Source organism: Acinetobacter sp. ME22 (assembly GCF_022012315.1).
Taxonomy (GTDB): domain Bacteria; phylum Pseudomonadota; class Gammaproteobacteria; order Pseudomonadales; family Moraxellaceae; genus Acinetobacter; species Acinetobacter brisouii_A.
The window spans coordinates 1-45297 of the sequence record NZ_JAKLTL010000015.1 but is presented as its reverse complement, the minus strand read 5'-3'; the positions used below and the strand labels follow the sequence as shown (position 1 = coordinate 45297).

The following is a 45297-nucleotide window of genomic DNA, read 5'->3' as shown; positions in this document are numbered from 1 at the left end:
CCAGCGTTTGAATTGTCGGCCAAGAAAAAGACTCGGCGTTAAAAGTCCGAGTCAGGTATTATGGCAACAACATGGTGTTGCACTTCAAATGCTAATCTAAGTGTTTTATTACGAATAATGACGGAGATTAATCCATCAGAACTGTGATCTTCAATGAATAATAGCTTCTTATTCAATGTAAACAGTAGAAATTTCTACATACCTTGATATTGGGTATGTTTTAAAAGCATCTTTTGTGTAGATTATTCATCGGAGTAGATGGCTGCTAAAGCCTTTTTCACAATGAACAGAACAAGAAAGTATCAAAAAGAGGATAAATAAAACACGTAACATAGATTATGTAGATGTTCGATTATATGAAAATTTTTACACTAGAATTTAGCGCGATGCGCATCTGGATAGAGTCAGCCTATAGCACATGAGGCAATCTCAAAAAGAGATTGCCTCATGTCTAGGATGTGGGGAATAACTGATTTCTTACATAATTCAGCAAAATTATTCTTTATTTGCCAAGGTCATTGCTGCCATGTCGTACAGAATCAATAATGTTGCTATGTTGAGATTTATTTGATCGAATCATTTTCATCACCTCATATGCGAAGACGATGATAACAATTGCAATTAGAGACTGCCCTAAACTTAAGCGTGTAGCAGGATTGATACCCATACTGATTAGAACAGCGATAATGCAGGCAGTCACGAACAAAGGTAGCCAAGGATATAACCACATTTTAAATTTTAGCGTTCCTTCACGTTCCCACTTTTTACGTAGCTTTAATTGTGATAGGCAAATCATTAAATAGATGAATAGAAACAATGCACCTGATGAGTCTAGTAAAAACTGGAAAGCTGTGTCTGGCCATAATGCAGCAATCACAACACATCCATATCCCACTAAGGTTGATGTCAAAACTCCCCATACTGGTACACCTCGTTTATTCTTTTTAGCTAACCAGCTTGGAGCTTCATGATTTGAACTGAGTACATGTAACAGACGTGAAGAAGTATATAACCCTGCATTAAGTACAGATAAGACAGCAACGAGAATCACAAGAGTTAATGCCGTACCTGCACCTGGAATACCAATCGCATCCAATGTTGCCACAAAAGGGGATTTACCAGGAACAACCATAGTCCAAGGTTGAGCGACGACAATAAACAGTGTTGATAAAACAAAGAACACCATAATCCGGATCATTACAGTATTTACAGCACGTCGAATGTTTTGTGATGGATTATCAGATTCAGCCGCAGCAATAGTCGCAACTTCAACGCCACTCATTGAGAAAATGACTGAAACAACACCAGAGAATAGTGCAAGAGGACCATGTGGTAGAAATCCTCCATGTTGGGTCAAGTTTGCAAAAGAAGCTGTAGAATTTGGCCATAGTTTAAAGACATACATACCAACAATGATTAAGAAAACGATGATTGCTGCAACTTTAATGCCTGCAAACCAGTATTCAGCTTCACCAAAGGAGCTCACAGATAATAGGTTTAGTGATGTCATTAGTATTAATAAAACTAAAGAAATGGCCCAAACTGGAATATCGGACAACCATCCATGAATAATCTGCCCTCCAACCACAGCTTCAAAACCAACGACCACTACCCAGAAATACCAATAAAGCCAACCTGTTGAAAATCCAGCTATATTCCCAAAAGCGAGTCGAGAAAAATCAACAAATGAGCCAGATGTTGGATGAGCAGCTGCCATTTCTCCTAACATTCGCATAATTAAGCCAACCATGATGCCTGTAATGGCATAGCAGATAAATGCAGCAGGACCAGCGGCGGCAATGACTGAGCTAGAGCCAACAAAAAGCCCAGCTCCGATGACACCTCCAAGAGCTAACATACTAATATGACGGGTTTTAAGCATCGATTTTAAATGTGGATCATGTTCCTTATGAATCGCCATTATTCATTTCCCTCTGAGTTATCGTTTAAATTTCATTCAGAGATATAAGCATGTGAGCAAGGCATTGCCTATACGGAAAAAAGATGAATTAAAACCTAGATTTTGTATAAATGTATGAAAGAGCAATCGATCATGCTGAGGAATCTATACAGTGCCGAATAGCCTAAAATGCGGAAAATACTTTGATACTGAACTTTTAGCTAGAAGGGTATTTATCTTATCATCTATGGCTATTTGCAATAGTACGAAATAAATTACCTAAACTGTTTTAGGTAATTTATTAATTAATTGACTAAATGAATTTTTTAATTTTCTATCCGTTTTCCATGTTCCAGTATCCATGTACGTTGTCTATTCTTAGATTTTTTAATCTTATAGAAAATGTAAAGGGCTAAAAACCAAAATGGTGAAATCGCAAGTGAAATTAATGTTTGATGATCTAAGCCTAAAATAATAATCGAAAATATTAAAAAGGCTAATGTAGCCCATGACATAAAAATACCAAAAGGCATTTTATAGATAGACTTTTCATGCAATTCTGGATATTTTTTACGGTATACAAGGTAAGAAATTAAAATAAGTCCAAAAGTAAAAATAACTAAAATTGAACCAAATGTTGAGATGATAGTAAAAGCCACCATGACATTAGGAACAATAAAAAGAATAGAAGTTCCTAAAAATACACATGCCATTGAAAAAATTAAACTATTTACTGGGACTTTTCTTTTTGATAAATAACTAAATTTTTCAGAAGCATCTTTCTCTGTAGCTAAACCATATAGCATGCGGCTAGTTGCAAATATTCCACTATTGGCAGAAGACATTGCTGATGTGGCAACAACAAAATTCATAATACTAGCGGCAGCAGGTAAACCAATTAAAGTGAAAAATTGTACGAATGGACTTTTGTCTGTACTAATATTAACCCAAGAAGTTACAGAGATAATGCAAATTAGTGCTAGAACATAAAATAAAATGATTCTCAAAGGAATAGAGTTAATAGCTTTTGGTAATGATTTTTGTGGATCTTTGGTTTCTGCTGCAGTTGTACCTACTAGTTCAATACCAATAAAAGAGAAAATCGCAATCTGAAACCCTGAAAAAAATCCAGATATCCCAAATGGAAACATTGCATCCTTATCTAATAAATGATTAAAAGAAGCAGTTGTACCACTTGGAGAAACAAAATGAGAAAAAATTAAATATAAACTAACCAGTAAGAATGAAACAATAGCGATAATTTTAACAAGTGAAAACCAGAATTCCATTTCTCCAAAAATTTTAACTGTAAGTAAGTTCAATAATGTTAATATAGTAATAGTTGTAAATGCTGGTATCCAAGCTGGTAAATCAGGATACCAGAATTGCATATATCCTCCAATAACAATCATATCTGCTATTGCTGCAACTACCCAACTTAACCAATATGACCATCCTAAAAAATATCCTGCCCATGGACCTAAATATGCAGTACAGAAGTCAGCAAATGATTTATATCTTGTATTTGATAAGAGCAATTCGCCCATTGCTCTCATTACAAAAAAGAAGAAAAAACCAATGATTAGATATGTAAATATTACAGACGTTCCTGAGACTCCTAGTGTTTTACCAGACCCCATAAACAAACCTGTACCGATAGCACCACCAATTGCAATTAATTGGATATGGCGATTAGACAATGATCTGTCTAAATACTCATCATTTTCCTTATTATAATGATGACCACCTAACAAATCACCATCAATATATTTATCTTGCATAAAATCAACCTTAAATTAATCTAGATAATAAAAATCCAATCAGATTAAGATAATGTTATGCAATATTAATGCCAACAAAAAACAAATAAAATTATAGAATAATTTTAAAATAATACTATTTTTGTATAATAATTAATCCTGCTCTTAGCCCTTTTTTAACATTATTATTTGGAAATAATATTCTCACCTCGGAATTAAATAATATTTCATTTTTATTTTGTGTAGCAATGATATTTTTTGGTGCAAATAATGTAAAATTTGGTGCATTATCTGGTAAATTAAACTTGAAATCATCATATTCTTTCAATATTGATGATTTCACAATGAATATATCTATAAATGATTTTTTTCGGAATGGAAATTCTTTTTTAAGAAGAATATTTTCTAACATCATTTTAATATCATTAAATTCTACCAGATTATTCTCACCTAATTTATTTGCTTTACCTAATTCTAAAGTAACACTTGCAGATAAAAATAATGAACTGGTAAATTGTGTAAATGTTTTTCCAATTTCATTATGATATACAAGAGCATCTATATTAGATGACTCAATGAATTCTATTAACTTATTATCATAGGGATGTACCTGATAAGGCAATAGTGCAAAAGTTTGAAATAATGATGTTCGTATAGCAGTATGTAGATCATAGTGATAACGTTTGTTATTTATTGGACTATTTTTAAAAAATAAATCCACTGCTTTCTCTAATTCTTTGGCACGTTGTATTTCTCTATCTGTTTCAATATCATTATAATCACAGAAAAATAATCTATTTAAATCATTTTCTAGATACCTTTTACCTAGACGTATAGCTTGTGGATTTCCAAATATAAATAGAACATGTTCTTTTAATATTATTTTTCCAGAAAATAAATCATTAACAATTTGATCAATAATTTCTATAGGTGCTGTTTCATTTCCATGGATGCCCGCTGAAATGATAATCGAACTAGTACTTGAGTTATGAGGTATACACTCAAGAATTCCTTCACCTAGATTTTTCCATGAAAAATTTTTATGAATTCCTCTATATTCTTCACAAGCATTCTTAGATAAAAGCGTATTTAAAAAGCCTTCCATTTGAATAACCTTTATTTTTTAAATTGTATAAAAAATCTAATTTTTAAAACAATCATTCTCTTTTTAATTAAAAAACTGAATATTTTCATTTGATTTATAGAATTTTAAAGCTTTCATAGTGATGGATTGCTCCAGCAATCCATCAAAATTAATTTCAGAATATATAAATCATTTTTCTGCTATTCATTAGAGTGTAAGACCTGGTGATAATGTTGAAGGAAGCTTTAATTCTGTGCTTTCAAGTGAAGCCATTGGCCATGCACAATAATCAGCTGCGTAAAATGCACTGGCTCTATGATTTCCAGATGCACCTACCCCACCAAAAGGTGCAGCACTTGATGCACCAGTTAATGGTTTATTCCAATTGACAATTCCAGCTCTAGATTCAAGCAATAATCTTTCAAATAATTCTCTTTGGGGTGAAACTAATCCTATGGATAGACCAAATCGAGTTTTGTTAGCGATTTTAATTGCGTCATCAAAATCGTCATAACGATAGAGAGTAGTGAGTGGGCCGAAGTATTCTTCATCAGGAATATTTTCTGTATGTTTGAGTTCTAAAATACCTGGTGTTAGGATTGAATTATTAATAATAGGCTTTGTCATCTTCAGTAATGGTTTAGCACCTAATTCAATTAATTGTTCTTGTGCAATCATCATTCGATCTGCTGCTTCTGATGAAATGACTCCCCCCATAAAAGGTTGAGGTTCAGCATCCCATTGACCAACTTTCAACGTTTTTGAAACTTCAACCAAGCGTTGAATGAGAGCATCTCCTTTTTTCCCTGTTTTTACCAAGATACGTCGTGCACATGTACATCTTTGACCTGCTGAAATAAAAGCAGACAGTATAATTAAGTTCACAACAGCATCTATATTAATTACGTCATCTACAATTAGTGCATTATTTCCACCCATCTCTAATGCCAAGATTTTCTCTGGAGAATTGATCATCTGGCGATGCAGGTGATATCCAGTGTTTGCACTTCCTGTAAATAATAGACCATCAATTTCATGTGCTGAAGCGAGGGACTCACCTGTGTTACGACCACCTTGTATTAGATTTAAGACTCCTTTAGGTAAACCTGCTTTTTCCCAGAGTTTTACTGTTTCTTCAGCTGTCCAAGGTGTTAGCTCACTTGGTTTAAATACAATAGTATTTCCAGCTAATAATGCTGGAATAATGTGCCCATTTGGTAAATGCCCAGGAAAATTATAAGGGCCAAATACAGCCAAAACACCATGAGGGCGATGACGTAATGATGCAATCCCATCAGATATTTCAGTTGAGCTAGTACCTGTTCTTTGATGATAAGCTTGTACAGATATTTGAGCCTTGCCAATCATTGACTGCACTTCCGTCAATGTCTCCCATCTAGGTCTAAACTAATAATTTGAGCAAGATGGCTTTTATGTTCTTCTAGTAAAGTGACAAATTTGACAATCACTTCTAATCTTTGTTCAAACCCTGTTTTTGCCCAATTTGGAAAAGCATCTCGTGCTGAAAGACATGCATGTTTAACATCAGAATTCGAAGCTTCTTTGCCTTGCCAGATTACTGAATTATCAAAAGGATTTTCCTTTATAAAAGTCTGACCTTGACCATCATGCCAAATACCATTAATAAATAGTTGTCCTTTTGACATTATTGTTTTCCTTGAATGTTTACAGTAAGTAATCGTATTTGATCACCATCTTGAATATGCAATTGCTCTGCTTGTTCTGTACTTAGTTCTAAGGTGTTTTTCTTTGGCTGGTTATAAACTAGAATTGCTCGGTAATTTTCATAGCGATCATTTGCAATAATGAAAGGTTCATCTTGAAAATTGATATTTTCAGCAGATTCAATATGAACAGTAAATATCTGACTCTCTTTCATAGCTCTTAAATTTTCAATATCTGCCTGTAATGTTGCACCACCATCAAAAATGTCGATATATCCCTTATAACGTAAACCTTCACCAATTAGCAGGTTATATGCAGGCATAGTATTTGGGTGAACCATACCAATTACAGCTCTTGCGTCATCGGGCAACATATCAACATAAAGCGGATGACGCGGCATTAGCTCTGCAATAAATACTTTTTGACCAACACCACTTAAGTAATCAGCTTTAGTAAATTCGATATTAAAAAATTTATGCCCAACTGCATTCCAAAATGGAGAGTGACCATTTTCATCTGAATAACCACGCATTTCAGCAACAATAGTTTCTTCAAAATATTGACGAAATGCTGAAAGAAACAGAAAACGGACTTTAGATAAGAATTTACCATTTTTGTTTAGACGGTAGTCTGGGTCTAAAAATAAGGTACATAGCTCACTACAGTTCGTATGATTATTGCTTAGATAAAGAGTTGGTAACGATTTATAGACATTTAAGGGTTCAGACGCATGAACTTGTGTCCCGACATGAAAGTTATACCAAGGTTCTTTTAAACCTAGTGCAACTTCAATTCCGCAAACACCAACCACTTTCTTTAATTCAGTATCTTCTAAAACAAATAAATAAACTTGATCAACTTTGTCTAGCTTACCTGCTACGGTATCACAGGCACGTTGAATACGTGCTGCCAATTTTTCCATATTTGGTTGTAGCGATGTCAAACCAAACCCAGCTTTCTCAGCGAGGGTATATAAATCATTTACATCTTGAGGATGAATATAACGAATAATCATCATGTCTATTATTCCCCTTTTTGACTTTTAACGAAGCGAGCAAGTGCATGATCAAATCGTTTGAGTCCTTCATCAATATCAGAAAATGGAATAATTAAAGAAGGTGTAAAGCGGATAACGTTAGGACCAGCAACAAGTGCAAGTAAACCCTCTTCCCCTGCTAATTTATTAATATCTTTTGCTTTACCAGCGAACTCTTCTTTTAAAACACATCCAATTAACAACCCATCACCACGAATAACTTCAAAAAGTTCATGTTTTTCATTTAATTGATACAGAGCATTTTTAAAATACTTTTGGCGTTCTTCGACACCATTTAATACCTCTGGTGTATTGATATGACTAAATACCGCTCCAGCAACTGCACATGCCAATGGATTTCCACCATATGTCGTTCCATGGTCACCCACTGCAAATTGGTTTGCAAATTGGTTTGTTGTTAGCATTGCTCCTATAGGGAATCCACCTCCTAAGGCCTTAGCTGTGGTTAAAATATCAGGGACGATGCCTGAATTCATGTATGCATACAAACGCCCTGACCTGCCAACACCAGTTTGTACTTCATCAAAAATAAGAACAGCACCAGTTTGGTCACATAATTCACGCAAACCAGCTAAAAAATCTAAATCAGCAGGAATAACCCCACCTTCACCCTGAATAGGTTCAACAATAACCGCACAGGTTTTTTGATTGATGGTTGCTTTTGCTGCATCTAAATCATTAAATGCAATATGGTGAATACCGTCAGGTAGTGGAGCAAATTCTTTAGAATATTTGGGTTGTCCTCCAGCAGAGACTGTAAACAAGGTACGACCATGAAAAGAATTATGAAAAGCAACGATCTCATTTTTTCCATCTATTTCGCTTAATCGTCCAACTTTACGTGCAAGCTTTAATGCTGCTTCATTCGCTTCAGCACCAGAATTACAAAAGAAAACCTTATCAGCGAAAGTGCTCTCTACCAATTGCTTTGCTAACCTAAGGACAGGCTCATTAGTATAGCCATTCCCAATATGACATAATTTTTCAGCCTGTTCTTTAACTGCATTTATGGCAACTGTATGTGCATGTCCTAAAGCATTCACAGCAATTCCACCTGCAAAATCAATATATTCCTTATCATTTTGATCCCAAACTCTTGAGCCTAATCCTTTTACTGGAATAAATGCTGCAGGAGCAAAAACGGGAACCATATATCGATCAAAATCTTGACGTGTAATCACTTGATTTAACATTGAAACCTCTTCTGAATCATTTCCATTACATCATTAGCTTTTTATTTATAAATGTAAGCTATTGATATATTTTAAATAAAATAAATATTTGCATATTATTTAATAAGTATTTTAACTTTTAAACTAATCACAATTTCCAGAAATAAACTGATTAATCTTCTCTTTATAGCGATAAGCGATTGCTAGCCAAATAAACCAAATAGGTGCAAGATATAGCCCCATACGTGTATCTTCTTTTAGACAGATTGCAATTAATGCGAATCCAAAGAAGGCTAAACATAAATAAGAAAGGAGGTTCCCAGCAGGCATTTTATAAATAGATGTTTGGTGTAAATCTGGACGTTTCTTACGATAAGAAAGATATGCCAGAATAATGAGTGACCAAATAAAGATTAGAAAAATCGCAGATAATGTCGATAGCATCGTAAATAATGTCATGACATTTGGAATAAAAATGAGAAGAACGGCACCAGTGAACATGCAAAAACCAGAAATTAATAAACCTCGTAATGGGATATTGGTTCTTGATAAAACTTTAAACTGATTCGGTGCTTGTTTTTCCCAAGCAAGACCAAATAACATGCGACTAGTAGAAAATACACCACTGTTTGCAGAAGAAAAAGCCGATGTTAGTACAACAAAATTAATAATGGCTGCAGCGGCAGGTAAGCCTGCAAGGGAAAATAGCTCAACAAATGGACTTTTATCTGGTGAAATATAGTGCCAAGAAGTCACAGAGATAATACAAATTAATGACAGAACATAGAACAACATGATTCTAAAAGGAATTGAGTTAATCGCACGTGGTAAATTACGCTCAGGATTTTTTGTTTCCGCTGCAGTAACTCCAACTAATTCAATTCCAATAAAAGAGAAAATAGCAATTTGAAATCCCGCAATAAAGCCTAATGTTCCATTTGGAAAAATAACGGCAGGATCAATTACATGATGAAAGGAAGCTTGTACTCCATTAGGGGACTTAAATCCTGAAAAGATCATCCAAAATCCAACAAGAATAAGTAGTACAATTGCACAAACTTTAATAATCGAGAACCAGAATTCAGCTTCACCAAAAGCTTTCACGGACATTGCATTAAGAAGAATTAGAGCAGCTAATGCACTAAATGCTGGGATCCACAAAGGAGTGTCTGGGAACCAGAATTGAAAATAACCTCCTATTACTACAACATCCCCGATACAAGCAACTACCCAGCTCAACCAATAAGTCCAGCCAATAAAAAATCCTGTCCAACCTCCGAGATATTCTCCAGTAAAATCAGCAAAAGAACGGTATTTACTATTTGAAAGCAATAATTCACCAAGAGCTCGCATCACTACAAACATGAAAAATCCAACAATCATGTAAGTTAAAATAATGGATGAGCCCGATAAATGAATGGTTTTACCCGCCCCCATAAATAAGCCTGTACCAATGGCCCCTCCAATGGCAATTAACTGAATATGCCGATTTTCCAGTTTTTTCTGCAAAACATGTTCATCTGCCTTGATGGTTGTATCACTTAAAGTATCTATTTCCATGTGCTTTCCTCATCAGAATGACGTTGTAAAAAAATTTCAGCTAACATACAACGTGCACCGCCACCGCCTAAGTCTTCAATAACATCTATTGGAGCCAAAGCCAGATGTGCATAATCAGAAATCAGTTTTTGCTGTTCTGGATTAAATGCATTCCATGCGCGTGTCGACATTGCATAAACTGGCTCATTGTTTGTATTTTTCAGTTCTAAAATATTGCAGGAGAAGTTTTCCATTTGTTCATAACTGACATCAATAATGGTTTTTCCACATACTTCCAATAGATTTATCAATTGGTTACGTTCTAATTCATCATGGATGGATTCAAGACAGACCACTGCAAAGCGAGTACCCAAACTCATCATGACATTAGTGTGATAAATTGATTTTCCATTACGGTCTGTCGCGTTAAACCAAAACAATTCATAACCTGATAACTTTGAATATTCTTGTCCAACTAGCTCTGCACTTCGGGTAGAACGACAAACAAAAGCTTTTTGATGGTCATGTTCTAAAATCAATACCCCAGTCCCTTCAAAGTAAAATCCCTGCTTTTCAAAAGGTGATAAATCAATATGTTTATTGACAATAAATTCATGACAAAGCTTATTCAGAATTTCGGGTCTGCGTTCACGACGTCGATTTAGTGCCTCCATTGGATAAGTGAAAACAGATGCATCATTACTGGTACTTAACCAATTATTCGGAAAGATTGAGTCAGGTGTTTCATTGATCAAACCATCTTCAATAATCACAACATGAATACCAGCCTGACGTAGCACTTCGCTATATTGATCGAAAGCAATTTGAGCTTGATAAGTTGTATCTACTGAATTTTCAATATGTTTCTGAAATGAGTTACTGTGTAAAGTCTGTGGATTTGCATAAAATGCCGCGGGTCTTACCATCAATACTGTATTAGTTGTTTGCATGATGAATACTCAACACATTTAGTGAATAACGATGATTAAAATCAACAAGTTGATAAATGCTTAGTTTGGCAAAATATCTACTGTTACATTTCGATTACAGTATTATTGGCTATCAAATTGATTTGAAATAGTTGTAAAAAAGATCAAAAAGTTCTATATTTTCTCAAATTGTAAATACATTTTTATCAAAATGAATCCAACAGACCTACACATACTCAACCTCTTACGTGAAAATGCAAGAATGTCGATCACTGAGATTGCTGAAAAGGTACGAGCCTCAAGAGCAACTGTTCAAAAACGAATTGAGTTTATGGAGAGTACTGGCATCATCACTGGATATACGGTAAAGGTTAAGCCTAGTTTCGAACATCATATGATTCGTGCCTGGATGAACATCATGATAGAAGGAACTAGAATGCAAAATATTATCAAGGAGTTACGTTTACAACCTGAAGTTAATAGCTTGCATTCTACTAATGGAAAATGGGATCTTCTTGTCGAACTAAAAGTTAAAAATTTGGAAGAACTCGATCAAGCATTAGGTAAAATTAGAAGAATATCGGGCATTCACAACACTGAAACCAGTCTTCTGTTATCTACCTATAAAGCCTAATTTTTGGGATGCGCTCGTAGGCAAAAAGCTAACTTTTATAGTCAAATTATCTATATTCGACCTTCAAATCCCATTAATGTATTCACAGCATTTACCCCTATTTCATCTACCATATACCCACCTTCCATAATGAATAATGTAGGAATATTAAGCTTAGAAATGAGATCACCCATTTTGAAATAATCTTCACTCTCTAATTTAAAGTGACTAATTGGATCATTTTTAAAAGTATCAACGCCTAATGAAATAATTAGAAACTCTGTATCATGTTGTTGAATTCTCTGTAATGCATTTTCTAAAGCCATTACATATTCACTCCACATAGTATCTCTAGGTAATGGATAATTTGCTGTAAAACCAGTACCTTGACCTGCGCCCGTCTCATAATCGAAGCCAGAAAAGTAAGGGTAAGATATCTTAGGATCCCCGTGAATAGATGCAAAAAAGACATCATTACGTTCATAAAAGATATTTTGTGTTCCATTACCATGATGAAAGTCAACATCTAAAATGGCTACACGCTTAACACCACTACTTAAAACGTATTCCGCAGCTATTGCAGCATTGTTTAAATAACAATATCCACCCATATATTCTTTGGCAGCATGATGCCCAGGAGGCCGGCACAGTGCAAAAGCAGAATGTTGTCCACACATAATCTGCTCTGCGGCGGTTAATGCAGTATCAGCACTAGCCTTTACTGCTTCCCATGTTCCAGCAGTAATTGGAGAGCCTGCGTCCATTGCATAAAATCCAAGCTTACCATCAATAAATTCTGGCTCATTTGCATTTCCCAAGTCTTTGACTGGCCAAACTAAGGGAAGCGCATCACATTGCTTTCCTGTTGCAGTCCATTCAGACCATGCATTTTCTAAAAACTGAATATAACGCTCCGTATGTGCTGCCACATAACAAGATCGATCAAATTCTTTTTCTTGATGTACTTTGCCTAGATTAGCCGCTTTTACACGAGCCAAAACCATATCTGCACGCTGAGGCTTTTCAAAAGAGGCACTTACTGTGCCATCTTTTAACTCTGAACCATGGTGTAAGTGATGCTTTGAACTATATATAGTCAGCATTGCTTTCCTGTATTTTGTATTTAAGAACATAGATATAATTTAAAAAAGAACACGAGAAATTACTTTGCTTTTCTTTTTATAAAATGAGATATTTAGAAATATTATTATCAATTATCACCATAATGAGCAATAAAATTTCTAAAGCGAATTTAGACTTAACAGACTTAAAAATTTTAGGTCTGTTACAACAAAATGGTGCGCTATCAAGTACAGAATTGAGTGAGACATTATCAATGTCATTAGCTCCATGTTGGCGTAGAAAAAAGCGCTTAGAAGAAATAGGGATTATTAAAAGCTATCAAGCCAATCTAGATCGTAAGCAATTAGGAATCGATGTCCTTGCATTTGTACAGATTAGATTCGGTCAGCACTCTGGTATTCAACCAGATCAATTTGAAGAGAAGATATGTGAGTTAGATCAAGTTTTATCTTGCCATAAGGTAACCGGTGAAGCGGATTACCTACTCACTATTATTGCAACTGATCTGGAAGGATATGGCCATTTTGTTGAAAATATTCTCCGTAAACAGCCTGGAATTATTTCAATTCAATCAAGTTTATCTTTAAGAGAAATAAAAAATTCATCTCGGATCCCTGTTAATTTTTAAAAATTTATTTAATTATTTATAGATAGATGATTACGCAAAAAATCAATAAACACCCGAACTTTTGCTGGTAGTAAGCGAGTTTCCGTCAAAGCATATACGGGTAGAACATCACCTTTCCATTCAGAAAGAATTGGCGTCAACAAACTTGCTTTTAGGTCATCTTGTACCACTTCATAAGGGGTAAATATTATGCCTTGACCAAGAAGAGATAACTTTCGGGTCATACCTACATTATTCAGCATGAATCTCGCACCAATCTTTACTTCTATTTTCTCTTCAGCTCGATACAGTTTCCAATGTGTGTTATTCGGGAAGCTCAAACATTCATGATGAACAAGATCATTCGGATGTTGAGGAATACCATATTGTTCTAGGTATTTGGGCGATGCAAAAAGCTGTCCTCTGAATTGCATGAGTTTATGTGCAATTAGATTGGAATCTGGAGGATTTCCCATACGAATCGCGACATCAATATTCTGAGTAACTAAATCAACTAATCTGGGCGTGAGATCAATTTCGAAATTAATACCTGGGTAATGTTCTGCGAATTCTACCAATAATGATGTTAAAAAAATGGTTCCAAAATCAACAGGTAAAGAGATTCGTAATGTTCCGCTTGGTTTAGAAAGCATCTCGCCTAATTGCTCATGAGCGAGCTTGGCTTCACCAACAATTCGTTTACAACGTTCAAAATAAATCTGCCCAGCTTCTGTCAGCTCAACTTTTCGTGTAGTCCGATGTAGTAATCGCAGACCAATTGCTTCTTCCAAATGGCTGATTCTTCTTGAAAGCGTTGAACTCGGCATATCTAAATTCTCTGCCGCTTTTCTAAAACTCATGACTTTACAGACTTCAACAAACAACGCCATGTCATTCAAAAGTTCCATTGTTATTGTTCCATTTATGCAGCAATCATTTTCATTTTAGCTTATTTATCCATTTTTTAAATTAATGAATACTAATCAGCATATCGCAGTAATTCAAAAATCAGATTTCATGTCACTGAAGCTGATTGTAGAAATTTAAAGGAAATGTAGAACATGAACAAAATATTCGAACCCGCTCAACTTGGTCGTTATACCTTAAGCAATCATCTTGTGATGGCACCGATGACCCGCTCTCGTGCTCAATTCGATGGTACACCAGGTGAACTCTCAGCAGAATATTACGCACAACGGGCAAGTGTTGGCTTAATTATTACAGAAGGTACGCAGCCGTCAGATGATGGGCAAGGCTACCTCACCACACCAGGGATATACACCGATGCTCATATTCAAGGCTGGAAAAAAACCATTGATGCTGTTCATGCAAAAGGGAGTCATATTTTCATCCAATTAATGCATGCAGGTCGGATGTCACATCCAGACAATACACCTCATCATCGTTTAGGGGTTGCGCCTTCAGCCATTGCACCAGAAATGGGTATGTTTACAGCCACTGGTATGCAAGAGATTCCAACACCTAAAGCCTTAAGCATCGACGAAATTAAACAAACGATTCAGGACTTTAGACATGCAGCTAAATCTGCAATTGAGGCTGGCGCAGATGGTGTTGAGATTCATGGTGCTAATGCGTACTTAATTCAACAATTTTTTGCTCCAAGTGCCAATACACGTACCGATGAATATGGTGGTTCCATTGAAAACCGTGCTCGCTTTGCCATTGAAGTCGCTACAGCAATTGCAGAAGAGATTGGTGCAGATCGCACAGGTATTCGTCTATCACCTGGAACAACTTTATGGGGAATTGATGAAGGTGAAGAAGGTCCAGAGTTATATCGCTATCTAGTGAAAGAACTGAATAAATTAGGGCTTGTTTATGTACATGTGATGCATCAAGGCAATGAAGAACTCTTAGCAGATATTCGTAATCTTTGGACGCAAACACTCATTCTTAATCGCCCTGACCAACCACGAGAAAAAATTGGAACTGATCTTGAAAGTGGTTTAGCTGATTTGGAAGCTTATGGACAAATGGTCTTAGCCAACCCTGATTTTGTAGAGCGTTTAAAAACCAATGCTCCAATGAATGAAGCCGATCGTATGACGTTCTTTGGCGGAACAGAGAAAGGCTATACCGATTATCCAACACATGGCCAAGCATAAGCGAAGTCAATTGAAAGGAGGAGAAAGTCATGTCTGAAATCTTATCACTTGAACGCATAAACATTGGTAGCCAATTTAGAGCATATGGCTTAAGAGGTGCGTACAACGCAACAAATCCATTTATTGGCGTTGATCATGCATGGATGAGTGGACCGACTTTTCCTCCTCATCCACATCAAGGCTTCTCAGCAGTTTCATATTTATTCCTTGATTCAGAAACAGGAATTAATAATCGCGACTCAATTGGGACCAAAAATCTTATAAAACCAGGTGGTCTGCATTGGACGACTGCTGGTCAAGGGATCGTACATGAAGAAGTTCCTGCTGAAACAGGAAAGACCGTACATTCACTACAAATCTTTATTAACTTGCCATCGCACTTACAAGAAACAGCACCAGGTTATCTCATTCTTGAAGCTGAAGATGTCCCTACAGTACATCGAGAAGGGGTTAAAGTTCGTGTGCCTTTAGGTCATTTTGAAAATGTTCAATCACCACTGACCCCACCCACTGAAGTCACAATGTTGGACATTAGTCTAGAACCAAACGCAGAACTTATTTTGACCTTAGTACCTGAACATTCTGGCTTTCTCTTACCTGTCTATGGCGAAGTTCTTGTAGATGATCAGATCTTTAAGCTTGATGATTTACATGTCCCTATTTTTAAAGAAAAAGAAGTAACTCAGTATATTTCTTTGAAAGCTCTTGAACGAGGAGCAAAACTCGTTTTTTTTAGTGCTAAACCATTATCAAATTAAATGAGGGAACTCAAATGACTTTCAAACGATTTACAGGTGAAGATTCAGCGTTGTTATTGATTGACCATCAAGTTGGAACAATGAGCTGGGTTAACTCGATTTCACTCGAAGAGATGAAACGCCATGCAGTTATGTTGGCTAAAACAGCAAAAATTCTGAATATTCCGACTGTACTTACTTCTAGCATGGAAGAATATGCTCAGGGGCCTTTGATGGATGAGCTGAAAGATATTTTACCTGTTGAATTCGAAGCCCGTATTAAGCGTTTAGGCATCGTCAACGCAATGGATGATGATAATTTTGCCGCAGCAGTCACAGCAACAGGACGTAAGCGTATCATCATTGCGGGGGTAACAAATGACGTATGTACAGTATATCCAGCATTAACTTTGATTGATCAAGGTTATGAAGTTCAAGTCGTTGCTGATGCAGGTGGTTCTCCAAGTAAAATGGCAGACGATATTGCTTTACAACGTATGTTAAAAGCGGGTGTTACATTAACAAGTACAAATCAATTAATCGCAGAATTGACTGGCAGTTGGAGTACTTCAGAAGGTATGCAAATTGTGCAAGAAGTTGTCATGCCTGCATTGCAAGGTTAGTCTAATACAAATTATTTCTAACCAAAAAGATGTAGATTTGAATCGACATCTTTTTTTATTACTAAATCAAGTGCCCATTTTTAAGAAACTTGAATCTTTCTGAATTTGGTGAAAAATTATTATCGACTATACAAGTTAAAAATAAACTTAACTAAATGAAAATTCTAAGATTTCTTGAATGTAGTGCTAGGAAAGATGCTTCTTAATTCATTAATAAAATATTGCTCTACTAACGATAGCTCTCTATCCTTATGCCATGCTAATAGTATTGGAATAATAGAAACATATGGAAACGGTGGAAGCTGCTTGAAGACTGTAATCAAATGGTTTTTCTCAATCATATGTTTAGGTAACAAACCAATACCGATACCATTTTGAATAAAACGGATGACTTCATCCATATTATTTGTAGTCACCAATAATTTATTACTTTTTAAAATTTTTCCTCTTACCTCACTTAATGGTGATAATGGATCATTTAATTGTTCACTTTGAAATGAGATAAACCCATGCCCTTTAATTTGCTCAATTGATTGAATATTTTCAGTATATAGTGGGTGTTTATTACTACAGAACAGTGCATATTTTTGATTGATAAGCATGTGATAATTTAACTTTGGATGTTCAACTTGATTAATACCAATCCCAAGAGCAGGTATTTTTTGTAATAATAGCTGTTGAATTTCTTTACTCTTCAAAACATCGACTTGAAAATCAACTAGTGGATACTTTTGATGAAAATCATGAAGTAACTGATCATAGCGTGCTGATTCGACTCGACTCAATACCAAAAGCTTGATTGTGCCAGATAGGCTATTTTTTTCTGTATTTAGCCGCTCTTCATAATCCATTAATTGACTATAAATCATCAGGCTGGCTTCAAATACAATTTCACCTGTTGGTGTTAAATAAAATTTCCCTCCCGCTCTAATAATCAGGACTTCACCAATTTGTTCTTCTAGTCTTTTTAAACTTTGACTAATTGCTGACTGTGTTAGAAATAATTTAATTGCCGCTTTGTTTAAACTACCTTCTTGAACAATTACTCGGAAGATACGTAGTAGTGACCAATTACATTTTTCTAATAATATATTTGATCTCATATCTACGTACCTCTTAATGTTCTATCTCCCGAATTAGATCCAGATCATAGCAGCAGGATTATGTCGCACTGACTTCCTGTTTACCTGCTTTACTGGGTGTTGAATGGATATCAAAGCCTTTTAAAAAACTTTGGAAATTTTCGTCCAGTTTTTCAATACAATAACCACCTTCAATTAAACTAATTGTTGGGACTCCAACTGATTTAATTTTCTCTGCTAGTTTTTCAAAGCCTGCTGTGCTTACAGCACATTTTGCTTGAGGATCATCAACATAAACATCAAACCCCATTACATGAATAACTACTTCAGGTTGGAAAAGTTTAACAAAGTTGATGGCTTGATCAATATGTTCAAAAAAAGTTTTTTCACTACTGCCATGAGGCATTGGAAAGTTCTTGTTATAACCATAGCCTTGATCTATACCATATCCATCAGCAAAGCCTGTCACTACTGGGTAGAAATTTGTTGGATCACCATGAACTGATGTATATAGCACATCAGGACGATCATAAAATATTTCTTGTATTCCTTGTCCATGATGCATATCAGTATCAATGATAGCTATACGTGAATAGTGTTGTTTAAGATATTGAGCAACCACTGCTGCATTATTAATATAACAAAAACCACCAGCGCCATCCTTTCTTGCATGGTGTCCTGCAGGTCTTGTTAGTCCAATCGCGAATTGTTCATTCTCTTGAACCAAAGCTTCCGCACAAGACAGCGCAGTTTGTGCCGACCAATATACGGATGTCCATGTGTCTTTACCAATTGGAGCACTACCATCTGCCAAATATTTTGCAGCCTTTGCCAATATTCCTATTTCTCGATTATTTTCACGCACAAAAATATTTGAAAGTACTTCCTCTCCCCAATCATCTGGTAAGTCCATCCACTCTTTATGCGCATTTTGGAGAAAGTTAAGATAACCCAAAGTATGTACTTCAAGTAATGGTTTTGTACCAAAATCTTTAGCTGTTGAAAGTGGTAAATTTAAGCGTGCAACTGTTTGTAATAATTCATGCATACGCTCTGGTTTTTCCTGAGGCTCTCTCATTTTACCTCTGGAATAATAACTTGCAGGACGATGTTTCAATTGTTCTGAATGAAAAAATAATTTCATAATATTTTCCCCAAAACCTTAACTGACTTGAGCCAATGTAACTTGTTGATCAAACTTCAAAATACTACTTAACAAAACGTCGGCGCCTTGTTTTGCTTGTAGGTCAGTAATATTTTCTGCCTCGTTATGACTTAATCCATTTTCGCAAGGAATGAAGATCATCGTTGTTGGACAATGCTTTGCCAAATTGATGGCATCATGCCCTGCACCACTCACAATCTTTTGATAACTATAACCAAGAGCTTGGGTTGACTCTAAAACAGTTTGAATACACTTTTTATCAAATGGTGTAGCTGGACTATGCCAATGTAATCTGACATTAATGTCTAAATCACGTTTATGAGCTAATTGATCCAGAGTTTGAAGTACTATTTTTCTCATACTTTCCATTTCAGTATCATCAGGATGACGTAAATCTATTGTCCAATGAATGTTTGCTGGTATTGTATTTCTTGAAGAATTTTCTACAGAGATCTCCCCAAAAGTAATAAGACCATCTGGAAACTTCTGAAGAACCATTTTCTCCAAATCTACAATCATTTGGGCTGTTCCAATCATTGCATCATGACGCATGGACATTGGCGTCGTACCTGCATGAGCAGCTTTCCCCGTCGTTTGAATATCCAACCAAATGATGGCTTGTCCACCAGTCACAATACCAATTTCTTTCTGGTTATTTTCTAAAATAGGTCCTTGCTCAATATGTAATTCATAATAAGCTGCAAAAGCACGTTGTAAATCTAATTCTCCCTGTTGACCTGTACGATATAACTCATCAGCAACGCTAATGCCTTGCTTATCTTGTGCTGTCAAAGTGTCTTTTAATTGAAATTTACCTGTAAATACTGCAGACCCCATCATCGCAGGAGTGAAACGTGCACCTTCTTCATTCATCCAAATTGCAAGTTCGAGTGGATGTTCAGTTTGAATGTTTCTTTCATATAGACATTGAATGACTTCAAACCCTGCGAGTACTCCATAAATGCCATCAAACCGTCCACCTTTAGGTTGTGTATCTAAATGGCTACCGATAACAATTGGATTTAATGATTGATCAAGTCCTGTTTTTTTCAGAAACATGTTTCCGATAGCATCGTATTTTACGTCTAAATCTAAATCTTTTGCCCATCTAATCAATAAATTACGACCTAAAACATCTTGATCCGTCAGTGCTAATCGGGTGTTTCCTCCATTTCCTGTTGCACCAACTTTCGCCATGTCCATTAGCGAATTCCATAATCTTTCACTATTTACTTTCATCTTAATATCCTCTTTTTATATTTACACAATTCAGTAATGGTAAGTTCTGAGAGATTCGTCTGTCATTTTCTAATATCTGTTTCACTACTACTTCAAGCGGTGCATGTGATGCGATGTGTGGTGTCAATACAATTTCAGCCCTACTCCATAATGGACTTTGCTGATCTAAAGGCTCTTGCTCAAATACATCTAGGATTGCACCACGAATATGTTTAGAATCGATTGCATCTAGTAAATCTTGAGTTTTGAGATGTGCCCCACGACCACTATTGATGATTGCTGCACCTCTTGGCAAATTTTCAAATGTTGGCTGAGATAAAATTCCGCGCGTTGCATCTGTTAAAGGCAACAGGTTAATTAAAATTTGACTTTTTGATAAAAAAATTTCAAATTCAGCATCATTTGCAAAACATTCAACATGTTTTAAGGACTTTCTAGACCTTGACCAACCTGATACCTGATACCCTTCACTAGCCAATTTTTCAGCAACAAACGCACCCAATTCACCGAGTCCCATCACGCCTATCTGAAGTTCAGATGCTTTTAACTGAGGAAGTTGTTTCCAAACTCGTTCTGCTTGTTGTTGTAAATATTGGTCAAAATACCGCAGATAATATAAAACTCCCCATTGAATATAGCTCAACATCCCATACTTATGGTCTTGATCGATAATTCTACAGACTTGATGTGAGCTCTTGATTTTCGCTAAATCTAAATGCTCAATACCAGCACCCATCGAATGAATTAACTGCAAATGTGGTAACTGATTTAGATTTTCTAAATCAGGAAACCAACAGGCTGCTGTCGTCGCTTGGCTGGCACAATAATCCTCAGTTAAGCAATAGCTTCCAACGGGTGCGTATTTTTGAAATGCATCAAGGAGCATTTTTTGGGCATAAGGTTTAGTTGAGGCAATAACAATCATAAACAGTACTCATCTTTTTGTTGCTCAATCAATGACAAAGCAGCATGCCAAGCATCTAAAATAATCTGTTCGGCCTCATCTCTATCAAATTGTTGAGCAGTATGCTCACATACTTCAGGAGCTAGGTAATTTAGCTGAGTACTAGAAAGTGCTTTGACTTGAATTTGACATGCTCGTTCTAAAAAATAAATTTCATGAAAAGCACGAGGAATCGTATTTCCGGTTGAAAGCAAACCATGATTTCTCAGAATCATACAGCGGTGTTGCCCAAGGTCTTCAACCAATCGTTTTTGCTCATCTAGAGATAAAGCAATTCCTTCATAATCGTGATATCCAATACGGTTATAAAACTTTAGTGCGTGCTGTGATAAAGGTAATAAACCATGTGATTGTGCTGAGACAGCAACACCATCAGCCGTATGAGTATGAATCACACAGTTAATCTCAGGACAAGCATGATGAATTGCTGAATGAATCACAAAACCAGCTTTATTCACTCTTTTGCCTTGGTCATAAGATTCGATGATATTTCCCTCATGATCAATTTTCACTAAATGTGATGCAGTCATTTTGTCAAAAGGAATACCATAGCGATTGATTAAAAAATGCTGTGGTTCATGTGGTAATCGATAACTAATATGTGTATCTATTAAATCTGTCATTTTATAAAATGCGACTAAACGATATAAAGCAGCTAATTCACAGCGGGCTTTCCATTCAATTAGATTAATTTCATTTAAATGCTTCATGTTCTATTTCCTTAAACTTAAATTGATTCTTCAGCAACGATTGAATCCACATTAGGTATATTCTTCTGATTTTTATTTAGAATAACTTTTACACCAATTACACCAATTAATGATAAAAATGATAGGAAACTGAAGAAGATAGCTAGAGGCATCCATTGCCCAGCATAATGGCTCGCTAGCATTGTGCCAATGAATGGAGTTGTCCCTGCGGCAATCGCAGCAATAAATTGATAAGAAATAGAAATGCCTGAATATCGAACTTGCGTTGGAAAAATATTTGCCATAAAACCAGCTGCGACTGCATATAGTGCTGATAAAGTCACTACAGCTAAGCTAATACCACAAGTAATTAAAATAATATTTTTTGTTTCCACCAACATAAACATCGGGTAAGGTACGATAATACATAAACTTGCTGCGATAGTTAAAAAACGCTGTGCTCCAATTCTATCTGCAACCCATGCTGCTATTGGCATAGTTAAAAATTGAATTACTGTGACTAAAAATAAAGCATCTAAAATTGTTTTTTTACTAATTTCTAGATATTGAGTGACATAAGTAATCATAAATGTATTGGTAAAAAAGAAACCAGCTGTACCAATCGTAATAGTGAGTCCTGCAAAAACTACATGCGGGAAATAGTTTGAAAGTAGCTCTTTTACAGGCTGTTTCAAAGTTTGTGCATTCTCTTTTGTTTTTACGAACTCAGGAGAGTCTTCAATCCCAAAGCGAATAACAAAACCTATCGCCATCAAAATAAAACTGAATAAAAATGGTACTCGCTATCCCCAATTGGCAAATGCATGTTCATCTAACGTACTAACACCTCTAAACACCAATAAGCAGAGAATTAAACCTGCAGGACTACCTAATTGTGCAAAAGATGCAAAAAACGTCTTTTTCTCTTTTGGTGCATGTTCACTAGCCATGAGTACAGCACCTCCCCATTCCCCTCCAACTGAAATCCCCTGTAAAAATCTGAAAAAAACGAGAAGTATAGGTGCCCAAATACCAATACTGGTATAACTAGGAATTAATCCAATGCATGTAGTCGCTAGTCCCATCAGTACCATCGTAAACAGCAACATTTTTTTTCGACCTAACCGATCTCCTAAATGACCAAAAACAATACCAGCCATGGGTCGTGCGATAAATCCAACTGCAAGTGTTGCAAATGATGCCAATGTTCCTGTTACTGGATCAGTCTGAGGAAAGAAAATAGTGCCTAGAATAAGCGCTGCTGCAGTTGCATAAACATAGAAATCATAAAATTCTATCGTTGTCCCCATGAATGCTGCTGCTGCTGCACGTTTGGAGTGATCTTTTTTTTCCATACATTTCATCCCTAATAAATTGATATCTGATTAGTAATTTTTAAGTAGTGCCTTATTGTATGAAATACATTTCTGGTTCTAATAAAGATGACTAATCTATGTTTAAATCAAGATATAGGAAGCGAAAGATGTAACACAAACTAATTATTTTAAACTTTAATATAAGAATAACTAATGTGATAAATAATGGTGCAAGAATATATTTAATAAAGACTTATTGCTTTTTTTTTGAATTTTTTTTGGTAATAATATTTTTTTTGCACAGAAATAATACAGAAAATTATAATTTTTATTAAGATTTACTTATCCATAAAAATCAACCTATTCACACAAACTTATCGTGAAGCAATGCTGGAAGATTTAAAAAATCATTCATAAATCTTAGATAGCATTTTAAAAAGTCTACGTTATCTACAAATGATGGATTCTATTTCATTTTTATTGAACACAAATCTCTTATCCGAAATGAAAAAAGCCCCAACATCCTGTTGGGGCTTTTCCCGTATTTGCGTCTAGGGTCAACTCCTGTCATCCCTCACGATCCTGATGCGAGAACTTATTATTTTTGTTTGATGTTCCGGAACTTCCTGTTCCTCAATGCGTTCAGAATAAGAAATTTAGTCCAGCTTGAATAGGGGACATTGTCCCCTATCCATGTGAGATATGGCGTACAGCATTAGAGAAAAATTCACCAAAGCTGTCAGATGATCAAAGGTTCCGAATGCTCAATGTTGCAAACTCAGGGGTCTAGAGGTGAGTTTTATCCTTAAGCCATGAACTTCTTCTTATTCTTACATTGGTCATGTGGAATGCCATAACCGGAACATCCCCAGAACTTCCCATAACGCCCGGTACGTAATTTCATCGGTCGGCCACATTGATCACAGATCTTGATTTCTTTTCGACAATTTGGATTTTGACAAATGCTGTGCTCATGCTGATCCAAGCTAGGTGAGCTACATTGTTCACATACTCTCGGCTTAGATCGGCAGATACTTCCCGAGCTACAACGATAGAACTTCCCAAACTGGCCTTCTGTCATTTTAAAGTAGCCGTCAGTACAGACAGGGCATTTAAAGATTTGGCGATATTCACTGGCAAAACTTTCAGACAGGATATTCAGTTGGTATTTGGGGGCAAGGAGTTCGGTAATGAATTCCGAAGGGGCTCTTGAATCAGCCAGAATATAGCACTTGTGTTTGGCCCGGGTGATTGCAACATACAGTAGCCGTCGTTCTTCAGAATGTGGATAGCGATCCAGCGACGGAAGCAAGGCATCCACAACCGCATCTTCTTTATTCTGATTGGGAAAACCGGTTTTTCCCTGAGAAAATCCAATCAAGATACAGTAGTCTGCTTCCAGCCCTTTGGAACCATGAAAGGTCCAGTAGGCAATATTGGCGTATGTTGATCGTACCCGGCCTTTGACGTTATTCAGCAAATAGCGATAGCGTGCCAGGACGGCAATCGATGCCGTGGCATTTTCCTGTCTGATTTCTCGAATCAGTTCAACAACCTGATCTTCCAGTGTCTGATGCTGGGCATGACTATCCAGCAAATACACGGCAGACTCTTTAACCCGTGTGGCTGTGACCACATTTTTCTGATACTGCTCCGGGTTTTGCATTACAAACTTGCCCGCAGTTAAGGCAATACTGTTGTTATAGCGATAGGTCTTTTCCAGTTTGGTCAGGGAATGGGGACCGACCAGATCGGCAAATCGTGTGGTGAGTTCCAGTTTTCCACCGGAGAAGCGGTAGATCGACTGCCAGTCATCGCCTACCACAGTGAGCATTGGGGAAGGACCTTGTTGGATTAATGCCTGCAACAGTTGCATACGGGCCATGGAAATATCCTGGAACTCATCTACCAGAATATGGGTCCATGTTGGGCAAAAGGCATCGGGGCGAATTAAGTCTGTGGCCTGCAGAATCATGTCATCAAAATCAATGCTGTGATCATCTTGCAATTTCTGACAGTAGGCTTGATGGATTTGATCCAGCAGGTCAGCATAATGTTCGGCAAATGCGATACCCTGCTGCTGAAGGCGTTGTAGAATGGCAGCGCGGTCTAGGCGTTCCACCCGAATCGCAGCCAGGCTCTTGACGTAGCGCTTGGCAGTGCTACTGATCATGCCGGACTGATTCAGCACCTCAAAAACTTCCTGAGCCGATTTCTGAATCACTGCAATCTGCTGTTGCTGCATCAATTGTGCTAAGCGCTGTTCAAGCCGATTTTCAGTCCAGTCATAATGATAGGTTTCCAACAAGGTCGTGCCACAGCTTTGATGTAATTCCCGTTTCTTGCGAAGAATGGCATTGTATTCTTGTGATGGAATATCCGGTCGGGTTTGACCTTGACGATCAATCCCAAAATGTTCCAGATAAACGTCTGCCTCGTTTAAGTAAAAGTCTGGGCGATAGTCGAATCCCAGTTCAATCCGCCGCTTGGTGATATAAGGCGCTTCATACTGATAGGCAATACCATGCAGAAATAACCAGTTGGCAATCAACAGTTCCTGATAGCCGCGTACCCGTTCACCTTGCAAGGTACGATATTCATGATCACGCACATAACGGTCATATTCTGCTTTCGTTTTAAAATCGAAGACATTGACCGGCTGGTAACTTAATTCAATAAAACGGCTCAGCCCATCTGGATCAGACTGGAGATAGTTGCTCAGCCATTCGGTCATCCAGATTTCTAATTTCGTCGGGTCTTCGGTAAAAACCGATAAATAGGTGGGGATTTTTTGTTGCTGCAGAATACTGCGCCCTAAAGCATGGAAGGTCATCACTTCAGGACAATCCTCTGGGGCAAGACCACAACTTTGACTGCGCTTTTCTAAGCGCTCTCGCAATTCTTTGGCTGCTGCATTGTTATATGCCAGAATTAAAATCTCATGCTGATGGGCTAACCCTGAATCAATCAAATCTAGGGCCTTTGCCACCATCACCGAGGTCTTTCCTGTTCCGGCTGCGGCCAGAACCAGATTACGATCGTCATTGCGAATGACCGCCAGACGTTGTTGTTCAGTCAGTGGATTAGACTCAATCTGCTCAAAGAAGCTGTGGCGCTGCTGCAACTGTTGTTGTTCGTATTCCTGACGGAGAACAGACTTGCCTTGATCTAAAGGCAGGTAGCGCTGTATCTGACCTAGTTGCTGTACTATTTTGGGATCAAGCTGTTTTTGCCAAACAGTCTGAGCCGTCAGATAATTTTGCAGTAATGGAACCAATGTTGTCTTTAGCGTCTCGAGACTGGATTCACGTAAATACTGTTGTCGTGCCAGTGTTTGAAAGCTGTTCAGGGCTTGAGTAAGATTCTGATTGAGTGCTACCTGACTTGCCTGAACTATTTGCTCAAAACAACCATCTAAATCTGCCTGATTCAGCATGGAATAATCTAAACACTGTTCTGCAACATGCCATGAAAATCTAGATCCCCAGAAACCCTGTTGAAGCTGGGCAATACCTTGACTCTGCTGATAAGGAAATTGACGTGTATCTTGATTCTTATACTGAACTTCAATGTAGTCTGTTGTCACAATCATCTGACGGATTGGGCTAAATAACTTGCCCCAAAAACTGGTTCGAATAATTTTACGGGTCACACTTTTACCTAAAAGACATTAATACACAAGAACCCAGCACCGCTCTAATCAAGAACCGTGCTAGGTAAAGCTGGTTTCATTAAGATTTAGATGACGATTATATTGATCCTAGAAATATCGTTTTAGTCGTCTTAATCCAGACTATTGCATGGGGTATACACTGAATATTTCACGGTTCTTCAATAAAAAAGAGAGCTGAATAGTCGCCAAAATTCTAAAGCCATATAACCATCTACACTTTGATCTTTCTTTTTTCCATCATTTCAGATAGCCAGATCGCTGTTTCCTCAACGCTTTGATGTTTAGGTACATCAATAACCCCAGAAGTTAAACCTTCTTTAATTTTTTCAAGGTCATAGTTTACCCCTTTAACATCTCTCAATTCAGTGCTATTACGACGATTTACAGGGTTTTCTATAGCCATAATACAAGCCTTTATGAAAATTGATAAAAAGAAAAAATATCCACTCAACAGCTTACAGTACTTAAAGAATGAGTCTTTTATTCTGGTGAATATGACTTAATTTTTTCAAAAACTGGATAAAAATCTAATCCTTCATCTTTCATCGTCGAAATCAACGCAACAATTACAGCGATATGCATAGGAACCATACCTTGTTTACTGTAATTCGTAATCGAATTGGGCTTCATATCTAATAATGCAGCAAACTCCTTAATTGAAAGGCCTGCTTTACCGATAAGACGTTGAAATTCACTATATGGCATTTGATTAAATTTATAGAAATGGTATTGCAGGATTATAGCATAGGGTGATATTTACATAAAAACACATAAATATATGTGTCTAACACATATATTTATGTGTTATAAATGGTTTTATCCAATAAACCTATTTATCCTCTCTATCGGAGAAATGTCCTATGTACTCATATCCTAACTCAATCAATGAAAAGAAAATTGCCCTCATGATCATGAATGACTTTTTCATTCAAAAAGCGCATGAACTTTGGCTTTTTTTACAACTAGACCAGAGCTTTAATGATTATGAAGCCACCCTGATTTGGACCCGACGTTATCTGGAAGAAAATCCAGAGGGTGAATATAGTGATATTCGAAAAGCGTTCATCTCTTGTTTTCCGGAGAATTTCTTCAACTTTGACGATTAATTTTCTAAACTGTCATTCCTTTTTTTTAGCATTTGATCTCTGAGTGAATGCTAAAAAAGAAAACTTGAGCTGCTCAACGAGGAAATCTCATAAAAATATAGCTTTCAGCAGTCTACAGTGACTGCTTTATTAACAGAGAAAATGGCTTATTTTTGCTGTTTTCTCCATATTTTGAGAGGGTAAAAATTGAGACCGAGCGTGAGCGAGCTCGAGATTTTATAGACTTGAACAATGTGATATACATTGTTCCATCCTGTAAGTTTTTTGGACGTTCGTTACACGTTCAAATCGAGGGTTTTTAGTACTTCGTTACACGTTCAAGTGATCGTTTTTTGAGCTTTGTGACACATTCAAAGGGGGTATTTTCGAGCTTTGTTACACGTTCAAAGCCGTTTTGTTACACATTCATTTGTCAGCAATAGTGCTGCCAATGAGACAGTCTTGCTAAAAAATAAATCCACATTTTTGATGTTCATATTCATATTCAGGGAATGAACCTAAAACCGGAGAGAGCTTATGAATCGATTAGAACCAACAGCCGAACAACGGGTCTTGGCAAAAGCGGTGATGAATGTTGCTACCCAACTAAACCTGAGTTCTGTTCAGCTCAGTGATATTCTCGGTCTAGATCCTGCAAGCATTACCCAGCCAGAAGCACTGCCCGAGTTAGATCCACACACGGAAACCGGACAAAGGGCGATGTATCTGGTGCAGATTTTTAAACGTTTATTTGCCATGACGGGTGGTGATGCGGTCTGGATGCAACAGTTTATGCAGTCACCCAATCAGATGACCCATGGCATTCCAATGCAACAAATGAAGAGGCTGGACGGGATGAAGAATATTCTGGCCTTTCTTAACATGCAGTAATTGATGTTTCAGTATTCATCGCAATATTGTGATGTTAAAAGCCGTCCTGATCTAACAGTTGCGCGGCTTGTATTAAGCGCTCCGAAACCTTTGGTGGGGTATTCACCAGCTGCTGCAAATGTTCAAATTCAGCATCACTGAGTTGAATCTGATCCTGTTTGGTTAATGCTGCGGTTTCACTGACCTGTTGATGGTCTTGTTCACAGGCTTGCTGATGTTGATTCATCGGTATGCTCCTTGTTATTTTATTGTGCTTTGAATACGGTGTTATTCAATGAATCTAGCGCTTGTGCATCATCTATATATGATCCATGCTGCAACTGATGTGATTTTCTGTGGACTGGTTATATCGCCAATCAACACACTGGTCATTCGATCTTGAAGAAGATGATTATACAGCAAGCGACTGTACCCCAGTGGATAGAATGTTGGATATCGAAGGTTATCACTTCCCGTCACTCGACTCAGGCAGATTGCCGTCCCAATAAAAAAATGCAGCATTCAAATGCAACCGATGCCTGATGGTCCAACTGCATCAGTTCATCTCCAAATCTCACGACTTTTTGTTTTTGGATTGATTTGCGAAAAAATTCATAAAAATCTGACGGACTCTTATTCATAGTTCGGGCGATATTCCTAAAAAACACATCAATAAAATAAACCTAAAAACCTCACTTTTTGGCCGTTTTCTGGCTTTTTGCTGATCCTCATTTGTACACTAAAACCGAGGCATAGAGACAACGACGGGATGCGGCAATGGATCGCTATTGCTGACATCTGCTCCTCATTCGAACTCACTGATGCCGAGTCTAAAACTTTATAAACACTTTAAAAAAAACACGGAGCATTGCATGCGCAATAAACAAATTCTGATTCGACTTAGCGATGCAGAACATCGACAACTGGCTGAGCTATGTCAGCAACTCGATTTGAATCAGTCAGAAGTGATCCGGCAGCAGCTGTTCAGCCAAAGGCCGTCGGCACATGTAGAGCTGGCACAAATTCAAGAGCTGCGCATCATTGCATTGCAGCTCAAACAAATTTTACAGCGTGACGATTGTCTCTCCGCAGCTGAACGGGCGGATCATGCGACGGATCTTGAAGCACTGATCGAGGCGCTTAAATTGATCGTGCGCAAATTAAGTCGAGGAGTGCATCTCGCATGATTCTGAAGCTGATTGCAAATACTCGCTCAACATCCCTAAAACAGCGCGTCAATGGGCTATTGAACTATATTCAAAATCCCGAAAATACCCGCGCACAAAATCTTAGCAATTATATCCGTCAGCCATTTGTCTCTCAGCCAGCGTGGAATGAAGATGCGCTGCTTGAAAAATGTGTCTATGCCAATTCCAGGAATTTTCTGGATGATGACTCGGAACAACAAAAAATCGAGATGCTGCAGACCGCCAGTTTAAATCGTCGTGTCGAAGACCCGATTGTGCACCTGGTGGCAAGTTTTAAAAAATTCGAAGTGCCAAGCATTGAGCAAATTGAACAGCAGATCGATATTCTACTGCGGCATTTAAATGCTGAAGCGTTACAGGTGCAGTATGCAATGCATCTTGATACCGACAATGCGCATTATCATGTGGTGATCAACAAGATTCACCCTATTGAGAAAAATCAGCATCAGCAGCACAAATGTGTCAACTTAGGTGACGGCTGGATTCTGAATGCACTGCATCGCAGTGCTGCAGAAATTGAAGCGACGCAGGGCTGGCGTTCCGAACCCAATCCGATGTTTGTTTACCATCAACAATCTAAAACTGTGGTCCGCAATCCGGATTATCAATCGGTCCCTGCGGCTGAGAAACTCCCCACACAAATTTTAGATCAGGCTTCCCGGCATCAACAACCGAGTGCACTGCAACAGAAGATTGATTTCGCAAAAAGCTATCAGCTGTATGTGGAGACGGCCGTCCAGAATATTTTGCGTCGCGTCAACAGCTGGCCGGAGTGGCATCAGGCGCTGGCGGAAAAAGGACTGACGTTTGAAAAGAAACGTAATGGCGCTGTGTTTCAGTTAAAGACCTTCTCTGAACAGATCACCTTTAAAGCCTCGTTGTTTTGTCAAAAGCAAGCGACCCTGCCCCAGCTGCAGCATCACTGGGGACCGTATCAGGCCGCAGCCGAGGGAATCCGTCTCCAAGCCGTCCCGGATCAGGAGGTCCAGTCCCGGGGAGTCTCTCAGTCCAGCAAGACAAAGATCCATCCATTTCATCTCTTCAAAGCTGAAGATTATCTGGTCGCAGAATTGCACACGATCTATCTCGCGCTAAAGACACAGAAAGACCAGATCACCGTTCAGCATCAGCAGGCCTCAGCTAAGATCAAACTGGATCATGAATCTTATCAAAATGTTGAAAGAGATCTGCAAATTCAACAGCAACAACAGAAGTATCCATCAATTGCCTTGGCGCGGATCCAGACCGCACTGGATGATCAGCATGCTGAGCGACAGCAACATGACCGTGCCCATCGACGCAGCCAGTATGCACTGAGTCACCGGCAATTGACGGCCAAGTTAGTGAAGGATGAACTGTTCAAGGATGAGCTGGGACAACGGTTCTTGTCATCATCAAAGATAAATTCGGCACAGATTACCTCCTACACGGATTTTATCTCGCATCTCAATCGGGAACATCCACTGGTCATTGTGCAGCAGTTTCTGCTGGATCAGCGTCAGTCTGGCAATTTTATTCATGCACCCAATCCCCAATGCCGTCAGGCGCAGCTGATCTATGACAAGCAGCTTAAACATGAGCCGATTGCGGTGATGAATCAACACGGCATCCAGATGTTTAGCCAGTATTCCATACCGCGAATTCAGCAATGTCTACAGCTCATTGATGCACATATCCCAATTGAATTTTCTGGGGAACCATCGTTTCAACAACAGGCGAAAATTGCCCTGCTGCATCTCAATCATCGGATCGAAGATCCCAATCCTCGCCACGAGCTGCCGCGACTGGAGCAGATCGCATCCGCCGATCTCGAGGTATTCTTTGACCAGTTATATCAGCACTTTCAGCAACATCACAATCTGCAGACCTCGATTTTTAAAGCCAATTTGTTGCTGAGTTGCTGTCAGGTGAATACTGATCGACTGGAGCGAAACCTGAAAGAATACAGCGACGAATTTTTTAATTTCAACTTGCCGGCGCCGGATCGCAACAATCTGATGCTGCGCTTGAAAAGTGTACTCTGTACTCAACCGATCGCGCAGAACCGGCAATATTTTAATGCGCAAGATCTTGATTGTGTTTGGCAGATTGCCTTGAAACTTGAATACAATTTATTAAAACGAAAAACAGCCAAAATCATCAACAAGCCACAGCCTCAGGGTGGTTCGAAACTGGTGATTGAAGAGATTGTGTTACCCGAGAGAGATCCGGATTTTTTAAATGAGGTGATGCAAGAATTACAGTTCGAACAGCGCAAATCCCGGCTGCAGCAACAGTTCCTCGAGGTTTCTGAGATCAATTTAACTTCAAATTCGCTCAGTGCATGTCAACGCATCGAGACTGAAGTGAAACCCCTAGTGCACTTTCCCGCTGATCGATATCAAATCATTTGTCAGTTTGAGCATCAGTTTTATATTGACCGAGAGCTGAATCAAACGGCCTTTATTGAAAACACCTATCAGGCATATATTACTGTCGTCAGTCCGCTGGAGGTTCATGTCCGTGATGCCCTATTTCTGGCCCACGCGCGATATGGAGAAGTCATGATCTCCGGCAACGAGGAATTCAAGGCGCAGGTGGAAGCGATTGCCCAGCAGTATCAGATTCCCGTGATCCGCAAAGAACTTCTCGAACAGCGACAAACCCAAACGGAGATTCCATCCCATGAACGTCAGACAAATCGACCTCAACCCGATCTAACGCCACCCGTGGAACCGCAGCAGCGGAATGAATCTAAACCTCAGAAAAGTGGCTATGGTCATGACTTTGGCTTCTAGACGAGAGAGCTCAAAAAAGCCTAAGTGAAGAATCATGCTTTAGGCCAGTACATAGCTCGATTCTGGAAAATGTTTTAACAATGCCATTTTCACTGAATCGGACGTATTGACTTCGGGCTGGACGGCCAGCAAATGGTCTAGCCAGATCAGAATGGCTTCATGATTGTTATAACAGTGATTGACGTCCAGATAACTGGCCATGCCGAAACCCATGGCCACGTTCAGTTCTCTGATCAATTGATAGCCTAAAGACCTGGCTTCCGGGCTAATCCATAATTCATGGGGTGTCATCATGATAAAACCTTTTTTGCAATTGATGTTGTCTCGGGTTCTATCGTTCTGGATTACAAGTTATAATCGCTGTGTAACGAGGAAATAATACTTGTAAAAGGTAGATATAACCTGCTGCAGGTTATAAATTATCAAAGTATTCGCTAAATTGCAATAAAAATAACTTGCAGCAGGTTATTTTATATTTTTAGAAGACTATATGATTCATTGCAAGTTATCCAGCCTGATGGGCGACCGTAGAATTTTAAAGCTGAGCGACGTGGCCACTGCCACAGGCATCAACCGTAATACATTGACCAGTATGTACTATGATCGAGCCGTCAGAATTGAACTGCCGGTTGCCGATAAACTGTGTAAGTTCTTTAATTGCAGCATGAATGAGCTGTTTGAATATAGCGATGAAGAGAGCGATACCGAATCAGCCTGATCCGATTCTTCCCTGCAAGATCCGCATGGATGCCTGCTAATAATTCGCCTTGGTGTCATTCAGCACGCCTCAATGCCTAATGGCGCTATACTGCTTTAAAAGATCAATCCCAACCCTTAGATTGATCGTTCACCATGTTGTTACGTCATCCCCGCTTCATCCCGCTTAGATCCCGACATAAATTTCGAAATCACAGAAATCGTCCGCAGCAATCTGCGCTCCGCGCTAAGGTTGATGCTCATAATTTCATCAAAAATAGTAAAAAAATCACTGTTTAAGTGTGATTTACAACTTTTTTTGATGAAAACGCCTGAAAACCCCATCAATCGAGCGGCCAAAAATTTTTTTTTGCTACGCTCCACGTGTCTACATATCAGCCTCTTTTTTTGGCTTTGCTAAAGAGGCATGTTGACGATGGCGTGGGTGGAAGGATTAAGCGACGCTAGCGCGCCATCGCGATTGTTCTAAGGCATTTAGAGCAAGAGTTGCTACTAGGGTATATCGACAAAGCAACAACGTGATGAGTAGCTGAATACTTGGCTTAAATCGTATATTGGGGAAACCCTTGCGGAGATAGTTGGGTTCAGTTGGTTTGGGAACGTGTCGATGCGGTGTGTGAATCGTAATCTCAGCCTATGTAGGAAAGCACAATTACCTACTGCAGATACGACCGATGCGTGGCTCCGTCAGCCCGAAATTGGCATTCGGCAATACTTTAAGAGCAGGCAATTTTTGCAGGCTCTTAGGGTGAGTATTGCCGAAACTCTCTCAACGTTCACCATCAGCCCAAAGAGCTTGCTCGACGGCTGGGGGAATGTTGAGAGAGTTGAGCACTTTGCACTATAGATAATAGCAAAGCTCTATAAAGCTCAAAACAACTCATTAATGGTATTTAATAACGCAAATAGATATATAGAAATGAATATTCAGATATAAAATTGATTAAAAATAATGATGACAACAAATTATTCAAATATTTAGAGCTTATCTTTGAAGTTAAATTTGACACATTAAAAGATAAGAGAAGAGATGGAGATGCCCTAAGCCTATTCATGATCAAATGATTGATTGTAGGAGTTTAATTTCCTGTGTGAGTTTACTTATTTAGAGCCCTTATTCTGGAATTATGATACAGGCTTCAAAGATGTTGATTAGACCCTGTAATTGACCATAGAAGCCTTCAATGTTGGCTTGTACCCATTGCTGCTGTGATTGGATCTGGGACCAATCTACCCCATAACCACAATAGGCCAGAAGATGTTCAAAGAAAATACGCTGTGTACGACCATTACCTTCCCGGAACGGGTGAATCACATTCAGTTCACAATACAAATCGGCAATGCTTTCAATGAGCTGATCCAAGGGCTGATGCTGGAAATACTGCTGCTGTTGGAGTTTGGCTAAGAGCTTATTGGCTTCAACCTCAATACGGCTAAAGGTACAAAAACGGGTATCCCCTTTGGCAATATCGACTTGCCTGAACTCACCTGCCCACAGGTACAAATCTGAAAATAAGCTGGCATGAATTTTTTTAAGATAATTCAGATCATAGGGAGGTTCTTCATACTCGATCTGCATACTGGCAAGTTGACTGAGTTCAAGCTCCGCCTGTTGCAGAATGGCTTCATCCTGAATCTGTAATTGATTCCTTAAGATGTTGGTTCCAGGATAGCAATATAAGCTATCCCCGACTTCACCATATTTATCCATACTGCGAAGTATCATGCATCTGTATTTTGGGTAGAACGCTGATATTTCTGCAAAATTTGGGTTTTGGTTAGATCATTAGAAGTCGTAGCACTTTTTAAACCTTCTAATTTGAGGCTAGCCTGGTAGTTTTTAAGACGAGTCGCCTGAATGTATTTTTTTTTCTGTTCGGTGGTCACTAACATGGTACTACCCTTTAGAAGAAACGATATATCTTAGTTCAGTATAACATAAAGGTCGTTATCAGCTTTAATTTACTCTTTTATGTAAATTTACTTGAAGTAGACTAAGTAAAACTTAGGCTATAACTAATTTGAGATAAGAAATAATTTTTTAATATTTTTTTTATATTAATGTTATTTAAGTATTTTTTTAATCTAATTCTTCTTGTTATCGCTATAAAGACACAATTCCCCACCTAATCTTTTTTAAATTAATTAGTACACAAAATTTTTTTAAATTAATAGTAAATTCTGTCTTTAAGTAAGGAATACAAGATGTACTTGAATCTCAAAATGTCTTACTCAGTTAAAATTTTATGATGATAAAGACACAATTCCCCACCTAATCTTTTTTAAATTCAATTTAGAATTAAATTTTGTGTAAAAAAAATTAAAAAAATTAAATTTAAAAATATAAAAAAGGTTTTTAATTATTTTTAATCATTTTTAATGTTTTTAGAAAGTTTGAAAGCCTTTGTATATAAGCATTTCAGAAGATATAAAGACACAATTCCCCACCGATAAAGACACAATTCCCCACCGATAAAGACACAATTCCCCACCGATAAAGACACAATTCCCCACCTTAGTGTCACATTGTTTGATATTGTGCTATTAATCACGTTGTGATTTAATGTATCTTTATTGAAAATCTAAATAAGAGCGAATAATGGGCGACTTAGTTGTAAAAGATAATGCCTTAATTAATGCAAGTTACAATTTAGAAGTTTCAGAACAACGCCTCATTTTATTGTCTATTGTAATAGCACGAGAGACAGGAACAGTAATTGATGCAACTAGTACAATTCGTATTCATGCGAGTGATTATATGCAACGTTTTGGTGTTGATAAGCACGCAGCTTATGAAGCACTAAAGAATGCTGTTCATAACTTATTTGGACGTCAATTTAGTTATTCAATTATTGATACTGAAACAGGAAATAAAAAAACAGTAAAGTCACGTTGGGTTCAGAAAATTGCTTATATTGATGATTCTGCAATTTTAGAAGTCGCTTTTACAATAGATGTTGTTCCATTAATTACGCGTTTAGAGCAGAATTTTACAAGTTACCAGCTAAAGCAAGTCAGCCAGCTTACTAGTAAATATGCAATTCGTTTATATGAGATGCTAATTGCATGGAGAGATGTAGAAAAAACGCCAGTGATAGAAATATATGATTTTCGTTATAAACTTGGTCTAGCTGAACATGAATATAAAGCGATGAATCACTTCAAGAGTCGCGTATTAGAACCTGCGATCGAGCAAATTAATAAATTTACAGATATCACTGCAGAGTATGAACAGTTTAAATCTGGTCGGGTGATTACTGGTTTCCAATTTAAATTTACACATAAGCGGAATAAACCGAATCATCTTCTTACTGATAAGGATATCAATACTCCTGACTCCTTTAATGGTTTAATGACTGAAAAGCAGATTTTATTATTTGCAAATAAATTAGCTCATGATCATGCATTTTCCAGTAAGTTTGCTGAAGCTGGAGAAGAGTATAATGATGTTGAAATGCGTTTAATTAGAAAATTGGCTAAGCCTGAATTTGTGCGGAAGTATTTGAAAGATTTGGAAAGATTAGGATTTAAAATCTAAGTTGATTTTTACTTAAAAACTCATATACTCAAATGAGTTTTAAATCATTTGAGTAAAAACTCACAAGAGGGATAAATGAAAGTCATTGCTGTCTTGAATCAAAAAGGTGGTTCTGGAAAGACTACGATTGCAACCCACCTCGCAAGAGCATTACAAAAACAAGGCTACAGTGTTTTATTGGTTGATTCTGATCCACAAGGTAGTGCGCGTGACTGGGCGGCAGTTGATGAGGAAAATCCAGTTACAGTTATTGGTATTGACCGCCCAACGATTGACCGTGATTTAAAATCTATTGCCAAAAAAGACTTTATTGTTGTGGATGGTGCACCACAGGCATCAGATCTTGCAATCTCAGCAACGAAAGCGGCTGACTTTGTTTTGATTCCTGTACAGCCATCACCATACGATATTTGGGCAACTTCAGATTTAGTTGATTTGGTTAAACAGCGTATTGAATTGACCGATGGAAAACTACAGGCTGCATTTGTAGTATCGCGAGCAATTAAAGGCACAAAGATTGGCGCTGAGATTTCAGAGGCCTTATTGGGTTATGAATTACCTGTAATGGAAACTAAAATTACTCAACGGGTGATTTATCCAACCAGTGCTGCTAATGGTACAACTGTATTAGACATGGAACCAAGCAGTGATGCAGCTAAGGAAGTTGATGCTTTAGCATCTGAAATTATTAATAATTTTTTAAGTAATTGAGTTTTTACTCATTTGATTTTTTGAGTAATTGAGTTTTTACTCATTTGATTCTTGGAGTATTTAAGTAAATGAGTTTATTGCAAGCTGGTCGCCCTAGTAAAGGCGCAAAAGAGACTAAACTTGAAGATATATCTGAAAGCGTAAAGACTATTCGGGTGAATTTTGATTTACCAGAAGATATGCACACAGAGTTAAAAATGTATGCACTGAAAGAAAAGAAATCTGTTAAAGACGTTTTAACTGAGCAGATTAAACAACTTCTAATTAAGTAAAAATTTAAGCATCCAGTAAGCCTCAGTTGAGTTAAATAAGGTTTACTAGATGCTTACTTTACTTTTTAATGCAGTAAAGTCGAATAACAAAAATATCTTAAACAACTAAACCGCTAATAAATCTTCCTTGATATCATTTTCAGCACTAATTTCAGATTCTTCATCTATCCAAACTTTTTGTTCTACATCCTGAATCAAACTGCTCATTCCATGTGTAGGTTTAATTCCCATTGAATCTAATTTTGACTGCAAAGATTGAAGCATATTAAAGCGTTCTATTTCCCAGCTTGATGCAAAACATCTCCAGAATGTCCACCCCGCTCGTTCTAATGCGCGTTGGCGAACCATATCATCATGCCATTGTTCTGGGTCATGATAACTATCCCCATCACATTCAACAGCTAGGCGTTGATCTCCATCAGACTCAACAACTAAATCAATTCGATAGCTTCCAACTTTAATCTGTGGAGTCACCGTATATCCCATTTCATGTAATACAGTGAAGACAGATTTTTCGAACTCCGATTCACACAGCTCTAGTTTTGCTTCAAAGGATGCTTTTCTATCTTCTTGTACATCATAGAAATGATTGATTAAATTTAATCGAAGATCTTTTGGCGATATGTGATCACGATTTACTGAGTGAACAAGATACATTCTTTCACGAGCACGGCTAGCAGCCACGTTAAATCTCTGTTCATGATCTGATCGACTTAATGCATGGCAATTTTCGGGATCTGCAACCATAGACAAGAAAATGATATCCCTTTCCGCACCTTGGAATGCTGAAGCATCTCCACAAGCAAATTGCACTTGGGTCAAAGCTCCGGCACCAAATTCATTTAATGCTTCTGATTGAATAAATTCAGCTTGTGCCGGGCCGAGTAATGAAATGATACCAATCGATCTATTCACATACCGCTCATCTTTGAGAATTAACTTCATTTCCTCAATAATTGCTTTTGCTTCTATTCGATTAATATGTTTATTATTTTTAGATTCTCTATATCCCTGTGGTGTATAAATAGAGACTAAAGCAGGGCTCAATTGTTCTGACTTCTTAGATAATCGCATTGGTTTAATACGGTTGCCATAAAAATTTTTATTGCTATAGCCAATAATTGCTGGATGACATCGGAAGTGCTCAAGGAGCATGATACTCGATTCATAAATAGAAGAGGCCATATCGTATAAAGACATATCTGGTGTTAGATATGCAGCATGCGGCTGTCCATGTAGATAACGATTGCGTAGTACATCAATTTGAGCACTTGCTAATCCAACATTACTTGGAGAAACCTGCTTATTATCTCCAACAACCAATAGCTTTTTAGCACGCATTAAAACAGGTAAAACATCTATTGATGATTGAGATGCTTCATCAACAATCACTAAATCAAAGAGTCCTAATTCTGCTGGCATAGATTCAGACACTTGAAGATGAGACATTACCCAGCAAGGGATTGCTGCTGTTGCCTCCTTTAATGCAACTTGAGCATCTTTTCGATAACGTGCAGCATTTTTACCCGTTCCTTTTCCATAATGCTGTACTGCAATTTTATAACGCTGCAAAGCAACTAAAATTTTCTCAGAAGCATTTTCTTTTAATGCTAACCAAGTTTTATTTGCTGCTAGTTGGGCATAATTCTGAGATAGTTTTTTTTCGTGAATGCGACGACGTTCGTATAAATTGTCGATTCGACTTGTATTACTAATCGCTGTTATATAATTTTCGAGGCGTTTCCATTCCCAAGCATCAACTAGCGTATTACGCAATATTGGATCCTCAATTTCTTGAATGTAAGGAACTTCTAAAACATCTTTACTCAGCGTCAAAGCATTTGTCTGACTCAACTTAGCACTTGCTGATTTAACTGTTTCAAAGTCCGTAGCCAAATCTTTCAGGTGGATCAATTGCTTAAACAGATTTGTATATTCAACTAGCTCATTTTCATTTAATGAATCTGAATTAATCTGACATACGATCTTTTTAAGTTGATTCGATATTTTGTTATCAAATACAGATAAATAAAGAACTTGATCAGCTAATTGACGTTGATATATTTCTAGATTAAATATTTTTGACTTCTGATCTAATAATTTAATCAACTCATTAATGTATTCAGATACACCATAGAAACTAAAAGATTTTACCTTACTAAAAACCTTTAAGTAATTGAAATTAAATTGATCTAAGTACTTATTCTTCAAGTCTAAACATTTCTGGGTTTTAGCAATAAGTTGTGTGAATTCTTTTAATATCTCATCGATCCCACGTTGACTTAATTCTATTAAAGGAATATCTAATTGCATTGCAATACTATTCCATTTACTCATAAAAATATTAAGAGTTTGTTTTCGATCAATATATTCTTTAACTCTTTTCCATTCATCGGATGTATCAGGCTGTTTTCCTGAAACTTTAATTGAGTTAAATAAACTTTGTAAGTCTGAAGTCCCAAAATGATACCAATTAAAAGGCTTACCTGTCTCAACACCACGCTCGACAGCCTGATACTCCTTGGAGTTTGGTTGTATTTCAAAATTTAACTCTAAAGGCTCGGTGAGTAGAATCTTTCTATATTCTAATAAAGGTTGTACTTCTTGAATCAAATTTGTATAGATATCTAATTCCATACTTTTATCTTCAGAATTTATCTTATTGAAATATCTCAATAACCATGGCTCTGCATGATCAACAACAAGATGAAAATCTTCCAAATAAGCTTTCAGCCAATCTTTCAGTGCACTAATTTCAGCTTCAGAAGTTGTTTCTTTGAAAATATGCTGTTCATTTTGCTTCAAAAACTCTTCAATTTGATCTTTTTCTTCCAGAAAATCACTTAATTTCTTCAGACTGGTTGAATCTAGTAATTTGTCAGGCTCTGGTAGAGGACCATAATCAATATATTGTAAGTCTATACCAATCCTCTTTCTTAAATCTCTAAGTTGTATCAACTCTACTTGAGATAAAGGAAACTGGTCTTTAGCATCTAAAGTTAATTGGTCTTTAAACCATGAATAAGAAGCTCGATTCTCTAATACATTTTGTACGATATCCATTGGTAATTTTTTATTACCATCAACTTCAATATTTTGATAATGCTTTTCTGCAAAATTATAGATTTCTCGGTCAATTAATGCCATTTCATGGTGATTGCTATCTATTTGTTGCTTTAGAACTTCAATAGTTCTTTGAACTTCTGCAACATTCATCTGCGTAATTTTTTGCACAATAAAATCAATTGAAGATTCAAGCTGATTTTTGCTTTCTTTACTAGAGCCGATTCGGCTTACAACCAGAGGTTTTAATTCATCTGGAATTTTTTCATGTACTGTTTTAAGAACATGAGATTGTTGTGCCGTAACCAGCACTTTTTTCCCATTTGCCAAATAGTGGCAGATAATATTCGCAATACTATGTGTTTTACCTGTACCAGGAGGGCCTTGTACTACGACACCACTACTATTTAAAAGATTTTGAATAATCGTAATCTGTTCTTTATTATAAGGTAATGGAAAATATAGCTCTTCTACTTTTAACCCGAAGCCTTCCGTACCAGAGCGACCTCTAAACCTATACGACTCTTTTTCACTAATACTGTTGCCTAATTCTGTCACTAACGATAATGGCTGTTCTGGGATGGAGATAGCAGGATCATTCAATTTAACTTTAAGTAATTCAACATCATCACTTAAAATAGAATTCATCTTTGGACGACTAAATAATAATGCTGTTAATGTTACAGCCAAGCTTTTAGATGGTATTGCTCTATTTTCTGCTTCGACAACAGCTCCTTTTGAGAAGATATTTGAAACAAAAGCTTCAACTAAATCAGAGTATGTTTCACCTTGAAATAGTTGTAGAGAACGACCGTTATTTAAGTTTTCTTTTAAAGCTAATTTTACTTGCCCGGATGTAGGTAAATCATCTTCTAATAAAATGGCGTCCATTTCTATATTGGCGCGAGTATCTTTAGCACCTACACGTATTAAGCCATTCTTTTCGATTTCCATTTCTAAAGGGATCGTAATTAGAGGATAAGAATAAGGTTTTTGAGTTGTAGGAAGTACCCAATCAACCAATCCAAAACCTGCAACTACTTCTTCACCATCACTTGTTCCGCCCAGGTTAATCGATGTATTCCATGAGAATAATCTATCGTAAACCGTAATGGATTTTTTAATTGCATCATTCGTTTTCTTCCAATCTCTCCAATTATTCTTATAAGTTTCAAATTTTTTAAACAACTGTTTGATTACAGTAATTTTATCAATCAGATTAGGTATTGGTATACTGGATGGTAATAGAGATTTCTGAATTTTCTTAAAAGAAAGAATTTGGTTTAACTTAACAAATTTAATAGTTGGTTCTGTTTCAATATCAATATGAAGATATAAAGCAAGATCTTCAGAAGGTTGAGGTGCTGGTTGAGTTTGCAATCGTTCAATCTGAAACCACCAATCCCCATCATTTAGCACTTTTAAGCCATGTAGTTTCTCTAAATCATGAGAATAAAATCGATTACCACTAATTTCATACTGAATTTTTTGAGTATCTTCGGCTTGATGAGATACATAATCCAATAATTGAATCAGTTTATTCTTGGCAATATTTTTTAGTTCAAGCTCAGAGTTCATTATCAGTCTTTTTTAGTTTCTATCTAACGGTAATTATAATCTGAATATTCTAGAAATTTATAGATAGATATTAACTAGATGTAAACTGATGAACATAGATACTACTGAGAGTAGAACACTGCTAGAAAAAAGTGGTATTTTTAGATATTTGCGTTTTCAGTGAAAGTAGACCTTGTATCTTGGAGCTTGTAGTGATTAGCTTCCACTATATGCAAATTGTAGAGTTTGTAATAGACCTAAGACTTTTAGTCTGTGAAAGAGATAAAACCTACAATTTGCCCTAACCACTTGCACAACTCTGGACGGTAACTAAGCACTTTGATGCTGTATTCACAAGAAAAGACGGTGGTTATGCTAAAACAATAATTGGATAAATAAAGCAGGTAAAGATTATGTTTTATCTTGGTATTGATGTTGCTAAAGCTAAAATTGATTGCTGTTTAATTTTAGAAAATTCTGCAAGTAAAAAGAAAACCAAAACTTTTTCAAATACACCAAAAGGTTTTGAGCAACTTCAAACCTGGCTAAAGCAGCATGCTGCAACTTCTACGCAGACCATTATCTTAATGGAAGCCACATCTATTTATCATGAACTCTTGGCTAAATATTTATTTGATGCGGACTATCAAGTCTGTGTAACCAATCCTGCCAGAGCTCGATATTTTGCTCAGAGTATGTCTAAGCTGAATAAAACAGACAAGGTGGATAGTGAAGTTCTAGCTCGATTTGCGATGACTGCCGATCTACATTTTTGGCAACCTTTACCCCAACATATTCAATTTCTGAATGCTTTGCTAGATAGAAGAGCTGTGCTTTGTGAAGATTTACAACGTGAAAAGAATCGTTTGGAAAAAGCAGAGTCTACCTTCACGATGGAACCTGTACTTCAGTCTATCCATAAGAGTATTAGGCAGTTAAACAAGCACATTCAGGGTATTGACCAGCAAATTGATGCTCATATCGATCAGAATCCTGATTTAAGAAATGATAAAGAACTGCTCAGCAGTATTCCAGCTATTGCAGATCGAACCAGTTTATTAATGCTCAGTTTCTTGCGCAGCCATACTTTTGAAAGGGCTAGTCAAGCGGCCGCCTTTGTTGGCTTGGCCCCCATTCAAAAGCAATCGGGTAGCTCTATTCATGGCAGAAGCCGTTTATCCAAAGCGGGCTCTTCCAAAATACGTGCCGGTTTATATATGGCAGCCATTGTCGCAACTCGGCATAATCCCCACATTAGAGGGATGAATGAAAGATTATTGGCCAATGGTAAAACCAAAATGATGGCGATTGGAGCTGCGATGAGTAAGTTTGTTCATCTTTGTTATGGTGTACTCAAACACCAACAACCTTATCAAGCGGATTATTGAGCATGAATTCTCAATAATTTGCTTGACGTTTCAGACGGTATCTCTTTCATAAATCAAAAAACAGCCAATTTTTAGATCAAAAGATATCCTGCGAAGTTTCATATTTTCAAGCATAATCCCCCCTATGAAATATCTCGACTTTAAAAAGCTTCTTGAAACTCAGTTTAAGCGATACACAGGCATCTCATGGTCAACCTTTGATTTAATCGTTGAATACATAAAAAAGCAGATCCAACGAAAGGTAGACCAACCAAGCTTGGCATTGAAGATCAGGTTTTACTTTGTCTCAGCTATTGGCGGGAATACCGAACCTTATTTCACGTTGCCACAAGTTATGGTGTTTCAGAGCCGACGGCTTCCCGAATTGTACGTCATGTTGAAGATTGCCTGATTCAGTCAGGGCTATTTAATTTACCAAAAGAATTACCTGATGGTGAAGGTATAGACTGGAATGTGGTGATTGTAGATGCCACAGAAATTCCAATCCAAAGGCCTAAAAAAACAGAAGAAAAGTTATAGTGGCAAGAAAAAGGCACATACCTTTAAAGTACAGATGATCATTCACTACAAAACTCAGCAAATTCTGAGTTTATGTAGCAGTCGCGGTGCTGTGCATGATTTCGAGCTATTTAAACGTAACTTAAATCAAATTCCTACGGGTGCTTTTATTCTTGCAGATAAAGGTTATCAGGGGATTTATAAATTGTATCCGAATAGCCTGTTCCCTTTAAAAGCGAAAAGGCGCTGTAAACTGAATCCTGAACTCAAAATTTACAACCGAGAAATCAATAAAAGAAGAATCGGAATTGAGCATGTATTTGGCAGCCTGAAAACCTTCAAGATTCTTGTTGGACGTTATCGAAACCGAGGCAAAAGACTGGGGTTAAGGTTTAATTTAATTGCTGGAATCTACAATATGGAACTGAGTAAAAAATGATTTATGAAAGAGATCTAGTATATTGATCTTTTTAATTCATACTTTCAATTGACTTTGACTTATAGTCACTCACAAACTCACAAACTCACAAACTCACAAACTCACAAACTCACAAACTCACAAACTCACA

The 45297-nt window shown here is 37.3% G+C and carries 38 protein-coding genes and 2 pseudogenes; 16 read left to right on the top strand and 24 right to left on the bottom strand.

Translation table 11 applies throughout. From position 1 onward, the window contains the following. Nucleotides 1–502: 502 nt before the first annotated feature. The 8 genes and pseudogenes from LVY74_RS15575 to ctlX all read right to left on the bottom strand — a co-directional run bounded on the left by LVY74_RS15575 (nucleotide 503) and on the right by ctlX (nucleotide 11148). Nucleotides 503–1921, bottom strand: coding sequence for an amino acid permease (locus tag LVY74_RS15575; RefSeq protein WP_237815824.1), 1419 nt, complete (start codon nucleotides 1919–1921; stop codon nucleotides 503–505). A gap of 305 nt (nucleotides 1922–2226) precedes the next feature. After that, nucleotides 2227–3681 carry an amino acid permease gene (locus LVY74_RS15570; RefSeq protein WP_237815823.1) on the bottom strand — a complete coding sequence of 485 codons (1455 nt, stop codon included), beginning with the start codon at nucleotides 3679–3681 and terminating at the stop codon, nucleotides 2227–2229. 115 nt (nucleotides 3682–3796) lie between these two features. Continuing rightward, a complete protein-coding gene (gene astE / locus LVY74_RS15565; RefSeq protein ID WP_237815822.1) occupies nucleotides 3797–4765 on the bottom strand; it encodes a succinylglutamate desuccinylase in 969 nt (322 codons plus the stop codon). A 186-nt stretch (nucleotides 4766–4951) separates the two neighbouring features. After that, nucleotides 4952–6411: pseudogene (gene astD, locus LVY74_RS15560) on the bottom strand (succinylglutamate-semialdehyde dehydrogenase). Continuing rightward, on the bottom strand, nucleotides 6411–7448 hold the full coding sequence (gene astA, locus LVY74_RS15555) for an arginine N-succinyltransferase (protein ID WP_237815821.1): 1038 nt from the start codon (nucleotides 7446–7448) through the stop codon (nucleotides 6411–6413). The pseudogene astD and the gene astA overlap by 1 nt, the downstream one beginning before the upstream one ends. A gap of 5 nt (nucleotides 7449–7453) precedes the next feature. Beyond that, entirely contained in the window at nucleotides 7454–8680 is a 1227-nt protein-coding gene (locus LVY74_RS15550; RefSeq protein ID WP_237815820.1) for a bifunctional succinylornithine transaminase/acetylornithine transaminase, read from the bottom strand. Between the two features lie 123 nt (nucleotides 8681–8803). After that, nucleotides 8804–10219, bottom strand: a complete 1416-nt coding sequence (locus LVY74_RS15545) for an amino acid permease (protein WP_237815819.1) — start codon at nucleotides 10217–10219, stop codon at nucleotides 8804–8806. Continuing rightward, nucleotides 10210–11148: a citrulline utilization hydrolase CtlX gene (ctlX, locus tag LVY74_RS15540; RefSeq protein ID WP_237815818.1), complete on the bottom strand. Its 939-nt coding sequence runs from the start codon at nucleotides 11146–11148 to the stop codon at nucleotides 10210–10212. Before ctlX ends, LVY74_RS15545 begins: the two co-directional genes overlap by 10 nt. Before the next feature lie 157 nt (nucleotides 11149–11305). Here ctlX and LVY74_RS15535 point away from each other — a divergent pair, with 157 nt between their 5' ends. Further along, complete coding sequence (locus LVY74_RS15535; RefSeq protein ID WP_442862807.1) at nucleotides 11306–11761, top strand: Lrp/AsnC family transcriptional regulator; 456 nt, start codon at nucleotides 11306–11308, stop codon at nucleotides 11759–11761. 50 nt (nucleotides 11762–11811) lie between these two features. Here the strand turns inward: LVY74_RS15535 and LVY74_RS15530 are convergent, their stop codons facing one another. Then, nucleotides 11812–12843, bottom strand: a complete 1032-nt coding sequence (locus tag LVY74_RS15530) for a histone deacetylase family protein (RefSeq protein ID WP_237815816.1) — start codon at nucleotides 12841–12843, stop codon at nucleotides 11812–11814. 83 nt (nucleotides 12844–12926) lie between these two features. Here LVY74_RS15530 and LVY74_RS15525 point away from each other — a divergent pair, with 83 nt between their 5' ends. Beyond that, nucleotides 12927–13451 (top strand): Lrp/AsnC family transcriptional regulator, encoded by a 525-nt coding sequence (locus LVY74_RS15525; protein WP_237815815.1) that lies wholly within the window; start codon nucleotides 12927–12929, stop codon nucleotides 13449–13451. Nucleotides 13452–13459: 8 nt separating this feature from the next. On the opposite strand, the gene LVY74_RS15520 is transcribed toward LVY74_RS15525, so the two are convergent. Then, on the bottom strand, nucleotides 13460–14338 hold the full coding sequence (locus tag LVY74_RS15520; RefSeq protein ID WP_237815814.1) for a LysR family transcriptional regulator: 879 nt from the start codon (nucleotides 14336–14338) through the stop codon (nucleotides 13460–13462). Nucleotides 14339–14491: 153 nt separating this feature from the next. Here LVY74_RS15520 and LVY74_RS15515 point away from each other — a divergent pair, with 153 nt between their 5' ends. The 3 genes from LVY74_RS15515 to LVY74_RS15505 are packed head-to-tail and all read left to right on the top strand — an operon-like array spanning nucleotide 14492 to nucleotide 16916. Next, nucleotides 14492–15556, top strand: a complete 1065-nt coding sequence (locus LVY74_RS15515; RefSeq protein WP_237815813.1) for an alkene reductase — start codon at nucleotides 14492–14494, stop codon at nucleotides 15554–15556. Nucleotides 15557–15585: 29 nt separating this feature from the next. Further along, nucleotides 15586–16314, top strand: a complete 729-nt coding sequence (locus LVY74_RS15510) for a pirin family protein (protein ID WP_237815812.1) — start codon at nucleotides 15586–15588, stop codon at nucleotides 16312–16314. Nucleotides 16315–16328: 14 nt separating this feature from the next. Further along, the gene (locus LVY74_RS15505) at nucleotides 16329–16916 is read left to right on the top strand and encodes an isochorismatase family protein (RefSeq protein ID WP_237815811.1); all 588 of its coding nucleotides are present in this window, start codon (nucleotides 16329–16331) and stop codon (nucleotides 16914–16916) included. A gap of 164 nt (nucleotides 16917–17080) precedes the next feature. Here LVY74_RS15505 and LVY74_RS15500 read toward each other — a convergent pair whose 3' ends face one another. The 9 genes and pseudogenes from LVY74_RS15500 to LVY74_RS15460 form a co-directional block, all read right to left on the bottom strand. Beyond that, entirely contained in the window at nucleotides 17081–18019 is a 939-nt protein-coding gene (locus tag LVY74_RS15500; protein ID WP_237815810.1) for a LysR family transcriptional regulator, read from the bottom strand. Nucleotides 18020–18077: 58 nt separating this feature from the next. Further along, on the bottom strand, nucleotides 18078–19142 hold the full coding sequence (locus LVY74_RS15495; protein WP_237815809.1) for a histone deacetylase family protein: 1065 nt from the start codon (nucleotides 19140–19142) through the stop codon (nucleotides 18078–18080). An 18-nt stretch (nucleotides 19143–19160) separates the two neighbouring features. Beyond that, the gene (locus LVY74_RS15490) at nucleotides 19161–20402 is read right to left on the bottom strand and encodes a Zn-dependent hydrolase (RefSeq protein ID WP_237815808.1); all 1242 of its coding nucleotides are present in this window, start codon (nucleotides 20400–20402) and stop codon (nucleotides 19161–19163) included. Nucleotide 20403: 1 nt separating this feature from the next. Further along, on the bottom strand, nucleotides 20404–21327 hold the full coding sequence (locus tag LVY74_RS15485) for a 2-hydroxyacid dehydrogenase (RefSeq protein ID WP_237815807.1): 924 nt from the start codon (nucleotides 21325–21327) through the stop codon (nucleotides 20404–20406). Beyond that, nucleotides 21324–22076 (bottom strand): class II aldolase/adducin family protein, encoded by a 753-nt coding sequence (locus LVY74_RS15480; RefSeq protein ID WP_237815806.1) that lies wholly within the window; start codon nucleotides 22074–22076, stop codon nucleotides 21324–21326. The genes LVY74_RS15485 and LVY74_RS15480 overlap by 4 nt, the downstream gene beginning before the upstream one ends. A 17-nt stretch (nucleotides 22077–22093) precedes the next feature. After that, nucleotides 22094–23410: pseudogene (locus LVY74_RS15475) on the bottom strand (MFS transporter). Nucleotides 23411–24176: 766 nt separating this feature from the next. Then, entirely contained in the window at nucleotides 24177–27023 is a 2847-nt protein-coding gene (locus tag LVY74_RS15470; RefSeq protein ID WP_237815805.1) for a UvrD-helicase domain-containing protein, read from the bottom strand. A 232-nt stretch (nucleotides 27024–27255) separates the two neighbouring features. Continuing rightward, nucleotides 27256–27447, bottom strand: coding sequence for a hypothetical protein (locus tag LVY74_RS15465; protein WP_237815804.1), 192 nt, complete (start codon nucleotides 27445–27447; stop codon nucleotides 27256–27258). Nucleotides 27448–27524: 77 nt separating this feature from the next. Further along, nucleotides 27525–27749 (bottom strand): XRE family transcriptional regulator, encoded by a 225-nt coding sequence (locus LVY74_RS15460; RefSeq protein WP_111895308.1) that lies wholly within the window; start codon nucleotides 27747–27749, stop codon nucleotides 27525–27527. Nucleotides 27750–27904: 155 nt separating this feature from the next. Here LVY74_RS15460 and LVY74_RS15455 point away from each other — a divergent pair, with 155 nt between their 5' ends. Together LVY74_RS15455 and LVY74_RS15450 are read left to right on the top strand one after the other, a co-directional pair. Beyond that, nucleotides 27905–28150: a hypothetical protein gene (locus LVY74_RS15455; RefSeq protein WP_237815803.1), complete on the top strand. Its 246-nt coding sequence runs from the start codon at nucleotides 27905–27907 to the stop codon at nucleotides 28148–28150. A 516-nt stretch (nucleotides 28151–28666) separates the two neighbouring features. Then, entirely contained in the window at nucleotides 28667–29020 is a 354-nt protein-coding gene (locus LVY74_RS15450; protein WP_237815802.1) for an antitoxin Xre-like helix-turn-helix domain-containing protein, read from the top strand. A gap of 34 nt (nucleotides 29021–29054) precedes the next feature. Here the strand turns inward: LVY74_RS15450 and LVY74_RS15445 are convergent, their stop codons facing one another. After that, the gene (locus LVY74_RS15445) at nucleotides 29055–29246 is read right to left on the bottom strand and encodes a type II toxin -antitoxin system TacA 1-like antitoxin (protein WP_237815801.1); all 192 of its coding nucleotides are present in this window, start codon (nucleotides 29244–29246) and stop codon (nucleotides 29055–29057) included. A 625-nt stretch (nucleotides 29247–29871) separates the two neighbouring features. On the opposite strand from LVY74_RS15445, the gene LVY74_RS15440 reads away from it, so the two are divergent. Further along, the gene (locus LVY74_RS15440; protein WP_237815800.1) at nucleotides 29872–30186 is read left to right on the top strand and encodes an ABC transporter substrate-binding protein; all 315 of its coding nucleotides are present in this window, start codon (nucleotides 29872–29874) and stop codon (nucleotides 30184–30186) included. Continuing rightward, complete coding sequence (locus LVY74_RS15435; protein WP_237815799.1) at nucleotides 30183–32984, top strand: relaxase/mobilization nuclease domain-containing protein; 2802 nt, start codon at nucleotides 30183–30185, stop codon at nucleotides 32982–32984. Before LVY74_RS15440 ends, LVY74_RS15435 begins: the two co-directional genes overlap by 4 nt. Nucleotides 32985–33023: 39 nt before the next feature. On the opposite strand, the gene LVY74_RS15430 is transcribed toward LVY74_RS15435, so the two are convergent. After that, entirely contained in the window at nucleotides 33024–33278 is a 255-nt protein-coding gene (locus LVY74_RS15430) for a hypothetical protein (protein ID WP_237815798.1), read from the bottom strand. Between the two features lie 196 nt (nucleotides 33279–33474). Between LVY74_RS15430 and LVY74_RS15425 the strand changes: the two genes are divergently transcribed. Continuing rightward, nucleotides 33475–33702, top strand: coding sequence for a helix-turn-helix domain-containing protein (locus tag LVY74_RS15425; protein WP_237815797.1), 228 nt, complete (start codon nucleotides 33475–33477; stop codon nucleotides 33700–33702). Nucleotides 33703–34815: 1113 nt separating this feature from the next. Here LVY74_RS15425 and LVY74_RS15420 read toward each other — a convergent pair. Both LVY74_RS15420 and LVY74_RS15415 read right to left on the bottom strand, forming a co-directional pair. Continuing rightward, entirely contained in the window at nucleotides 34816–35412 is a 597-nt protein-coding gene (locus LVY74_RS15420; RefSeq protein ID WP_237815796.1) for a putative adenosine monophosphate-protein transferase Fic, read from the bottom strand. An 11-nt stretch (nucleotides 35413–35423) separates the two neighbouring features. Further along, complete coding sequence (locus tag LVY74_RS15415; protein ID WP_237815795.1) at nucleotides 35424–35594, bottom strand: YhfG family protein; 171 nt, start codon at nucleotides 35592–35594, stop codon at nucleotides 35424–35426. A 706-nt stretch (nucleotides 35595–36300) separates the two neighbouring features. Between LVY74_RS15415 and repM the strand changes: the two genes are divergently transcribed. The 3 genes from repM (at nucleotide 36301) to LVY74_RS15400 (ending at nucleotide 38222) form a co-directional block, all read left to right on the top strand. Beyond that, nucleotides 36301–37239 carry a replication initiation protein RepM gene (repM, locus tag LVY74_RS15410; protein ID WP_269091429.1) on the top strand — a complete coding sequence of 313 codons (939 nt, stop codon included), beginning with the start codon at nucleotides 36301–36303 and terminating at the stop codon, nucleotides 37237–37239. A gap of 75 nt (nucleotides 37240–37314) precedes the next feature. After that, the gene (parA, locus tag LVY74_RS15405) at nucleotides 37315–37950 is read left to right on the top strand and encodes a ParA family partition ATPase (protein ID WP_237815794.1); all 636 of its coding nucleotides are present in this window, start codon (nucleotides 37315–37317) and stop codon (nucleotides 37948–37950) included. A gap of 68 nt (nucleotides 37951–38018) precedes the next feature. Beyond that, nucleotides 38019–38222 carry a chromosome partitioning protein ParB gene (locus LVY74_RS15400; RefSeq protein ID WP_237815793.1) on the top strand — a complete coding sequence of 68 codons (204 nt, stop codon included), beginning with the start codon at nucleotides 38019–38021 and terminating at the stop codon, nucleotides 38220–38222. Between the two features lie 105 nt (nucleotides 38223–38327). Here the strand turns inward: LVY74_RS15400 and LVY74_RS15395 are convergent, their stop codons facing one another. Further along, nucleotides 38328–42863: an AAA domain-containing protein gene (locus tag LVY74_RS15395; RefSeq protein ID WP_237815792.1), complete on the bottom strand. Its 4536-nt coding sequence runs from the start codon at nucleotides 42861–42863 to the stop codon at nucleotides 38328–38330. 392 nt (nucleotides 42864–43255) lie between these two features. Here LVY74_RS15395 and LVY74_RS15390 point away from each other — a divergent pair, with 392 nt between their 5' ends. The 3 genes from LVY74_RS15390 to LVY74_RS15380 all read left to right on the top strand — a co-directional run bounded on the left by LVY74_RS15390 (nucleotide 43256) and on the right by LVY74_RS15380 (nucleotide 45167). Continuing rightward, nucleotides 43256–44230 carry an IS110 family transposase gene (locus tag LVY74_RS15390; RefSeq protein ID WP_237815791.1) on the top strand — a complete coding sequence of 325 codons (975 nt, stop codon included), beginning with the start codon at nucleotides 43256–43258 and terminating at the stop codon, nucleotides 44228–44230. A gap of 213 nt (nucleotides 44231–44443) precedes the next feature. After that, nucleotides 44444–44749, top strand: a complete 306-nt coding sequence (locus LVY74_RS15385; RefSeq protein ID WP_330848029.1) for a transposase family protein — start codon at nucleotides 44444–44446, stop codon at nucleotides 44747–44749. Beyond that, entirely contained in the window at nucleotides 44697–45167 is a 471-nt protein-coding gene (locus LVY74_RS15380) for a transposase family protein (RefSeq protein ID WP_237815790.1), read from the top strand. The genes LVY74_RS15385 and LVY74_RS15380 overlap by 53 nt, the downstream gene beginning before the upstream one ends. The last annotated feature ends 130 nt before the right edge of the window (nucleotides 45168–45297 follow it).

Excerpts from the sequence above, each read along its gene's own strand:
- LVY74_RS15575 (WP_237815824.1), bottom strand. The coding sequence starts at position 1,921 with ATGGCGATTCATAAGGAACATGATCCACATTTAAAATCGATGCTTAAA.
- LVY74_RS15570 (WP_237815823.1), bottom strand. The coding sequence starts at position 3,681 with ATGCAAGATAAATATATTGATGGTGATTTGTTAGGTGGTCATCATTAT.
- astE (WP_237815822.1), bottom strand. The coding sequence starts at position 4,765 with ATGGAAGGCTTTTTAAATACGCTTTTATCTAAGAATGCTTGTGAAGAA.
- astA (WP_237815821.1), bottom strand. The coding sequence starts at position 7,448 with ATGATGATTATTCGTTATATTCATCCTCAAGATGTAAATGATTTATAT.
- LVY74_RS15550 (WP_237815820.1), bottom strand. The coding sequence starts at position 8,680 with ATGTTAAATCAAGTGATTACACGTCAAGATTTTGATCGATATATGGTT.
- LVY74_RS15545 (WP_237815819.1), bottom strand. The coding sequence starts at position 10,219 with ATGGAAATAGATACTTTAAGTGATACAACCATCAAGGCAGATGAACAT.
- ctlX (WP_237815818.1), bottom strand. The coding sequence starts at position 11,148 with ATGCAAACAACTAATACAGTATTGATGGTAAGACCCGCGGCATTTTAT.
- LVY74_RS15530 (WP_237815816.1), bottom strand. The coding sequence starts at position 12,843 with ATGCTGACTATATATAGTTCAAAGCATCACTTACACCATGGTTCAGAG.
- LVY74_RS15525 (WP_237815815.1), top strand. The coding sequence starts at position 12,927 with ATGAGATATTTAGAAATATTATTATCAATTATCACCATAATGAGCAAT.
- LVY74_RS15520 (WP_237815814.1), bottom strand. The coding sequence starts at position 14,338 with ATGGAACTTTTGAATGACATGGCGTTGTTTGTTGAAGTCTGTAAAGTC.
- LVY74_RS15515 (WP_237815813.1), top strand. The coding sequence starts at position 14,492 with ATGAACAAAATATTCGAACCCGCTCAACTTGGTCGTTATACCTTAAGC.
- LVY74_RS15510 (WP_237815812.1), top strand. The coding sequence starts at position 15,586 with ATGTCTGAAATCTTATCACTTGAACGCATAAACATTGGTAGCCAATTT.
- LVY74_RS15505 (WP_237815811.1), top strand. The coding sequence starts at position 16,329 with ATGACTTTCAAACGATTTACAGGTGAAGATTCAGCGTTGTTATTGATT.
- LVY74_RS15500 (WP_237815810.1), bottom strand. The coding sequence starts at position 18,019 with ATGAGATCAAATATATTATTAGAAAAATGTAATTGGTCACTACTACGT.
- LVY74_RS15495 (WP_237815809.1), bottom strand. The coding sequence starts at position 19,142 with ATGAAATTATTTTTTCATTCAGAACAATTGAAACATCGTCCTGCAAGT.
- LVY74_RS15490 (WP_237815808.1), bottom strand. The coding sequence starts at position 20,402 with ATGAAAGTAAATAGTGAAAGATTATGGAATTCGCTAATGGACATGGCG.
- LVY74_RS15485 (WP_237815807.1), bottom strand. The coding sequence starts at position 21,327 with ATGATTGTTATTGCCTCAACTAAACCTTATGCCCAAAAAATGCTCCTT.
- LVY74_RS15480 (WP_237815806.1), bottom strand. The coding sequence starts at position 22,076 with ATGAAGCATTTAAATGAAATTAATCTAATTGAATGGAAAGCCCGCTGT.
- LVY74_RS15465 (WP_237815804.1), bottom strand. The coding sequence starts at position 27,447 with ATGGCTATAGAAAACCCTGTAAATCGTCGTAATAGCACTGAATTGAGA.
- LVY74_RS15460 (WP_111895308.1), bottom strand. The coding sequence starts at position 27,749 with ATGCCATATAGTGAATTTCAACGTCTTATCGGTAAAGCAGGCCTTTCA.
- LVY74_RS15455 (WP_237815803.1), top strand. The coding sequence starts at position 27,905 with ATGTACTCATATCCTAACTCAATCAATGAAAAGAAAATTGCCCTCATG.
- LVY74_RS15450 (WP_237815802.1), top strand. The coding sequence starts at position 28,667 with ATGAATCGATTAGAACCAACAGCCGAACAACGGGTCTTGGCAAAAGCG.
- LVY74_RS15445 (WP_237815801.1), bottom strand. The coding sequence starts at position 29,246 with ATGAATCAACATCAGCAAGCCTGTGAACAAGACCATCAACAGGTCAGT.
- LVY74_RS15440 (WP_237815800.1), top strand. The coding sequence starts at position 29,872 with ATGCGCAATAAACAAATTCTGATTCGACTTAGCGATGCAGAACATCGA.
- LVY74_RS15435 (WP_237815799.1), top strand. The coding sequence starts at position 30,183 with ATGATTCTGAAGCTGATTGCAAATACTCGCTCAACATCCCTAAAACAG.
- LVY74_RS15430 (WP_237815798.1), bottom strand. The coding sequence starts at position 33,278 with ATGATGACACCCCATGAATTATGGATTAGCCCGGAAGCCAGGTCTTTA.
- LVY74_RS15425 (WP_237815797.1), top strand. The coding sequence starts at position 33,475 with ATGATTCATTGCAAGTTATCCAGCCTGATGGGCGACCGTAGAATTTTA.
- LVY74_RS15420 (WP_237815796.1), bottom strand. The coding sequence starts at position 35,412 with ATGGATAAATATGGTGAAGTCGGGGATAGCTTATATTGCTATCCTGGA.
- LVY74_RS15415 (WP_237815795.1), bottom strand. The coding sequence starts at position 35,594 with ATGTTAGTGACCACCGAACAGAAAAAAAAATACATTCAGGCGACTCGT.
- repM (WP_269091429.1), top strand. The coding sequence starts at position 36,301 with ATGGGCGACTTAGTTGTAAAAGATAATGCCTTAATTAATGCAAGTTAC.
- parA (WP_237815794.1), top strand. The coding sequence starts at position 37,315 with ATGAAAGTCATTGCTGTCTTGAATCAAAAAGGTGGTTCTGGAAAGACT.
- LVY74_RS15400 (WP_237815793.1), top strand. The coding sequence starts at position 38,019 with ATGAGTTTATTGCAAGCTGGTCGCCCTAGTAAAGGCGCAAAAGAGACT.
- LVY74_RS15395 (WP_237815792.1), bottom strand. The coding sequence starts at position 42,863 with ATGAACTCTGAGCTTGAACTAAAAAATATTGCCAAGAATAAACTGATT.
- LVY74_RS15390 (WP_237815791.1), top strand. The coding sequence starts at position 43,256 with ATGTTTTATCTTGGTATTGATGTTGCTAAAGCTAAAATTGATTGCTGT.
- LVY74_RS15380 (WP_237815790.1), top strand. The coding sequence starts at position 44,697 with ATGCCACAGAAATTCCAATCCAAAGGCCTAAAAAAACAGAAGAAAAGT.